The sequence below is a fragment of the Pseudomonas sp. WMBT8 genome (assembly GCF_050916005.1).
GTDB lineage: Bacteria > Pseudomonadota > Gammaproteobacteria > Pseudomonadales > Pseudomonadaceae > Aquipseudomonas.
In genome coordinates this window covers 5,007,625-5,065,295 of record NZ_CP188096.1, presented here as the reverse complement: position 1 = coordinate 5,065,295, position 57,671 = coordinate 5,007,625, and the positions used below count along the sequence as shown (strand labels likewise).

47 protein-coding genes and 2 pseudogenes (2 of these 49 only partly in view) are annotated in these 57,671 nt (G+C 62.3%); 26 read left to right on the top strand and 23 right to left on the bottom strand.

Features of this window, described 5'->3' with window-relative positions; translation table 11 throughout:
• From mraZ to lpxC, 16 genes are all read left to right on the top strand, one after another.
• Nucleotides 1–76, top strand: partial view of a division/cell wall cluster transcriptional repressor MraZ gene (mraZ, locus tag ACO77H_RS22980; protein ID WP_003171868.1) — the end only. Its footprint begins 380 nt before the window's first position; only the last 76 of its 456 coding nucleotides appear in the window; its start codon lies off the left edge, out of view; the stop codon is at nt 74–76.
• The gene (gene rsmH / locus ACO77H_RS22975; RefSeq protein WP_407073438.1) at nt 73–1,020 is read left to right on the top strand and encodes a 16S rRNA (cytosine(1402)-N(4))-methyltransferase RsmH; all 948 of its coding nucleotides are present in this window, start codon (nt 73–75) and stop codon (nt 1,018–1,020) included. The genes mraZ and rsmH overlap by 4 nt, the downstream gene beginning before the upstream one ends.
• On the top strand, nt 1,017–1,310 hold the full coding sequence (gene ftsL / locus ACO77H_RS22970) for a cell division protein FtsL (RefSeq protein WP_169956357.1): 294 nt from the start codon (nt 1,017–1,019) through the stop codon (nt 1,308–1,310). The genes rsmH and ftsL overlap by 4 nt, the downstream gene beginning before the upstream one ends.
• Nucleotides 1,310–3,052 carry a peptidoglycan D,D-transpeptidase FtsI family protein gene (locus ACO77H_RS22965; RefSeq protein WP_169956405.1) on the top strand — a complete coding sequence of 581 codons (1,743 nt, stop codon included), beginning with the start codon at nt 1,310–1,312 and terminating at the stop codon, nt 3,050–3,052. Before ftsL ends, ACO77H_RS22965 begins: the two co-directional genes overlap by 1 nt.
• Nucleotides 3,052–4,515: a UDP-N-acetylmuramoyl-L-alanyl-D-glutamate--2,6-diaminopimelate ligase gene (locus tag ACO77H_RS22960; RefSeq protein ID WP_432754616.1), complete on the top strand. Its 1,464-nt coding sequence runs from the start codon at nt 3,052–3,054 to the stop codon at nt 4,513–4,515. Before ACO77H_RS22965 ends, ACO77H_RS22960 begins: the two co-directional genes overlap by 1 nt.
• Nucleotides 4,508–5,878, top strand: coding sequence for a UDP-N-acetylmuramoyl-tripeptide--D-alanyl-D-alanine ligase (locus tag ACO77H_RS22955; RefSeq protein WP_432754615.1), 1,371 nt, complete (start codon nt 4,508–4,510; stop codon nt 5,876–5,878). Before ACO77H_RS22960 ends, ACO77H_RS22955 begins: the two co-directional genes overlap by 8 nt.
• The gene (gene mraY / locus ACO77H_RS22950; RefSeq protein ID WP_029297824.1) at nt 5,878–6,960 is read left to right on the top strand and encodes a phospho-N-acetylmuramoyl-pentapeptide-transferase; all 1,083 of its coding nucleotides are present in this window, start codon (nt 5,878–5,880) and stop codon (nt 6,958–6,960) included. Before ACO77H_RS22955 ends, mraY begins: the two co-directional genes overlap by 1 nt.
• A 6-nt stretch (nt 6,961–6,966) precedes the next feature.
• The gene (gene murD / locus ACO77H_RS22945; protein ID WP_170056753.1) at nt 6,967–8,313 is read left to right on the top strand and encodes a UDP-N-acetylmuramoyl-L-alanine--D-glutamate ligase; all 1,347 of its coding nucleotides are present in this window, start codon (nt 6,967–6,969) and stop codon (nt 8,311–8,313) included.
• Complete coding sequence (ftsW, locus tag ACO77H_RS22940) at nt 8,310–9,533, top strand: putative lipid II flippase FtsW (protein ID WP_154842205.1); 1,224 nt, start codon at nt 8,310–8,312, stop codon at nt 9,531–9,533. Before murD ends, ftsW begins: the two co-directional genes overlap by 4 nt.
• Nucleotides 9,523–10,593, top strand: a complete 1,071-nt coding sequence (gene murG, locus ACO77H_RS22935) for an undecaprenyldiphospho-muramoylpentapeptide beta-N-acetylglucosaminyltransferase (RefSeq protein ID WP_432754614.1) — start codon at nt 9,523–9,525, stop codon at nt 10,591–10,593. Before ftsW ends, murG begins: the two co-directional genes overlap by 11 nt.
• Nucleotides 10,586–12,037 (top strand): UDP-N-acetylmuramate--L-alanine ligase, encoded by a 1,452-nt coding sequence (murC, locus tag ACO77H_RS22930; RefSeq protein WP_432754613.1) that lies wholly within the window; start codon nt 10,586–10,588, stop codon nt 12,035–12,037. The genes murG and murC overlap by 8 nt, the downstream gene beginning before the upstream one ends.
• Nucleotides 12,034–13,005: a D-alanine--D-alanine ligase gene (locus ACO77H_RS22925; RefSeq protein ID WP_432754612.1), complete on the top strand. Its 972-nt coding sequence runs from the start codon at nt 12,034–12,036 to the stop codon at nt 13,003–13,005. The genes murC and ACO77H_RS22925 overlap by 4 nt, the downstream gene beginning before the upstream one ends.
• 4 nt (nt 13,006–13,009) lie before the next feature.
• The gene (locus ACO77H_RS22920) at nt 13,010–13,876 is read left to right on the top strand and encodes a cell division protein FtsQ/DivIB (RefSeq protein WP_169956346.1); all 867 of its coding nucleotides are present in this window, start codon (nt 13,010–13,012) and stop codon (nt 13,874–13,876) included.
• A gap of 15 nt (nt 13,877–13,891) precedes the next feature.
• Nucleotides 13,892–15,151, top strand: a complete 1,260-nt coding sequence (ftsA, locus tag ACO77H_RS22915; protein ID WP_029297837.1) for a cell division protein FtsA — start codon at nt 13,892–13,894, stop codon at nt 15,149–15,151.
• Nucleotides 15,152–15,215: 64 nt separating this feature from the next.
• Entirely contained in the window at nt 15,216–16,406 is a 1,191-nt protein-coding gene (gene ftsZ, locus ACO77H_RS22910) for a cell division protein FtsZ (RefSeq protein WP_057444456.1), read from the top strand.
• A gap of 112 nt (nt 16,407–16,518) precedes the next feature.
• The gene (gene lpxC / locus ACO77H_RS22905) at nt 16,519–17,430 is read left to right on the top strand and encodes a UDP-3-O-acyl-N-acetylglucosamine deacetylase (protein WP_029297841.1); all 912 of its coding nucleotides are present in this window, start codon (nt 16,519–16,521) and stop codon (nt 17,428–17,430) included.
• A gap of 17 nt (nt 17,431–17,447) precedes the next feature.
• Here lpxC and ACO77H_RS22900 read toward each other — a convergent pair whose 3' ends face one another.
• The 6 genes from ACO77H_RS22900 to ACO77H_RS22875 form a co-directional block, all read right to left on the bottom strand.
• On the bottom strand, nt 17,448–19,001 hold the full coding sequence (locus tag ACO77H_RS22900) for a sensor domain-containing diguanylate cyclase (RefSeq protein ID WP_432754611.1): 1,554 nt from the start codon (nt 18,999–19,001) through the stop codon (nt 17,448–17,450).
• 84 nt (nt 19,002–19,085) lie between these two features.
• Nucleotides 19,086–20,408: an OprD family porin gene (locus ACO77H_RS22895; protein ID WP_432754610.1), complete on the bottom strand. Its 1,323-nt coding sequence runs from the start codon at nt 20,406–20,408 to the stop codon at nt 19,086–19,088.
• A 380-nt stretch (nt 20,409–20,788) separates the two neighbouring features.
• Complete coding sequence (locus ACO77H_RS22890; RefSeq protein ID WP_432754609.1) at nt 20,789–22,153, bottom strand: heavy metal sensor histidine kinase; 1,365 nt, start codon at nt 22,151–22,153, stop codon at nt 20,789–20,791.
• The gene (locus ACO77H_RS22885; RefSeq protein ID WP_169956339.1) at nt 22,143–22,820 is read right to left on the bottom strand and encodes a heavy metal response regulator transcription factor; all 678 of its coding nucleotides are present in this window, start codon (nt 22,818–22,820) and stop codon (nt 22,143–22,145) included. The genes ACO77H_RS22890 and ACO77H_RS22885 overlap by 11 nt, the downstream gene beginning before the upstream one ends.
• A 9-nt stretch (nt 22,821–22,829) precedes the next feature.
• Nucleotides 22,830–25,925: a multidrug efflux RND transporter permease subunit gene (locus ACO77H_RS22880; RefSeq protein WP_432754608.1), complete on the bottom strand. Its 3,096-nt coding sequence runs from the start codon at nt 25,923–25,925 to the stop codon at nt 22,830–22,832.
• Nucleotides 25,922–27,088 carry an efflux RND transporter periplasmic adaptor subunit gene (locus tag ACO77H_RS22875; protein ID WP_432754607.1) on the bottom strand — a complete coding sequence of 389 codons (1,167 nt, stop codon included), beginning with the start codon at nt 27,086–27,088 and terminating at the stop codon, nt 25,922–25,924. Before ACO77H_RS22875 ends, ACO77H_RS22880 begins: the two co-directional genes overlap by 4 nt.
• A gap of 215 nt (nt 27,089–27,303) precedes the next feature.
• Here ACO77H_RS22875 and ACO77H_RS22870 point away from each other — a divergent pair, with 215 nt between their 5' ends.
• From ACO77H_RS22870 to ACO77H_RS22855, 4 genes and pseudogenes are all read left to right on the top strand, one after another.
• A complete protein-coding gene (locus ACO77H_RS22870) occupies nt 27,304–27,537 on the top strand; it encodes a hypothetical protein (protein ID WP_432754606.1) in 234 nt (77 codons plus the stop codon).
• 138 nt (nt 27,538–27,675) lie between these two features.
• Nucleotides 27,676–28,884, top strand: a complete 1,209-nt coding sequence (locus tag ACO77H_RS22865; protein WP_432754605.1) for a transporter substrate-binding domain-containing protein — start codon at nt 27,676–27,678, stop codon at nt 28,882–28,884.
• Nucleotides 28,885–28,981: 97 nt separating this feature from the next.
• Nucleotides 28,982–29,263, top strand: a pseudogene (locus ACO77H_RS22860) (PAS domain-containing protein); the annotation flags it as partial.
• A 300-nt stretch (nt 29,264–29,563) separates the two neighbouring features.
• A pseudogene (locus ACO77H_RS22855) lies at nt 29,564–30,556 on the top strand (methyl-accepting chemotaxis protein); the annotation flags it as partial.
• A 71-nt stretch (nt 30,557–30,627) separates the two neighbouring features.
• Here ACO77H_RS22855 and ACO77H_RS22850 read toward each other — a convergent pair.
• The 5 genes from ACO77H_RS22850 to ACO77H_RS22830 form a co-directional block, all read right to left on the bottom strand.
• Nucleotides 30,628–31,371, bottom strand: coding sequence for a YkgJ family cysteine cluster protein (locus ACO77H_RS22850; RefSeq protein WP_169956329.1), 744 nt, complete (start codon nt 31,369–31,371; stop codon nt 30,628–30,630).
• Nucleotides 31,372–31,479: 108 nt separating this feature from the next.
• Nucleotides 31,480–31,962 (bottom strand): GNAT family N-acetyltransferase, encoded by a 483-nt coding sequence (locus tag ACO77H_RS22845; protein ID WP_432754604.1) that lies wholly within the window; start codon nt 31,960–31,962, stop codon nt 31,480–31,482.
• 3 nt (nt 31,963–31,965) lie between these two features.
• Nucleotides 31,966–32,868: a chemotaxis protein CheV gene (locus tag ACO77H_RS22840; protein WP_057438202.1), complete on the bottom strand. Its 903-nt coding sequence runs from the start codon at nt 32,866–32,868 to the stop codon at nt 31,966–31,968.
• Between the two features lie 98 nt (nt 32,869–32,966).
• Complete coding sequence (locus tag ACO77H_RS22835) at nt 32,967–33,941, bottom strand: 2-hydroxyacid dehydrogenase (RefSeq protein ID WP_170041766.1); 975 nt, start codon at nt 33,939–33,941, stop codon at nt 32,967–32,969.
• A 236-nt stretch (nt 33,942–34,177) separates the two neighbouring features.
• Complete coding sequence (locus tag ACO77H_RS22830) at nt 34,178–35,146, bottom strand: LysR family transcriptional regulator (RefSeq protein WP_169954563.1); 969 nt, start codon at nt 35,144–35,146, stop codon at nt 34,178–34,180.
• 181 nt (nt 35,147–35,327) lie between these two features.
• Between ACO77H_RS22830 and ACO77H_RS22825 the strand changes: the two genes are divergently transcribed.
• From ACO77H_RS22825 to ACO77H_RS22810, 4 genes are read left to right on the top strand one after another with little or no spacing between them, the layout of a single operon-like run.
• Nucleotides 35,328–36,839: an efflux transporter outer membrane subunit gene (locus ACO77H_RS22825; protein ID WP_432754603.1), complete on the top strand. Its 1,512-nt coding sequence runs from the start codon at nt 35,328–35,330 to the stop codon at nt 36,837–36,839.
• Between the two features lie 11 nt (nt 36,840–36,850).
• Nucleotides 36,851–39,034: an FUSC family protein gene (locus ACO77H_RS22820; protein ID WP_432754602.1), complete on the top strand. Its 2,184-nt coding sequence runs from the start codon at nt 36,851–36,853 to the stop codon at nt 39,032–39,034.
• Nucleotides 39,024–39,224 carry a DUF1656 domain-containing protein gene (locus ACO77H_RS22815; protein ID WP_029297878.1) on the top strand — a complete coding sequence of 67 codons (201 nt, stop codon included), beginning with the start codon at nt 39,024–39,026 and terminating at the stop codon, nt 39,222–39,224. The genes ACO77H_RS22820 and ACO77H_RS22815 overlap by 11 nt, the downstream gene beginning before the upstream one ends.
• 10 nt (nt 39,225–39,234) lie before the next feature.
• Complete coding sequence (locus tag ACO77H_RS22810; protein ID WP_170041768.1) at nt 39,235–40,095, top strand: efflux RND transporter periplasmic adaptor subunit; 861 nt, start codon at nt 39,235–39,237, stop codon at nt 40,093–40,095.
• A gap of 100 nt (nt 40,096–40,195) precedes the next feature.
• Here ACO77H_RS22810 and ACO77H_RS22805 read toward each other — a convergent pair whose 3' ends face one another.
• Both ACO77H_RS22805 and ACO77H_RS22800 read right to left on the bottom strand, forming a co-directional pair.
• Complete coding sequence (locus tag ACO77H_RS22805; protein ID WP_432755778.1) at nt 40,196–40,600, bottom strand: DUF4440 domain-containing protein; 405 nt, start codon at nt 40,598–40,600, stop codon at nt 40,196–40,198.
• Nucleotides 40,600–41,787: an MFS transporter gene (locus ACO77H_RS22800; protein ID WP_170056764.1), complete on the bottom strand. Its 1,188-nt coding sequence runs from the start codon at nt 41,785–41,787 to the stop codon at nt 40,600–40,602. The genes ACO77H_RS22805 and ACO77H_RS22800 overlap by 1 nt, the downstream gene beginning before the upstream one ends.
• Before the next feature lie 110 nt (nt 41,788–41,897).
• Between ACO77H_RS22800 and ACO77H_RS22795 the strand changes: the two genes are divergently transcribed.
• The gene (locus ACO77H_RS22795; RefSeq protein WP_170056765.1) at nt 41,898–42,752 is read left to right on the top strand and encodes a LysR family transcriptional regulator; all 855 of its coding nucleotides are present in this window, start codon (nt 41,898–41,900) and stop codon (nt 42,750–42,752) included.
• A gap of 41 nt (nt 42,753–42,793) precedes the next feature.
• Here ACO77H_RS22795 and ACO77H_RS22790 read toward each other — a convergent pair whose 3' ends face one another.
• Both ACO77H_RS22790 and ACO77H_RS22785 read right to left on the bottom strand, forming a co-directional pair.
• Nucleotides 42,794–43,606 (bottom strand): SDR family oxidoreductase, encoded by an 813-nt coding sequence (locus ACO77H_RS22790; protein WP_432754601.1) that lies wholly within the window; start codon nt 43,604–43,606, stop codon nt 42,794–42,796.
• Nucleotides 43,607–43,626: 20 nt separating this feature from the next.
• Nucleotides 43,627–44,091 (bottom strand): multidrug transporter, encoded by a 465-nt coding sequence (locus ACO77H_RS22785; protein WP_169954556.1) that lies wholly within the window; start codon nt 44,089–44,091, stop codon nt 43,627–43,629.
• Between the two features lie 203 nt (nt 44,092–44,294).
• Between ACO77H_RS22785 and ACO77H_RS22780 the strand changes: the two genes are divergently transcribed.
• Nucleotides 44,295–47,033: a dermonecrotic toxin domain-containing protein gene (locus tag ACO77H_RS22780; protein ID WP_432754600.1), complete on the top strand. Its 2,739-nt coding sequence runs from the start codon at nt 44,295–44,297 to the stop codon at nt 47,031–47,033.
• A 111-nt stretch (nt 47,034–47,144) separates the two neighbouring features.
• Here ACO77H_RS22780 and ACO77H_RS22775 read toward each other — a convergent pair whose 3' ends face one another.
• From ACO77H_RS22775 to ACO77H_RS22740, 8 genes are all read right to left on the bottom strand, one after another.
• Nucleotides 47,145–48,596 (bottom strand): mannose-1-phosphate guanylyltransferase/mannose-6-phosphate isomerase, encoded by a 1,452-nt coding sequence (locus tag ACO77H_RS22775; protein WP_432754599.1) that lies wholly within the window; start codon nt 48,594–48,596, stop codon nt 47,145–47,147.
• 185 nt (nt 48,597–48,781) lie between these two features.
• A complete protein-coding gene (locus ACO77H_RS22770; RefSeq protein WP_172312081.1) occupies nt 48,782–49,435 on the bottom strand; it encodes an alginate O-acetyltransferase AlgF in 654 nt (217 codons plus the stop codon).
• Nucleotides 49,436–49,451: 16 nt separating this feature from the next.
• Complete coding sequence (locus ACO77H_RS22765; protein WP_172312079.1) at nt 49,452–50,642, bottom strand: alginate O-acetyltransferase; 1,191 nt, start codon at nt 50,640–50,642, stop codon at nt 49,452–49,454.
• An 11-nt stretch (nt 50,643–50,653) separates the two neighbouring features.
• On the bottom strand, nt 50,654–52,186 hold the full coding sequence (locus ACO77H_RS22760; RefSeq protein ID WP_169954551.1) for an MBOAT family O-acyltransferase: 1,533 nt from the start codon (nt 52,184–52,186) through the stop codon (nt 50,654–50,656).
• A gap of 215 nt (nt 52,187–52,401) precedes the next feature.
• Complete coding sequence (locus ACO77H_RS22755) at nt 52,402–53,511, bottom strand: mannuronate-specific alginate lyase (RefSeq protein ID WP_432754598.1); 1,110 nt, start codon at nt 53,509–53,511, stop codon at nt 52,402–52,404.
• 8 nt (nt 53,512–53,519) lie between these two features.
• Nucleotides 53,520–54,968, bottom strand: a complete 1,449-nt coding sequence (locus ACO77H_RS22750; protein WP_169954549.1) for an alginate O-acetyltransferase — start codon at nt 54,966–54,968, stop codon at nt 53,520–53,522.
• Nucleotides 54,969–54,979: 11 nt separating this feature from the next.
• Entirely contained in the window at nt 54,980–56,569 is a 1,590-nt protein-coding gene (gene algG / locus ACO77H_RS22745; RefSeq protein ID WP_172312077.1) for a mannuronan 5-epimerase AlgG, read from the bottom strand.
• Nucleotides 56,569–57,671: the 3' portion of an alginate export family protein gene (locus ACO77H_RS22740; protein WP_432754597.1), read on the bottom strand. The gene runs 385 nt beyond the window's last position; the window shows 1,103 of its 1,488 coding nt (coding positions 386–1,488); the start codon falls outside the window, past its right edge; the stop codon is at nt 56,569–56,571. Before ACO77H_RS22740 ends, algG begins: the two co-directional genes overlap by 1 nt.

The following is a 57,671-nucleotide window of genomic DNA, read 5'->3' as shown; positions in this document are numbered from 1 at the left end:
TGTGTCTGCAGCTGACCTGGCTGCTATTCAACAACCGGGCGCCATGCCTGATGAACTGCGTGATTTGATCCTGTGACTATTGATAGCGGCTTTAACCACATCACCGTGCTGCTTGACGAAGCCGTCGAGGCTCTCGCCGTGCGCCCTGATGGCTGCTATCTGGATGGCACGTTCGGGCGCGGCGGGCACAGTCGGTTGATCCTCAGCCAGCTCGGCCCGCAGGGCAAGCTCCTCGGGTTCGACAAGGATCCCCAGGCGATTGCCACCGGGCAAGCGCTAGCGGCCGAAGACGGCCGCTTTGTCGTTGTGCAGCGCAGCTTTGCCGAACTGGGCGCTGAAGTCGCCGAGCGGGGCATGGCGGGCAAGGTGGCCGGGGTCTTGCTGGACCTGGGCGTGTCGTCGCCGCAGTTGGACGACCCTGAGCGCGGCTTCAGTTTCATGAATGATGGCCCGCTGGACATGCGCATGGACCCGAGCCGTGGCATCAGCGCCGCGCAGTTCATCGCCACCGCACCTCACGAAGAAATCACCCGTGTGTTCAAGGAATACGGCGAAGAGCGATTCGCCGGCCGCATGGCGCGTGCCGTGGTCGAGCGCCGGGAAATCCAGCCGTTCGAACGCACTGCCGACCTGGCCGAAGTGCTGAAAGTCGCCAACCCGGCGTGGGAAAAGGGCAAGAACCCGGCAACCCGTGCGTTCCAGGGCCTGCGCATTCACGTCAACAACGAATTGGGTGACCTGGAGGCCGGCCTCGAGGCTGCCCTGGAGTCCCTGGAAGTGGGCGGTCGCCTGGTGGTGATCAGCTTCCACTCCCTGGAAGACCGCATCGTCAAATTGTTCATGCGTCGCCTGGTCAAGGGCGAGAGCGATAACCTGCCGCGCAACCTGCCGGTACGTTTCGAAGCCTTTGTGCCGAAAATCAAAATCCATGGCAAAGCGCAGTTCGCCTCCGAAGCCGAACTCAAGGCCAACCCACGTGCTCGCAGCGCCGTCATGCGCGTTGCGGAGAAGCTGCGGTGAGCAAGCTTTTCGCCAAGCCCCTGCCGGGCGGCAGCTTCTTTATGTTGCTGCTGTTTGTCGGCGTGCTGGTGTCCGCGATTGCGGTGTCCTACAGCGCCCACTGGAATCGCCAGTTGCTCAATAGCCTGTACGGCGAGTTGAGCGTGCGCGACAAGGCGCAGGCGGAGTGGGGCCGGTTGATCCTGGAACAAAGCACCTGGACGGCCCACAGCCGCATCGAAGTGCTGGCCGCCGAACAGCTGAAGATGCACATTCCTGGCGCGGCTGAAGTCCGCATGGTGGCGCCATGATGAAACTCGAAGGCGCACTCTACCCATGGCGCTTCCGTGTCGTGCTGGGCTTGCTCGCACTGATGGTGGGCGCGATTGCCTGGCGCATCGTCGACCTGCAGGTGGTGGACCGCGACTTCCTGATCGGCCAGGGCGATGCCCGTAGCCTGCGTCATATCCCCATTCCTGCGCACCGCGGCCTGATCACCGACCGTAATGGCGAGCCCCTGGCTGTCAGTACCCCGGTGACCACCCTGTGGGCCAACGCCAAGGAGCTGCAAGTGGCCAAGGACAAGTGGACCGAACTGGCCCACGCCCTTGGCCAGGATCCCAAGGCCCTTAAAGAGCGCCTTGAAGCCCAGGCCAATAAAGAATTCATCTATCTGGTTCGCGGCCTCACCCCTGAACAGGGGCAAGGCGTGCTCGACCTGAAAATCCCCGGTGTCTACGGCATCGAGGAATTCCGGCGTTTCTACCCGGCCGGCGAGACCACTGCCCATATGGTCGGCTTCACCGACATTGATGACCATGGCCGCGAAGGGGTGGAACTTGCCTACGACGAATGGCTGGCCGGGGTTCCCGGCAAACGGCAGGTCATCAAGGATCGACGCGGCAGACTGATCAAGGATGTCCAGGTCACCAAAAACGCCAAGGCCGGTAAGCCCTTGGCGTTGTCGATTGACCTGCGCCTGCAATACCTGGCCAACCGTGAGCTGCGTAACGCCATCATTGAGAACGGCGCCAAGGCCGGCAGCCTGGTGATCATGGACGTGAAGACCGGTGAGATCCTCGCCATGGTCAACCAGCCGACCTACAACCCGAATAACCGTCGCAACCTGCAACCGGCGATGATGCGCAACCGCGCGATGATCGACGTGTTCGAGCCGGGTTCGACCATGAAAGCCATCTCCATGAGTGCGGCCCTGGAGTCCGGGCGCTGGAAGCCGACCGACAAGGTCGAGGTCTATCCCGGCACCCTGCAACTGGGCAAATACACCATCCGCGACGTATCCCGTAGCGAAGGCCCGGTGCTGGACCTGACCGGCATCCTGATCAACTCCAGTAACGTGGGCATGAGTAAAGTCGCCTTTGATATCGGCGGCGAGACCATCTACCACCTGGCGCAGAAGATCGGCCTCGGCCAGCCCACGGGCCTGGACTTCCCGGGCGAGCGCGTCGGCAACCTGCCCAACTACCGTGAGTGGCGCAAGGCCGAGACCGCGACCCTGTCCTACGGCTATGGCCTGTCGGTGACCGCGATCCAGCTGGCCCATGCCTTTTCCGTGCTGGCCAACAATGGCCGCATGACGCCATTGAGCCTGATCCACGTTGACGAAGCGCCGAAATCCGAACAGGTCATCCCGGAAAACGTCGCCAAGACCATGCAGACCATGCTGCAACAAGTGATCGAGGCGCCGCGCGGCGTGTTCCGTGCCCAGGTGCCGGCCTATCACGTGGCCGGCAAGTCCGGTACGGCGCGTAAGACTTCGGTGGGCACCAAGGGCTATGCCGAAAACTCCTACCGTTCGCTGTTCGCCGGCTTCGGCCCGATGAGCGATCCGCGCTACGCCATCGTGGTGGTCATCGACGAACCGAGCAAGGCCGGTTACTTCGGTGGCCTGGTCTCGGCTCCCGTATTCAGCAAAGTCATGTCCGGCACCCTGCGCTTGATGAACATCACGCCGGACAACCTGCCGCCGACCCAACAAGCCAACGCCGGACCACCGGCCGCTGCTGTAAAAGCCAATGGAGGGCGCGGCTGATGTCTCTTAGCCTGAACAAGATTTTCGCCCACGCTGGTCGCGACCTATTGATTCGTGAACTGAGCCTGGACAGCCGTAACGTACGCGCCGGCGATCTGTTCCTGGCTGTGCCGGGCGGCAAGTTCGATGGCCGTGCGCATATCGCCGACGCCTTGCAGCGCGGCGCGGCGGCCGTGGCCTATGAAGTAGAAGGCGCCACCGTATTGCCGATTACCGATGTGCCGTTGATTCCGGTCAAGGGCCTGGCGGCGCAGTTGTCGGATATCGCCGGGCGTTTTTATGGCGACCCGAGCCGTCAACTCAACCTGATCGGCGTCACCGGCACCAACGGCAAGACCAGCGTCACCCAACTGGTGGCCCAGGCGCTGGACTTGCTAGGCCAGCACTGCGGCATCGTCGGCACCCTGGGCACCGGTTTCTACGGCGCGCTGCAAAGCGGCCTGCATACCACGCCGAACCCGATCGCCGTGCAGGCGACCCTGGCCGACCTGAAAAAGGCCGGGGCCAAGGCCGTCGCCATGGAAGTGTCGTCCCACGGCCTGGACCAGGGCCGGGTGACTGCGCTGGCGTTCGACGTGGCGGTGATGACCAACCTGTCCCGCGACCACCTGGACTACCACGGCAGCATGGAGGCGTACGCCGCCGCCAAGGCCAAGCTGTTCGGCTGGACTGACCTGAAGTGCCGCGTCGTGAACCTCGATGATGCATTCGGTCGCCAACTGGCCGCCGAAAAAAGCGAAGCGCGCCTGATCAGCTACAGCCTGGAAGATTCCAGCGCCTACCTGTATTGCCGCGAAGCCCAGTTCAACGATGAAGGCGTACTCGCAACGCTGGTTACGCCCCAGGGCGAACACCATCTGCGCAGCACCTTGCTCGGTCGCTTCAACCTGAGCAACGTGCTCGCAGCCATCGGCGCCTTGCTGGGCCTGGATTATGCCCTGGATGAAATCCTGCGCGTATTGCCCAAGCTCGAAGGCCCGGCCGGGCGCATGCAGCGCCTGGGTGGCGGGACGCAACCGCTGGTGGTGGTCGATTACGCCCACACCCCGGATGCCCTGGAAAAAGTCCTCGAAGCCCTGCGTCCTCATGCCAAGGGCAAGTTGCTGTGCCTGTTCGGCTGCGGCGGCGACCGCGATCGCGGCAAACGCCCGCTGATGGCCGAGATCGTCGAGCGCTTGGCCGACGGCGTGCTGGTCACCGATGACAACCCGCGCAGCGAAGCGCCGAGCCAGATTTTCGACGATATCCGCGAAGGCTTCAAAGACGCCTCCCAAGTGACTTTTGTTGCCGGCCGCGCCGCCGCCATTGCGCAGTTGATTGCCAGCGCCAGCGCTGACGACGTGGTGGTCCTGGCCGGTAAAGGCCATGAGGACTACCAGGAAATCAACGGCGAGCGCCATGCCTTCTCCGACCTGGTCGAGGCCGATCGCGCCTTGACCGCATGGGAGGTGGCCCATGCTTAAGGCCATGCAGTTCAGCGAACTGACCCAGGCTTTGTCGGCCCGTGTGTTGTCGAGTGATTGCAGCTTCGACGGCGTCAGTATCGACAGTCGCAACATCAAGCCGGGGCAACTGTTCGTCGCCCTGGCCGGCCCGCGCTTCGACGGGCATGACTATTTGAATGAGGTGGCCGCCAAAGGCGCGGTCGGCGCCCTGGTGCAGCGTGAAGTCACTGACTCGACACTGCCGCAGTTGCTGGTGGCCGACACCCGCCTGGCCCTTGGCCAGCTGGGTGCACTGAACCGCGCAGCGTTCACCAACCCGGTGGCGGCGATCACCGGTTCCAGCGGCAAGACCACGGTCAAGGAACTGCTCGCCGGTATCCTGCGCACGCGCGGGCCGGTGCTGGCGACCCGTGGCAACCTCAACAATGATTTTGGCGCACCGCTGACCCTGCTGGAACTGGCCCCGGAACATACCGCCGCCGTGATCGAGCTGGGCGCGTCGCGCATTGGCGAAATTGCCTACACCGTGGCCATGACCCGGCCACACGTTGCGATTATCAACAACGCCGGTACCGCCCACGTTGGCGAGTTTGGCGGCCCCGAGAAGATCGTCCAGGCCAAGGGTGAAATCCTTGAGGGGCTGGACGCTTCCGGCATCGCCGTATTGAACCTCGATGACAAGGCCTTCGAAACCTGGCGTGTACGTGCCGCCGGGCGCAAGGTCCTGAGCTTCGCCGTGCACAACGCCGCGGCCGATTTCCATGCATCGAACATCACGCTCGACGCCCGTGGCTGCCCGGCCTTCACCCTGCACAGTCCGCAAGGTGATGAGCACGTGCAACTGAACCTGCTGGGCAACCATAACGTTGCCAATGCCCTGGCCGCCGCCGCCGCTGCTTACGCCCTGGGCGTGTCGCTGTTCGGCATTGCCACCGGCCTTGGCGCAGTGCAACCGGTCAAGGGCCGTACCGTGGCGCAATTGGCGAGCAACGGCATGCGCGTGATTGACGACACTTACAACGCCAACCAGTCCTCGATCTGTGCTGCCATTGACCTGCTCAAAGGCTTCGACGGGCGCAAGGTGCTGGTGCTGGGGGATATCGCCGAGCTGGGCGAATGGGCCGAACAGTCCCACCGTGAAGTCGGTGCCTACGCCAGTGGCAAAGTCGACGCCCTCTACGCCGTCGGCCCGAACATGGCCCATGCCGTCGCCGCTTTCGGTTTGGGCGCGCGGCACTTCGCGACCCAGGCCGAGTTGATCCAGGCGCTGGGCGTGGTCGAACAAGACAAACACACAACTATTTTGATCAAGGGATCGCGCAGCGCGGTGATGGAAAACGTCGTCGCGGCTTTGTGTGGCTCAAGTACGGAGAAACATTAATGCTGCTGCTGCTGGCTGAGTATCTGCAACAGTTCCACAAAGGCTTCGCGGTCTTTCAGTACCTGACCCTGCGCGGGATCCTGGGTGTGCTGACCGCGCTGTGTTTGTCGCTGTTTCTCGGGCCATGGATGATCCGTACCCTGCAAAACCTGCAGATCGGCCAGTCCGTGCGCAATGACGGCCCGCAGTCGCACCTGTCCAAGTCCGGCACACCGACCATGGGCGGTGCGTTGATCCTGTCGTCCATCGGCATCAGCACCTTGCTCTGGGCCGACCTGGCCAACCGCTACGTCTGGGTGGTGTTGCTGGTGACCCTGCTGTTCGGCGCCATCGGCTGGGTCGATGATTACCGCAAGGTGATCGAGAAGAACTCCAAGGGCCTGCCAAGCCGCTGGAAGTACTTCTGGCAGTCGGTGTTCGGCCTGGGCGCGGCGATCTTCCTTTATATGACTGCGCCAAGCGCGGTGGAAACCACCCTGATTTTCCCGATGCTCAAGGACGCCAGTATCCCGCTGGGCATTGGCTTCGTGGTGCTGACCTACTTTGTGATCGTCGGCTCCAGCAACGCGGTCAACCTGACCGATGGCCTTGATGGCCTGGCGATCATGCCGACCGTCATGGTGGGCGGCGCCCTGGGCATCTTCTGCTACCTGTCGGGTAACGTGAAATTCGCTGAATACCTGCTGATCCCGTATGTACCGGGCGCGGGTGAATTGATTGTGTTCTGCGGCGCGCTGATCGGTGCCGGGCTGGGCTTCCTGTGGTTCAACACCTATCCGGCCCAGGTGTTCATGGGCGACGTCGGCGCCCTGGCGCTGGGTGCGGCCCTGGGCACCATTGCCGTGATCGTGCGCCAGGAAATCGTCCTGTTCATCATGGGCGGCGTGTTCGTGATGGAGACCCTGTCGGTGGTGATCCAGGTTGCGTCCTTCAAGTTGACCGGCCGCCGCGTGTTTCGCATGGCGCCGATTCATCACCACTTTGAACTCAAGGGCTGGCCGGAGCCACGGGTGATCGTCCGTTTCTGGATCATCACCGTGATTCTTGTGCTGGTTGGCCTTGCCACCCTGAAACTGAGGTAGAAACGAGTGTCCCTGATCGCTTCAGACCACTTCCGCATCGTTGTCGGCCTCGGCAAGAGCGGCATGTCCCTGGTTCGCTTCCTGGCGAACCGGGGCACGTCGTTTGCCGTGGCCGATACGCGGGAAAATCCACCGGAGCTGGTCACGCTGCGCCGTGACTACCCGCACGTGGAAGTGCGTTGTGGCGAGTTGGATATCGAGTTTCTGTGCCGTGCCGACGAGCTCTACGTGAGCCCCGGCCTGGCCCTGGCGACCCCGGCCCTGCAAGCGGCAGCGGCGCGCGGCGTGAAGTTGTCCGGCGATATCGAGCTGTTTGCGCGTAACGCCAAGGCGCCCATCGTGGCGATCAGCGGTTCCAACGCCAAGAGCACCGTCACCACCCTGGTTGGCGAAATGGCGGCTGCGGCCGGCAAGCGCGTGGCCGTGGGCGGTAACCTCGGTACGCCGGCGCTGGATTTGCTCAGCGACGATATCGAGCTGTACGTCATGGAGTTGTCGAGCTTCCAACTGGAGACCACCGATCAACTCGGCGCCGAAGTGGCCACCGTGTTGAACGTCAGCGAAGACCATATGGACCGCTACAGTGGCCTGCCGGCTTATCACCTGGCCAAGCACCGGATCTTCCGTGGTGCGCGCCAGGTAGTGGTCAACCGCCAGGATGCCCTGAGCCGTCCGTTGATGGGCGAGGGCCTGCCATGCTGGACCTTCGGCCTGAGCAAACCCGATTTCAAGGCCTTTGGTATCCGTGAAGAGAATGGCGAGAAATACCTGGCCTTCGAATTCCAGAACCTGATGCCGGTGCGTGAACTGAAAATCCGTGGCGCCCACAACCAGTCCAATGCCCTCGCGGCGTTGGCGTTGGGGCATGCGGTCGGCTTGCCGTTCGACGCGATGCTGTCGAGCCTGCGCACCTTCGCCGGCCTCGAACACCGCTGCCAGTGGGTGCGCGACCTGGATGGCGTGAGCTACTACAACGATTCCAAGGCCACCAATGTCGGCGCCGCGCTGGCCGCCATCGAAGGCCTGGGTGCCGATATCGACGGCAAACTGCTGCTAATCGCCGGTGGCGATGGCAAGGGTGCCGACTTCAAGGACCTCAAGGGCCCGGTGGCTGCTCATTGCCGTGCCGTGGTGCTGATGGGTCGTGACAGCGACTTGATCGCCGCCGCCCTGGGCGACACGGTGCCGCAAGTGCGCGCAACCTCCCTGGACGATGCCATCGCTCAGTGCCGCGCCTTGGCCCAGCCCGGCGATGCCGTGCTGCTGTCGCCGGCCTGCGCCAGTTTCGACATGTTCAAGAACTACGAAGAGCGCGGCCAGTTGTTCGCCCGCGCCGTGGAGGGCTTGGCATGAGTCTGGACCTGAAGAACATTATCAAGCCGTACCCATCGCCGATCATCACTGGGCGCGGGATCGACCTCGACTTCCCAATGCTCGCCGGTTGCCTGGCGCTGCTGGGCCTGGGCCTGGTGATGATCACCTCGGCGTCCTCGGAAGTGGCCGCCGTACAGTCGGGCAACACCCTGTACCACATGATCCGCCACCTGATTTACCTGGTGATCGGCCTCGGTGCGTGCATCGTCACCATGATGATTCCCATCGCCACCTGGCAGCGCCTGGGTTGGCTGATGCTGATTGGCGCCTTCGGCCTGCTGGTGATGGTGATCGTCCCCGGCATCGGTCGCGAGGTGAATGGGTCGATGCGCTGGATCGGCTTCGGCGCGTTCAACGTGCAGCCGTCGGAAATCGCCAAGGTCTTCGTGGTGATTTACCTGGCGGGCTACCTGGTGCGCCGCCAGAAAGAAGTGCGGGAAAGCTGGATGGGCTTCTTCAAGCCCTTCATCGTGCTGCTGCCCATGGCTGGCCTGTTGCTGATGGAACCGGACTTCGGCGCCACCGTGGTGATGATGGGCGCCGCCGCCGCGATGCTGTTCCTCGGTGGGGTGGGCTTGTTCCGCTTTGCCCTGATGGTTGGGCTCGCCGTGGCGGCCGTAACGATCCTGGTGCAGGCGCAACCCTATCGGATGGCGCGTCTGATCACCTTTACCGACCCCTGGTCCGACCAGTTCGGTTCCGGCTACCAGTTGACCCAGGCGCTGATTGCCTTCGGTCGCGGCGAGTGGCTGGGCGTGGGCCTGGGCAACAGTGTGCAGAAGCAGTTCTACCTGCCGGAAGCCCATACCGACTTCGTGTTCTCGGTACTGGCCGAAGAGCTGGGCGTGGTTGGCTCCCTGGTCACCGTCGGGCTGTTCGTGTTCGTCTGTGTGCGGGCCATGTACATCGGCCTGTGGGCCGAGAAAGCCAAACAATTCTTTGCCGCCTATGTGGCGTACGGCCTGGCCTTCCTGTGGATCGGCCAGTTCTTGATCAACATTGGCGTGAACGTTGGCTTGCTGCCGACCAAGGGCCTGACCTTGCCGTTCCTCAGCTACGGTGGCAGCTCGTTGGTGATCTGCTGTGCCTGTCTCGGCTTGTTACTGCGTATCGAGTGGGAGAGTCGAACCCATTTGGGCAGCGAAGAGATGGAATTCAGCGAGAGCGATTTTGCCGAGGAGCCGACCCATGGGCGCTAACGTGCTGATCATGGCCGGCGGCACCGGCGGCCACGTGTTCCCGGCGCTGGCCTGTGCCCGTGAGTTCCAGGCCCGTGGCTACACCGTGCATTGGCTGGGGACGCCCCGTGGCATTGAAAATGAACTGGTCCCGGCGGCCGGTTTGCGCCTGCATCTGATCAACGTCAGCGGCCTGCGCGGCAAGAGCAAATTGTCCCTGCTCAAGGCGCCGTTCGTGTTGCTCAAGGCTGTGTGGCAGGCGCGCAAGGTCATTCGCGAATTGAAGCCGGTCTGCGTGCTGGGCTTTGGTGGCTATGTCACCGGTCCCGGCGGTGTGGCCGCGCGCTTGGCCGGTGTGCCGGTGATCGTTCACGAGCAAAACGCTGTGGCCGGTACCGCCAACAGGCTGTTGGCGCCGTTGGCGGCACGGGTCTGCGAGGCGTTCCCGAATACGTTTGCGGCCATGGACAAGCGCCGCACCACCGGCAACCCGGTGCGTACCGAACTGTTCATGGACATTGCCCGCCAGGCCCTGGCCGGGCGCAAGGCGCATCTGCTGATCCTCGGTGGAAGCCTGGGCGCCGAGCCGCTGAACAAACTGCTGCCGCAGGCATTGGCGCAGCTGCCTGTGGACCTGCGTCCCGAGATCTTCCATCAGGCAGGCAAGAATCACGATGAAGTGACTGCCGCCCGCTATCGCGAGGCCGGTGTCGAGGCGACCGTAGAGCCCTTCATCAAAGACATGGCCCATGCCTATGGCTGGGCCGACCTGGTGGTCTGTCGCGCAGGTGCGTTGACCGTCAGTGAACTGGCCGCCGCCGGTCTGCCGTCCTTGCTGGTGCCCTTGCCCCATGCGATCGACGATCACCAGACCCGCAACGCCGAATATTTGGCCGGGGAGGGCGCTGCCTTCCTGCTGCCGCAAAGAACGACTGGCGCCGCCGATCTGGCCGCACGCCTGACTGAGGTTTTGATGCAACCCGAACGACTGAACAGCATGGCGAGCACCGCAAGCCGCCTGGCCAAACCCGACGCCACCCGCAGCGTGGTCGATATCTGCCTGGAGGTGGCCCATGGTTGAGAATCAAAAAGCCATGCCGCAACCGGAAATGCGCCGCATCCGTCGCATCCACTTCGTCGGTATCGGCGGCGTGGGCATGTGCGGGATTGCCGAGGTGTTGCTGAACCTGGGTTACCAGGTCTCCGGCTCCGACCTCAAGACTTCGCCGGTCACCGAGCGCCTGGAATCCTTCGGCGCGCAGATCTTTATCGGCCACCGTGCCGAGAACGCCGCGCAGGCTGATGTATTGGTGGTCTCCAGCGCTGTGAACACCTCCAACCCGGAAGTGGCCACTGCCCTTGAGCGGCGCATTCCCGTGGTGCCCCGCGCCGAGATGCTGGCCGAGCTGATGCGCTATCGCCACGGCATCGCCGTCGCCGGTACCCACGGCAAGACCACCACCACCAGCCTGATCGCCTCGGTGTTCGCCTCCGGCGGCCTGGACCCGACCTTCGTGATCGGTGGCCGGCTGAATGCAGCAGGTACCAATGCACAACTGGGCACCAGCCGTTATCTGATTGCCGAAGCCGATGAAAGCGATGCCAGCTTCCTGCACCTGCAGCCGCTGGTGGCCGTGGTCACCAACATCGACGCCGACCATATGGCGACCTACGACGGCGACTTCAACAAGTTGAAGAAAACCTTCGTCGAGTTCCTGCATAACCTGCCGTTCTACGGTCTGGCCGTGGTGTGCCTGGACGATCCGGTAGTGCGCGAAATCCTGCCGCTGGTCAAGCGTCCGACCGTGACCTACGGCTTCAGCGAAGACGCTGACGTGCGCGCGATCAATGTTCGCCAGCAAGGCATGCAGACGTTCTTTACCGTGCTGCGTCCGGATCGCGAGCCCTTGGATGTGTCGGTGAACATGCCGGGCAACCACAATGTGCTCAATTCCCTGGCGACCATCTGCATCGCCACCGACGAAGGCGTCAGCGATGAAGCCATTGTCGAAGGCCTGTCGGGCTTTGCCGGCGTGGGCCGACGCTTCCAGGTCTACGGCCAGTTGCCGGTAGACGGCGGCGACGTGATGCTGGTGGACGACTACGGTCACCACCCGACCGAAGTCGCGGCCGTGATCAAGGCTGTGCGTGGTGGCTGGCCAGAGCGTCGCCTGGTGATGGTCTACCAGCCGCACCGCTACAGCCGTACCCGCGACCTGTACGACGACTTCGTAAATGTATTGGCCGATGCCAACGTATTGCTGCTGATGGAAGTCTACCCGGCCGGTGAAGAACCGATCCCCGGTGCCGATAGTCGCAAGCTGTGCAACAGCATCCGCCAGCGCGGGCAACTGGACCCGATCTATATCGAGCGAGGCGTGGACCTGGCGCCGATCGTCAAGCCGCTGCTGCGCGCCGGCGACATCCTGCTGTGCCAGGGTGCCGGTGATATCGGCGGCCTTGCCCCTAAATTGCTGGCGAGCCCGCTGTTTGCTGCCGTCGCTGTACAGGGGAAGTCGAAATGACTGCGAATTACGCCTCCCTGTTCTCCACCATCGCACCTGCCGACTTCGGTCGCGTGGCCGTGTTGTTCGGCGGCAAGAGTGCTGAGCGTGAAGTCTCGCTCAAGTCCGGCAATGCCGTGCTCCAGGCGCTGCAAAGTGCCGGTGTGAATGCCTTTGGTATCGACGTGGGCGATGACTTCCTCGCCCGCCTGCAGGCCGAGAAGATCGACCGCGCCTTCATCATCCTGCACGGCCGTGGCGGTGAAGACGGCAGCATGCAGGGCCTGCTGGAGTGCGCCGGCATTCCCTACACAGGCAGTGGCATCCTCGCTTCGGCCCTGGCCATGGACAAGTTGCGCACCAAGCAGGTGTGGCACAGCCTGGGCATTCCGACGCCGCGTCACAGCGTTCTGTGCAATGAAGACGATTGTATTTCTGCAGCCAAGGAACTGGGCCTGCCTTTGATCGTCAAACCAGCCCATGAAGGCTCCAGTATCGGCATGGCTAAAGTGAACTCGGCCGCCGAATTGATCGACGCATGGAAAGCGGCAAGTACCTACGATTCGCAAGTGTTGGTGGAACAGTGGATCCAGGGTCCCGAGTACACCATCGCCACCCTGCGTGGCCAGGTATTGCCGCCCATCGCATTGGGCACGCCCCACACCTTTTACGACTACGACGCCAAGTACCTGGCCTCCGATACCCAGTACCGGATCCCGTGCGGGCTCGATGCAACCAAAGAGCAGGAATTGATGGACCTCACGGCGAAAGCCTGTGAGGCGTTGGGTATCGCCGGTTGGGCGCGGGCAGACGTGATGCAGGATGACCAGGGGAACTTCTGGTTCCTGGAAGTCAATACCGCGCCGGGTATGACCGACCACAGCCTGGTGCCCATGGCTGCACGTGCGGCCGGCTTGGACTTCCAGCAATTGGTGCTGGCGATCCTGGCGGCCAGTTATGTGGCCGGTAATGAAGAGGCACGAGGTTAAGACCATGCAAGGCGCATCGCTTCGTCATCAGCAACCCGCTCCCGGCCGCAAGCCGGTGCCGCGTGGTGCCAGTCGAATGGTGGCTAAAGAGCCGATGTCGGCGCGCCTGCCGAAAGCCAACTTTGGTTTTCTCAAGGCCCTGTTCTGGCCGGTGCTGTTGGTGGCGTTGGGCTTTGGCACCTATGAAGGTGCACAGCGCCTGTTGCCGTATGCCGACCGCCCGATCACCAAGATCAGCGTGCAGGGCGACTTGAGCTACATCAGCCAGCAAGCGGTGCAGCAGCGGATCGCGCCTTTTGTTGCGGCGAGCTTCTTCACCATCGACCTGGCCGGCATGCGTGCCGAACTGGAACAGATGCCGTGGATTGCCCACGCCGAAGTACGGCGCGTGTGGCCGGATCAAGTGACGATCCGCCTGGAAGAACAACTGCCCGTGGCCCGTTGGGGCGACGAAGCGCTGTTGAACAACCAGGGCCAGGCGTTCAACCCGCGTGAGCTGGCCAACTACGAGCATTTGCCGCAGTTGTTCGGACCACAACGGGCACAGCAGCAAGTGATGCAGCAGTACCAGGCGTTGAGCCAGATGCTGCGGCCACTGGGCTTCTCCATTGCGCGCCTGGAATTGCGCGAACGGGGCAGCTGGTTTTTGACCACCGGGGCAGGCAGTTCCGGCCCGGGCATCGAGTTGTTGCTGGGACGCGACCACTTGGTGGAGAAGATGCGCCGCTTTATCGCCATCTACGACAAAACCTTGAAAGAACAGATTACGAACATTGCGAGCATCGACCTGCGTTACGCCAACGGCCTTGCCGTTAGCTGGCGCGAACCGGCTGCGCCCACGACAGCGCAGCCCGCTGTCGCGAAGAATTAAGAAGAGGCAGGACCCATGGCAAACGTGCAAAGCGGCAAAATGATCGTCGGTCTCGATATCGGCACCTCCAAGGTGGTGGCGCTGGTAGGCGAGGTCGCGGACGACGGCACGCTGGAAATCGTCGGAATCGGCACGCATCCGTCCCGGGGCCTGAAGAAGGGCGTGGTGGTCAACATTGAATCCACCGTGCAATCGATCCAGCGCGCCATCGAAGAAGCGCAACTGATGGCCGGCTGCCGGATTCACTCGGCGTTCGTCGGTGTGGCGGGCAATCACATCCGCAGCCTGAACTCCCACGGCATCGTGGCGATTCGCGACCGTGAAGTCAGCTCGGCCGACCTTGAGCGCGTCCTCGACGCCGCCCAGGCTGTGGCGATCCCGGCTGACCAGCGTGTGCTGCACACCCTGCCGCAGGACTACGTGATCGATAACCAGGAAGGCGTGCGTGAGCCCCTGGGCATGTCGGGCGTACGCCTGGAAGCCAAGGTCCACGTCGTGACTTGCGCGGTGAATGCGGCACAGAACATTGAAAAATGCGTGCGCCGCTGCGGCCTGGAAATCGACGACATCATTCTCGAGCAACTGGCTTCGGCCTACTCGGTCCTGACCGACGACGAAAAAGAGCTGGGCGTGTGCCTGGTGGACATCGGCGGCGGCACCACCGATATCGCGATCTTCACCGAAGGTGCGATCCGTCACACCGCGGTGATCCCGATTGCCGGCGACCAGGTGACCAACGACATCGCCATGGCGCTGCGCACACCGACCCAGTACGCCGAAGAAATCAAGATCCGCTACGCCTGCGCCCTGGCCAAGCTGGCCGGTGCCGGTGAAACCATCAAGGTGCCGAGCGTGGGCGACCGCCCACCGCGCGAACTGTCGCGCCAGGCCCTGGCCGAAGTGGTCGAGCCGCGCTACGACGAACTGTTCACCCTGATCCAGGCTGAACTGCGCCGCAGTGGCTACGAAGATTTGATCCCGGCCGGCATCGTGCTGACCGGTGGCACCTCGAAGATGGAAGGCGCGGTCGAACTGGCCGAGGAAATCTTCCACATGCCGGTCCGCCTGGGCGTGCCCCATGGCGTCAAGGGCCTGGGCGACGTGGTGCGCAACCCGATTTATTCCACCGGTGTGGGCTTGCTGTTGTATGGCCTGCAAAAGCAGACCGACGGCATTTCCCTGTCGGGCATTGGCAGCCGCGAAAGCTATAGCAGTGACGAGCCCAAAGCGCCGTTGCTGGAGCGCCTGCAGGCTTGGGTGAAGGGCAATTTCTAAAGATTTACCGCAACACCGTTTCAAGTAGTAGGCGAAAAAACTAGAGAAATGAAGGAGAGGGAAAATGTTCGAACTCGTAGACAACATCCCCGCAAGCCCGGTTATTAAAGTAATCGGTGTCGGCGGTGGCGGCGGCAACGCTGTCAACCATATGGTCAAGAGCAACATTGAAGGCGTTGAATTCATCTGCGCCAACACTGATGCCCAGGCGCTCAAAAGCATCGGCGCGCGGACCATCCTGCAATTGGGCACAGCCGTGACCAAGGGCCTGGGCGCTGGCGCCAATCCGGAAGTCGGCCGTCAAGCCGCCCTGGAAGACCGCGAGCGTATTGCCGAAGTGCTGCAAGGCACCAACATGGTGTTCATCACCACCGGCATGGGCGGCGGTACCGGTACCGGTGCGGCGCCAATCATTGCCGAAGTGGCCAAGGAAATGGGGATCCTGACCGTCGCAGTCGTGACCCGTCCGTTCCCGTTCGAAGGCCGCAAGCGCATGCAGATCGCCGACGAAGGTATCCGTCTGCTGTCTGAAAGCGTTGACTCGTTGATCACCATCCCCAACGAGAAACTGCTGACCATCCTCGGTAAAGACGCAAGCCTGCTGTCGGCTTTCGCCAAGGCTGACGACGTACTGGCCGGTGCCGTTCGCGGTATCTCCGACATCATCAAGCGTCCGGGCATGATCAACGTCGACTTTGCCGACGTACGTACGGTCATGAGCGAAATGGGCATGGCGATGATGGGCACTGGCTGCGCCAGCGGTCCTAACCGTGCACGTGAAGCGACCGAAGCGGCCATCCGCAACCCGCTGCTGGAAGACGTGAACCTGCAAGGCGCACGCGGCATCCTGGTGAACATCACCGCCGGTCCCGACCTGTCCCTGGGCGAGTACTCCGACGTGGGTAGCATCATCGAAGCCTTCGCTTCCGAGCACGCGATGGTCAAGGTCGGTACCGTTATCGATCCGGACATGCGCGACGAACTGCATGTGACCGTGGTTGCCACAGGTCTGGGCGCAAAAATCGAGAAACCTGTGAAGGTTATCGACAATACCGTGCACACCAGCCAGGCCTCGGCCGCCGCTCCAGCACCTGCTCGCCAGGAACTGCCGTCGGTGAACTACCGTGATCTGGATCGTCCGACCGTGATGCGCAACCAGGCCCAGGCCGGTGCTGCGGCGTCCCGTAGCCCGAATCCGCAAGATGATCTGGACTACCTGGACATCCCGGCTTTCCTGCGTCGTCAGGCCGATTAATGGAATGTATCAGGGCTATGAAGGTGATTGGTGTTCAGCAAAGGTCTGGTCTGCTATTATCGCCAGCCTTTGTTGATACCAGTTCGCAATTTGCGCTGAAGCGGTCCAAGCCATGATTAAACAACGCACCCTGAAGAATATTATCCGTGCCACAGGTGTAGGTCTGCACTCCGGGGAGAAGGTATACCTGACTCTCAAGCCCGCACCTGTCGACACCGGCATCGTGTTTGTTCGTGCCGACCTGGACCCTGTGGTGCAGATTCCTGCTCGCGCGGAAAACGTTGGCGAAACCACCATGTCGACCACATTGGTCAACGGTGACGTCAAAGTGGACACGGTGGAGCACTTGCTCTCGGCCATGGCTGGCCTGGGCATCGATAACGCCTACGTCGAGCTCTCCGCGTCTGAAGTCCCGATCATGGATGGTAGCGCTGGACCTTTCGTATTCCTGATTCAATCTGCCGGCCTGGAAGAACAGGACGCAGCCAAGAAGTTCATTCGCATTCTGCGGGAAGTGACAGTAGAAGACGGCGACAAGCGCGCCACCTTCGTCCCGTTCGAAGGCTTTAAAGTGAGCTTTGAGATCGATTTCGATCACCCGGTATTCCGTGACCGCACCCAAAGTGCAAGCGTGGATTTTTCCAGCACTTCGTTTGTAAAAGAAGTCAGCCGCGCCCGTACCTTTGGTTTCATGAGTGACATCGAGTACCTGCGCAAGCACAACCTCGCACTCGGCGGCAGCGTGGAAAACGCCATCGTGGTCGACGCGGATGGTGTACTGAACGAAGACGGCCTTCGCTATGAAGACGAATTCGTGAAGCACAAGATCCTCGATGCAATTGGTGACCTCTACCTGCTGGGCAATAGCCTGATAGGCGAGTTCAAAGGCTTCAAGTCGGGCCATGCACTGAACAACCAGCTCCTGCGCAAGTTGATTGAGCAGAAAGACGCTTGGGAAGTCGTGACCTTCGAAGATGCCAGCACCGCACCGATCTCTTACATGCGTCCCGTTGCGGCGGTGTAAGTAACAACTCTCTTTCTTTAGTTTTTAAAGGCTGCCTTCGGGTGGCCTTTTTTTATTGGCAAACATCCCGCTGTAGGAGCCAGCAGTGTGGCCGCATCGACCACGCGGTTGCGCCCACTATTTTTCGCCTCATACAACGCCCGGTCAGCACTGAGCAGCAACTGCTCCAATGACGCGCTGCTGCGTTTGTCCCAGGTGCTCAAGCCGATACTCACCGTAACTGGCTCACTATCACCCGCAACCGGCGGCAAGTGCTGGATCCCCTGGCGGATACGCTCAGCAATCGCCCAGGCACCGCTGGCGTCGGTATGCGGCAGGATCACCGCAAACTCTTCACCGCCATAGCGCGCCGCGAGGTCGGCCGGGCGGCGGATGTGGCTGCCAATCACCTGTGCCACGCTGCGCAACGCTTCGTCGCCGCCCTGGTGGCCGTGGCGGTCGTTGAAGGCCTTGAAGTGGTCGACGTCGATCATCAACAGGGCCAAGGGCTCGGTCGAGCGGCGCGCGCGCTCCCATTCCAGTGTCAGGCGCTGGTCGAGGATGCGGCGGTTGGCCAGGCCGGTCAGGCCGTCGGTGGCTGCCAGTTCTGACAGTACTTTCTCGGCCCGGTAGCGACGCCGCAGTTCCAGGCGCAACATCCAGCTCAGCCACAGCAGGCCCACACACAACACCCCGGTGGCCCCCGCCGTCAGCCACGCGGCGCGTTGCCAGGCGGCGAATACATCGTCGCTGGCCAAGGCCACTACCACGATCAATGGCAACCGGCCCACATTGGTAAAGGTGTAGAGCCGTGGGGTGCCACTGATCGCAGAGATGGCCCGGAAGCTGCCGCTGCCTTCTTGCAGCATGCGCTTGAAGTTGGGGCGTGAGCTCAGATCCTTGTCGATCATGTCCCTCTCGAGCAGGGGTTGCTGGGCCAGCAGGATGCCCTGGTTGTTCAGCAGATTGATGGTGTTACCGCTGCCGATGGTCAGGCTGCTGAACAATTGGTCGAAATATGCCAGGCGCATGGTCGCCACGGCCACCCCGGCAAACTCACCGTCGGGCCCGGTCACGCGGCGGCTGAAGGCGATGCGCCAGATCTGCTCGCAATCACAGCGGATCTTGAACGGGCGGCTGATAAACAGCCCGGCGTCGGGGTTCTGTTGATGGACCTGGAAATAGTCGCGGTTGGCGAAGTTGCGCCGCGTGGGTGCCAGTGTGGATGAGTCGGCAAGCACCGCGCCCTGGGCGTCCAGCAGCAAGACTTCGCCTTTGTACGGCGCCGCAGTGGACTGGTCGAATTGCAGTTGGTGCCGCACATCGCCCGGCAGCCCTGACATGTCCTTGCCGGCTGCCGCAATCAGGCCTTGCAACGCCAGGTCATAGAGCTCGACGTTGCGCAGCACATCGGCATTGATCAACTGGGTGATATTGCTGGTGGAGCGCTGGGCGGTCTGCAGTGTGCTGGCATGTTCGCGGATCAGCAGCACGGCAACGATGATCAGGATCAGGGTAACTGTGAGACCACTGCCCAGAATCAGCAAAAGCTCCGGGCGTGCAGGCAGGTTAAGGGCGCGGCGTTGACTCATCGGACTGACTTCGGCGGTGACGATGATGGCAGTTTAGTTCCGCGCGCCTTAAATTAAGTCATTGGCGAAAAAGATAATTGGCCGTCAGAACACATTGATCGGGTAGTCGATGATCACCCGATACTCATCCACATCGCGGTCCACCGCCGAGTAGCCATTGCTGCCTCGGTTGGTAGCCCATTGCAGGCGCACCGCCAGGTCCTTGGCCTTGCCGCCCTGCACCACGTACTTGAGGTCGATATCGCGCTCCCAGTGCTTGGCGTTCTTGCCATCGGCGCTGTACCAGGCCGAGTAGCCGCGGCTGTTGGGGTCGACTTTGGTGAGGTCGGTCTTGCCGCTGATGTAGGACACCGCCGAGGTCAGGCCGGGTACGCCAAGACCAGCGAAGTCATAGGCGTACTTGAGTTTCCACGAGCGCTCGTTGGGGCCGTTGAAGTCCGAGTATTGCTGCGAGTTGTCCAGGTACACGCTGTCGCCCTGGGCGATGTAGTCGAACGGCGTGTTGCCATTGACCCGCTGGTACGCGGCCGTGACGCTGTGATTGCCCACGCCCACGGTGAAATGCAGGCTGTAGGTGTTGTTGTCGATATCCCCCAGCAGGGCATTGCCGGTGTCTTGGGTGTGGTAGAAGTGCAGGCCCGGGTTGAGGCTGACCAGGTCATTGAGCGCGTAGGTGTAGTCCAGGTCGTAGTAGTACTGGTTCCACACGTCCTTGAGTTCGGAGGCGTACAGGTTGCTGGTCAGCCCTGGCAGACCGCTCCACGCCACGCCGGCCCAGTTCATGTGCTGGCTGTCCTGGCCCTTGGGCAGTGCGCCATAGCTGGTGCCGATGCGCCCATGGCCACTCTGGTTGTAGAGCTTGGCAAAACTGGCCTGGCCGCCTTCGAACATCCAGCCGTCAAGGCTGTGGTTGGTCAGGCTGACGCCACGAAAGGTCTCGGGCAGCATGCGCGTCATGCCGCCAGCAATCACCGGGTTGTTGAGGAACAGGTCGCCGGCCTTCAGCTCGGTATCCAAGGCGCGGATTTTCAGGGTGCCGCCACCGGTAGAAAACGAGCCCGGCGCTTTGCCGCTGCCGCTGCCGTACGGCAGGATGCTGGAGCCGTCGGTACCGCCACCGCCGTCCAGCTTCAGGCCGAGCATGCCATGCAAATCCAGGCCCAAACCCACGGTGCCCTGGGTGTAGCCGGATTCGAAGATGCCGAGGAAGCCTTGGCCCCACTCTTTGCTGTCGTTGATGTGAATGTCGCGGCGGTCGCGATTCATGTAGTAGTTGCGGGTGTTGATGGTGAGGCTTGAGCCTTCGACGAATCCGTCGGCGGGAGGGGCATCTGCTGCAAGGGCGAGCGGGGAGATAGTTGCTGCAATCGCGAGGAATAACGGGGTGAATGTCAGCGCGGGTTTCACCGGGGGAGCTCCTTTGGGTAAGTCTGAACGGCCAATGTCGTGGGGTGTTCCTGGCCTTTTTTACGGCAAAAAAAAGCCGCTGAAGTCAGCGGCTTTAAGACAGATTCCCAGTGTAGAGCCCTGGAAATAAGTCGAGGGAAATGGCAGGGCGGGTCGGCTGTCTTTGCCGTCTCGCTCGTCGATGCGACATATTGGCGCAGGCGAGCGGTACGGTACAGAGTGTAACAAGATAATGACTGTTGCCCAAACCGCAACAGTCAAGACAGCGAAGATCAACTGTAGGAGCCGGCTTGCCGGCGATAGCAGTGGATTAGTGATGAATAAGTCGACTGACTGGCCGCCATCGCCGGCAAGCCGGCTCCTACAGTAGGCCGAGGTGTTTATACGGGCAGGCTGATGCCAAACGTATTGCCCCCGTGCTCACTGCGCACAAACACATCCCCGCCATGCATCAACGCAATTGCCTTGACGATCGCCAGCCCCAACCCATGATTGGCCCCGCTGTTGCTGCGCGAGGCGTCGACGCGGTAGAAGCGCTCGAACAAGCGGGGCAGGTGCTCGTTGGCAATCAGCTCACCTGGATTGGTCACGCCAATCAGCACCTGTTGCTCCTGCGCTTCAATCCGCACCTCGATCACCTGCCCCGGCGAGGTGTGCTGCACGGCATTGTTCAGCAGGTTGATCAGGGCCCGGCGCAAATGGGCTTTTTCGATCCGGACCAAGGCATCGCCGTCCACCGTGACCTGCACCTGGGCGTCTTCGAGGATGAAATCCAGGTAGTCGAGGGTGGTCGCCACCTCATCGGCCAGGGAGCTTTCGATCAGCTTGGTGGCCTTGCTGCCCTGGTCGGCGCTGGCCAGGAACAGCATGTCATTGATGATCGAGCGCAGGCGCTCCAACTCTTCCAGGTTCGATTGCAGCACTTCGAAGTAATGTTCGGCCGAGCGGCCACGGGTCAGCGCAACCTGGGTCTGGCCGATCAGGTTGGTCAGCGGCGAGCGCAGTTCGTGGGCTACGTCGGCATTAAAGGATTCCAGGCGCGAGTACGCGGTTTCCACGCGCTCCAGGGTCGAGTTGAAGGAGTTGACGAACTGCTTGAGCTCCGGCGGCAACGGTGACAACTGCAAGCGCCCGGACAGTTTTGGCGGTGCCAGTTTTTGCGCTTCGTCCGAGAGTTTGATCAAAGGCTTGAGACCGATGCGCGCGACCCAAAAGCCCAGCAGCGAAGCCAGCACCACGCCGACAAACGCCAGGCTGATCAACGCCATCAGCAGATGGTGCTGGGTGGCGCGGAAGTTGGCGGTGTCGATGGCGATCATAAAGCGCAGCGGCGGGCGCTGGTCTTTGGCCGGGAACTGGCTGACCAGCACCTTGAACGGATACGCATGCCCCGGCAGGTACAAATCACGCTTGCCCGTGGGGCCGGCGGCGAATTCGCGGATGCGTGCGTCCGGGTTGCCGTATTCGTAGGTCGGGTCACTGCTCACCACCCAGAAACGAATCCGTGTGTCCTCTTCCCCCAGCAGCTTGAGTTTGCTGGTCATCTTCACCCAGTGATCCGGCGTGCCGAAACGCGTGATCGACGACTCCAGCACACTGTAGCGCGCATCCAGCTCGGCCCCCGGCAACAAGCCCAGGCCACGGTCCACCTGCTGGTACAGCGCGCCGCCGATCAGCAGGAAAATCACCAGCGCGACCAGGGTGAACATGCCGCTCAGGCGCAGGGCAATCGAGTTACTCGACACTGCGGTTCTCCAGCACATAGCCCATGCCACGAATAGTGTGCAGCAGCTTGTGTTCGAAGGGCCCATCGAGCTTGGCCCGCAGGCGCTTGATCGCCACTTCGACCACATTGGCATCGCTGTCGAAATTGATGTCCCAGACCATTTCTGCAATCGCCGTCTTGGACAGGATCTCGCCCTGGCGCCGGGCCAGGACGCTGAGCAGCGAGAACTCCTTGGCGGTCAGGTCCAGGCGCAGGCCGGCGCGGCTGGCCTTGCGGCTGATCAGGTCGATCCACAGGTCGGCGATGGTCACCTGCACCGGTTCATGCCCGCCGCTGCGGCGGGTCAGGGCTTGCAGGCGTGCCACCAGTTCGAGGAAGGAAAACGGCTTGCCCAGGTAATCGTCGGCCCCTTCGCGCAGGCCACGAATGCGGTCTTCCACACGCTCGCGGGCGGTGAGCATGATCACCGGGGTCTGCTTGCGTGCCCGCAGTGCGCGCAGCACGCCAAAACCGTCGAGGCCGGGCAGCATCACATCGAGCACGATCACCGCGTAGTCGCTCTCCAGGGCCAGGTGCAGGCCCTCGATGCCGTCGCGGGCCACGTCCACGGTGTAGCCTTGTTCCGTCAGCCCGCGATGCAGGTAGTCGGCGGTTTTTTCTTCGTCTTCAATAATCAGGACGCGCATGACCCCGCCTCAATGTGTGGTCGCCAGCCCAGGGGCCGGTGTGGGTCTATGGAAAAGTTTCTCAAGGTACAAGTATATGACCGGCGTGGTGAACAGGGTCAGCGCCTGGCTCACCAGCAACCCGCCGACCACCGCGATCCCCAACGGCTGGCGCAATTCCGCGCCGGGACCTGCGCCGAGCATCAGCGGCACCGCGCCCAGCAGGGCGGCGAGGGTGGTCATGATGATCGGCCGAAAGCGCGTGATACAGGCCTCGTAAATCGCATCGCCAGGCGCCAGCCCGCGAACGCGCTGCGCCTCCAGGGCAAAGTCGATCATCAGGATGCCGTTTTTCTTGACGATGCCGATCAACAGCACCAACCCGATCAACGCCATGATCGAAAAGTCCTGGCCCAGCAGCCACAGCATGATCAACGCACCCAGGCCGGCAGAGGGCAGGGTCGAGATGATGGTCAGCGGGTGCACGAAACTCTCATACAGCACGCCGAGGATGATATAGACCGCCACCAGCGCCGCGAGGATCAGCCACGGCTGGCTGGCCAATGAACTCTGGAACGCCTGGGCCGCGCCCTGGAAATTGCCGATGATGGTGCTCGGCATGCCGATCTCGTTCTTCGCCTGGTCAAGCATGATCACCGCGTCACCCAGGGCCACGCCCGGCGCCAGGTTGAACGACAGGTTGGCCGCCGGGAACATGCCGTCATGGCTGATGGACAACGGCCCGACCGTCGGCGGATCGACCTTGGCCAGCGCCGACAGCGGCACCATCTCGCCGCTCAGGGGCGAGCGCAGGTAGAAGTAGTTCAGGCTCTCGGCCTTGCCCCGTTGCTGGCTGTCCAGTTCCAGCACCACCTGGTACTGGTTGGTCTCGGTCTGGAACTCATTGACCTGGCGTTGGCCGAACGCATCGTACAGCGCCTGGTCGACATCGGTGGCGGTCAGGCCGAAACGCGCGGCGGCTTGGCGGTCGATGCTGATGTGGGTGATGCTGCCGCCCAGTTGCAGGTCGTTGGACAGGTCGCGAAAGGCCGGGTTGGCGCGCAGTTTTTCGGTGATGCGCTGGGTCCAGGTGTTCAGGGTCGCACCATCGTTGCTCTTGAGCACGTACTGGTACTGGCTGCGGCTGGGTCCGGAGCTGAGGTTGATGTCCTGGCCGGCGCGCAGGTACAGCACGATCCCCGGGACCTGGGCCAGTTTGGCGCGGATCCGGTCGATAAACTGGCTGGCGGACACGTCGCGATCACCGCGATCTTTCAAGGCAATCCAGAAGCGGCCGTTGGCAATGGTCTGGTTGCTGCCAGTCACGCCCACCGAGTGAGAAAAGTTTTCCACCGCCGGGTCAGCCTTGATGATCTCGGCCAGGGCCTGGTGCTTGGCCACCATATCCGGGTAGGACACATCGGCTGCCGCCTCGCTGGTGCCAAGAATGAAACCGGTGTCTTGTACCGGGAAAAACCCCTTGGGGATAAACACGTAGCCGGCCACGGCCAGGCCCAGGGTCACGACGAAGATACCGAGCATCGTGCGTGGATGGGCCAGCGCCCGGCGCAGGTTCCTCGCGTACCCGGCCAGCAGGCGTTCGCCAAACCCTGGCTTGTCATGGGGGTGGTGGGTCGGGGCGCGCATAAACTGCCCGGCCAGCATCGGCGCCAGGGTCAGGGACACCACCACCGAAATCAGGATGGTCGAGGTCGCGGTCAAGGCAAATTCCTTGAACAGGCGCCCGACCACGCCGCCCATGAACAGCAACGGGATAAACGCCGCCACCAGCGAGAAGCTGATGGACACCACGGTAAAACCGATCTCGCCGGCGCCCTTGATCGCTGCTTCACGCTTGTCCAGGCCGGCCTCAAGGTGACGGTGGATGTTCTCCACCACCACAATCGCGTCGTCCACCACAAACCCCACGGCAATCACGATGGCCACCAGGGTCAGGTTGTTCAAGCTGAAACCCATCACGTACATCAAGGCAAAACTGGCGACCAGCGAAACCCCGAGCACACTGGAGACAATCAGGGTCGCCGACCACTGGCGCAGGAACAGCGCCATCACCGCCACCACCAGCAACACCGCGATCAACAAGGTGATTTCCACTTCATGCAGCGAGGCACGAATGGTCTTGGTGCGATCCGACAACGAGCTGACGTCCACCGACGCCGGCAGCATCGCCTGCAAGCGCGGCAGCTCGGCCTGGATGCGGTCCACGGTGTCGACGATATTGGCCCCCGGCTGACGGAAAATCACCAGGTTGACCCCCGGCGTATCACCGGACCAGGCTTGCACGTAGGCGTTTTCCGAACCGTTGATCACCCGTGCCACGTCGCGCAACTGCACCGGCGCGCCGTCCTTGTAGGAAACAATCAGGTCGCCGTATTCCTCGGGGTGGAACAGTTGGTCGTTGGTCGACAGCGTCGACACGCTATCGCGCCCATACAGCGCGCCCTTGGCCAGGTTCAGGCTCGATTGCTGGAGGACCAGGCGGATGTCGGCCAGGGTCAGACCGATGGCGGCGAGTTTGTCCGGCGAGGCCTGCACGCGAATCGCCGGGCGTTGCTGGCCGGTGATGCTGATCTGGCCGACCCCGTCGATCTGGCTGATCTGCCGGGCCAGCAGGGTTTCCACGTAGTCGCTCAGTTCGGTGCCGGGCATATTGTTGGAGCTGATACTGAGGATCAGCACCGGGCTGTCCGCCGGGTTGACCTTGCGCCACGTCGGCAGGTTGGGCATATCGCTGGGCAACTTGCCGGCTGCGGTGTTGATCGCCGCCTGTACTTCCTGGGCGGCGGTATCGATGCTCTTGTCGAGAGTAAATTGCAGGGTCAGGAGGCTGGAGCCCAGGGCGCTGCTTGAGGTCATCTGGGTCATGCCGGGGATGGCGCTGAATTGCACTTCCAGGGGCGTTGCCACCGAGGACGCCATGGTATCGGGACTGGCGCCGGGCAGTTGGGCGGTGACCTGGATTGTCGGGAACTCCGCCTCCGGCAAGGGCGCGACGGGCAGGCGCGGAAAGGCGATCAAGCCCAGCAGCACCAGGGCAAAGGTCAGCAGCAGGGTCGCGACCGGATGGTCGACGCACCACGCCGATACCGAGCCACGGCCCTTCATGGCTGGGCCTGCGCTTGGGCGGTCTGGATCACTTGCGGCGGCTCCTTGAGCACCTCCACCTGGGCGCCGGCCTTGAGGCGTGACTGGCCGTCGCTGACCAGCACATCACCGGCCTGCACGCCGGTGACAATCGTCAATGCGCTGTTCTGATAGGCCACGTGCACCGGTACCACGTCCACCTTGTCGCCATTGAGGCGGTACACGAAATGCGAGTCCATGCCGCGCTGGACCACGGTCGGCGGCACCACCAGGGCGGCCTTGTCGAGGGCGGTCTGAATCTTCACCGTGACCAGTTGCCCCGGCCACAGCGTTTGCGTGGCATTGCTGAACTCGGCCTTGGCGCGGATGGTACCGGTGGTGGCGCTGATCTGGTTATCGATCAGGCTCAGGCGGCCTTCACCGAGCAGCACCGCCGCCGGGCTATCGGTGTCGGCGCCGAGGAAGGCATCGACACTGGCCGGGTGCTGCGCGGCGATCAGGCCTTGCAGGGTCGGCAGCATCTGTTGCGGCAGGGAAAACTCCACGGCGATCGGGTCGATCTGCGTCACCGAGAACAGGCCTTGGGCATCGCTGGTACGCAGGAAGTTGCCTTCATCCACATTGCGAATCCCCACCCGACCGCTGACGGGGGAGCGAATCTGCGTGTAGGAAAGCTGGACCTGAGCTGCATCAATCGCCGCCTGGTTGCCCTGGGCGGTGGCCTTGAGCTGGTTGACCAGGGCTTGCTGCTGGTCGTAAGTCTGCTTCGACACGCCGTCGTCGATGCTCAACTCCTTGTAGCGCTTGAGATTGACCTGCGCCACCTGCAGCTGCGCCTGGCTTTCGCTCAGTTGGGCCTTGGCCTGGTCGAGGCTGGCGCGGATCGCCCGGTCATCGATGCTTGCCAGCAGGTCACCGGTTTTTACCAATTGCCCTTCCTTTACCAGCAGTTTGGTGAGGATGCCGTCGACCTGCGGGCGAATTACCACACTGTGCAGCGACAGCACCGAGCCGATGCCGCTGACAAATCGCGGGATGTCCTGCTGCGTGACGCTGACCACCCGCACCGGGATCGCAGTCGAGGCAGACAGCTTAGTCTTGGCCGGCCGGGTCGAGACCCAGGCCACGACCGCCAGGGCCACGACGGCGAGCACAATCAAGGTGGTTTTGCGTTGAATGTGCATGGGCTCGCGGCGTCCGGACAGAGAATGGGAAGAGTGGAGGTTCTTTATAGCCTGCAAACCCGGTCAGCAAAGTGACCGTTAACTGACAGCGCTGTCAGCAAAGGTCGACCATTCGTACAGGCGGTGGTTAAAGATCCAGGGCGCGCAGGTATACTGCGCGCCAGTGTGGCCCGCAAGTCGGGCCCGCGTCATTTTTTGCACGCCCCGGAGCTTCCATGAATTCCCCGACACAACCGCCTGTTGAAAGCGCCGAACTCGCTGATCCAGACTGCCTCGACAGTGAAGCCAAACCGGTGATCCCGGCCTTCAAGTTCCCTTTCAAACCGGGTGAACTGGCCGGGGCGAAAGACAGCAATCAGCCGTGGTACAAAAACGGCGCGAAGAACGGCCACACCAAGACCCCCGGCATGGCGCCGCCGGGCACTCGTCGTTCGATGGGCAAACGCTGACTGCCTACAGCTCTTGCTGACTTTTCGCCTTGTCGGCCCATGACCTTTTCTTGAAAGCTTTCTCGATTCCCCTTCGCCGCGTCTGGCTGGCAGAAGTACCGGTTGAGGGAGCGGGTCTTTCAAGAAAGGGACTTCTTCATGGCTTTGGCAAAGATCTTCGTTTTATCCGTTGGGTCGCTGCTGTCGGGTGGTTTGTTTATAGGCGCAGCGACAGCTGCTGCAGCGCGCAGCGAAATCCGCTTCGCAATCTCCCCACTGTTTCCCCCCTATGAAAGCCGCGATGCCCAAGGCCAGTTGGTAGGCCTGAACATCGAGTTGGGCAATGCCCTGTGCGCCCAGCTCGACGCCCGTTGCACCTGGGTCGACCAGATTTTCACCCTTAGCATCGACGCCCTGGAAAGCCGGCGTTTCGATGCAATCATGGGCATGGCTTCAACCCCTCAGCGCCGGCAGTTGATCGACTTTACCGACGACCTGTACCCCCTCACCACACACCTGGTAGCCCGCAAGTATTCCGGCCTGCTGCCCACGGTGCGTGCCCTCAAGGGCAAGCGCGTGGGAGTACTTACCGGCAGCAATCGCGAAGCGTTTGCCCTGGCGCAATGGGCGCCGGCGGGCGTGATCATCAAGAGTTTCTGGCTCAACGATCAGTTGATCCGCAGCCTGGTGGCCGGTGATATCGACGCGACGCTGCAAGGCACCGCCGAAATCCGCCAGGAGCTGCTCGACACCGAGCAGGGGCAGCCATTTGATTTTGTCGGCCGGCCGGTCACCGGCCAACAGATGGGCACCGCCGTGGCCATCGGTGTGCGCAAGTCCGACCCGCAATTGCGCGGTGACCTCAACCGGGCGCTGGAGCAGCTCAAGCAGAGCGGCGAGCACCAGCGCATTCTCCAGCGCTATCTGCAGGAGGAGCCCGAGACGGCAGCGGCGCCGGAGGGCGACGGACCACACTTTTACCCCACTGAAATTGCGCTGCCTTTTTCCGAGGCAGTACGGGTTGGCAACACGCTGTACATTTCCAATATTGCGGGGCTGGATGTTCGCGGCAACCCGGTGAAGGGTGGCACTGGCGCGCAGATGAAGCAGGTGATGAAGACCCTGCACGACCTGTTGGAGCGTCATCATTCCTCGTTGGACCGGGTGGTCAAGTGCACCTTGATGCTGGCCGACCTGGATGACCTGGCCCTGGTCAACGAGGTGTACCTGGGCTACTTCGACCGTAGCCGGTTGCCCGCCCGCAGCGTACTGGCGGTGCGCCGCTTACCGCGCAGCGCGCGGGTGGCGCTGGAGTGCGTGGCCCTGATCGAGGAGTACCGCGAGCCGGAGGCAGCGGTGCCCAACTAAATGCGTGGAACATGAGCTGGATCAGTATTTGCTCAACCGGTGCGCTTAGAGTCGGTGCCCCTGCCGACTCCCTCAATAACCCCCGAGCGCGCTTTCCATGAAGATCAATCTCCCGGTCACGGGTCGAAGTGTGGACATTGCCCCAGACGCCAACATCCTTTCGACCACTGACTTAGGCAGTTCGATTACCTACGCCAACCAGGACTTTATCGACGTCAGCGGCTACAACCGCGAGGAATTGCTGGGCGCGCCACATAACCTGCTGCGTCACCCGGACATGCCGTCGGCGGCCTTTGCCCATATGTGGCAGACCCTCAAAAGCGGCCGGTCGTGGATGGGCATGGTGAAAAATCGCTGCAAGAACGGCGATCACTATTGGGTCAGCGCCTATGCCTCGCCGGTCACGCGCGACGGTGTCGCGGTGGAATACCAGTCGGTACGCACCAAGCCCGATGCGCGGCGGATGATGGCGGCGGAGCGCGCTTACGCCCGCCTGCGCGCGGGTAGTCGGCGCTTGCGGCCAGTGCTGGAGATGCCCATGAAGTTGTCGCTGGTCACCGGTGCAACCTGCGCCCTGACCTGGGGAGTGGGGGCCGGGTTGGCGAGCTACTCGTGGGCCTTGCAGGTGCTGGGCCTGGCTGCGGTGGGCGCAGCGGGGGTATTGGGTATCAACCTGTTGTTGCGCCCCTTGAGGCAATTGAGCGAGCGGGCCCGGCAGATTGCCGATAACCCCGTCAGCCAGGCGATCTACACCGGGCGTGCCGATGAGCTGGGGCAAATCGAATTTGCCATGCAGATGCTCGAAGCCCAGGTGGGCGCGGTGGTCGGCCGGATTGGCGATGCGTCGCAGCGTTTATCCGGGCACGCCGCCGCCCTGGTCCAGCAACTGGACAGCAGTCACGCCAGCACCCTGGGCCAGCAGACCCAGACCGACCAGGTGGCCACCGCGATCCAGGAGATGGCGGCCAGCGTGGCGCAAGTCGCCAACCATGCCCAGCAAGCCTCGAAAGCGGCCGACCAGGCCGGCAGCGAGACCCGCGAAGGCCATCAGCGGGTGGACGAAAGCCGTGATGCGGTGCTGCGCCTGTCCCAGGAGCTGGCCAGGGCCACCAGTGTGATCCATCAATTGGAAAGCCACAGCGGGGATATCTCCAGCGTACTGGAGGTGATCCGGGCGATTGCCGAGCAGACCAACCTGCTGGCCCTCAACGCGGCCATCGAGGCGGCGCGGGCGGGCGAGCAGGGCCGTGGCTTTGCGGTGGTGGCAGATGAAGTCCGCGGCCTGGCCCAGCGCACCCAGCAATCGACCAATGAAATCCAGCGCATGATCAGTACCCTGCAGGGCGGCGCCCGCGATGCGGTGATGGCGATGGAGCAAAGCAGCCAGCACGTCGAAGTCAGCGTCGAGCATGCCCAGCGCGCGGCGTCGGCCCTGGATGGCATCAGCCAGCGGGTCAACCAGATCACCGCTATGAGCGTGCAGATTGCCACGGCGGTGGAGGAACAGAGCGCGGTGAGCGAGGACATCAATCGCAATATTGTCGGCATTCGCGATGCTGGCGAGGCCACCGTCAGCGCCGGCCAACAGAGCCAGCTCAGCTCGGGCGACGTAGCGGCCCTGGCGGAGGACCTGCGGCGGCTGGCTGAAGAGTTCTGGGGCAAACGCCGCTAATCTTCGCAACCGACTTGCCGGCAATGGCGATTTCGCGCACGCCATCGCCGGCAAGCCGGCTCCCAAAAGGTTCAGGCAGCGCGCAGCGAGATAAACGCATAGTTGGCCGGCACTTCGGTGGCGATCTGCGCCCCGGCATCCAGCAACTGTTCGGCAATGTCCATCCCGGACACATGAAACACCCACTCATTGGCCATGGTCGGTTGCTCCACCGCCAGCGCTATGGCCTGGGCAAAGGCGCCCATGTCCGGCAGGTACGCGGTAAAACCATCGCCCTTGAGCGCCGTGGTGCGAATCCCCAGCAGGGCGCACACCGCCTCCTTGGTCTGTACATCGTCACGGTCGGCCTGGCGTGAGCGGTGGATCAGCTCGGCCAGTTCCCGGTCCATCAGCTCGCCGCCGACGATCAGCGCCGGGCCCTGTTCCCAGGATTGCGGCGGGCAATCCTTGGCGGCCGGGTTCAGCGGGATATGCGGATTGATCTCCATCGGGTAGATACGACAGACCAGCGGCCGCCGTTCATAGATGCCGCAGCGGTTGTCTTCGTCAAGATTCCGGCAGCGCCCGGCGTTGTAGGCGGCAAAGGTGATCGCCACGAACGCCTGGGTATTGCCGCTGGGCACCACCACCGAACGCCGTTCGGCATGCTCGCGTTGTTGCACAGGCAGGCCCAGGCCATTGCCCAGGAAACCTTCCACCAGCACGATGACATTGCCGCCGTCCGCCGCCCACTGGCGGGCTTCGTCGAGGGTCAGGGGTACATGATGGTCGGTGCAGCATTTACCGCAACCAACGCAGGAAAAATGGGTATTCATGGAGGATCTGCTACCAGGCCAGGTCAGAGGGCTCTCTTGAACGGTGACGGGTTTTTACCTCTATCCGCCGTTCAGAGACTCTGGAAGCAAGTTATGCGCCAGTGCCGCTCAGCCCTCGCTGACCACGTCGCGCAGCACAAACACCATGCCGGCACTTTCATACAACTGGCGTGCGCGCAGATTGCTCTCCAGCACCTTGAGGTCCACATAGGGTTCGCCGCGCTGCTTGAACACCTGGAAGCTGTGCAGCAACAAGGCGCGACCCAGCCCCTGGCCCTGGGCGCAGGGGTGGACGCTGAGGTGATGGATAAAGGCACTGGTCCAGCATTGGGCCACGCCAAGAATGCCCTCGGCGTTACTTGCTACCAGGCACAGCGTGGGGTCGAACTCTGCGTCGCTGAGAAATTGCTGCTGCCAGGCCTCCAGGTTGGCCACGCGGCCACCGCCCTGTTCCTGGGTCATGCGCAATACCGCATGGATCGCCGGGGCCAGTGCAGGGCGGTAATGATCCAGGTGGGTGCCGGCTGGCCACTGCGGTGCAGGCAGGCTGCCGGTGAGGTCGCGGCGTAGCAGTTGGTAATACGCTGTCACTATTTACAGGCCTTTTTGCGCCACGGTCTGGGCGGCGACCACCAGGCATTTGGTCAGCTCGGGTGACGAGAACTTCGTCAGTACCGAGTCGGCACCCGCCAGGCGGGCTTTTTCGCTGTTCATCGCGCTGTCCAGGGAAGTGTGCAACAGCACGTAGAGATCCTGGAAGTCCGGGGTTTCGCGCAGGGTGCGGGTGAGGGCGTAGCCGTCCATTTCCGACATTTCGATGTCAGACACCACCACATTGATCTGCCCGGCGCTGCCTTGCAGTTCCAGCAGCACGTCGATGGCCTCTTTGGCGCTACGTGCGGTGTGGCAGGTCAGGCCGAGGTTGCGCAGGGTGTGCACCGATTGCTGCAGGGCCACCTGGCTGTCGTCCACCACCAGGATGCGTGCATGGCCGAGCACTTCGGCTTCTTCCATGGTCAGGTCAGTCGGCGCCACTTCAATCTGCGCGGGGGCGATGGCGTGGATGACTTTTTCGATGTCCAGCACCTGCACCAGCACCCCATCCACCTGGGTCACGCCGGTGATAAACGAGCGCGTGCCGCCAGAGCCAAAGGGCGGCGGACGGATATCGGTGGTCAGGCAATGCACGATCCGGCTCACCGCCTGCACATGCAGGCCCTGCTTGGAACGGCTGACATCGGTGACAATCAGGCAACCGCCGTCGGGGTCTTGCAGGGGCATCTCGCCCAGCGCGCGGCTGAGGTCGATCACCGACAAGGCCGCGCCACGCAGGGTGGCGATGCCTTTGACGTGCGGGTGGGACTCCGGCAGCTTGGTCAGCGGCGGGCAGGGAATGATTTCGCTGACTTTCAGCAGGTTGATGGCCATCAGCTTGCCGCTGCGCAAGGTAAAGAGCAGAAGCGAGAGTGAATCTGCGCGGGCTTTGGTGGTGGACATAAAAACCTTCTGTGGATCAGCGATAACAATCTATAGCGGGTTATCGACGTTCGCGCCAAAAACTGTAGGGGCTGGCTGGCCGGCTCCTACAATGCCGATCAGCCTTTCCACACCTGCGGGTTCACCAGGTCCTGCGGGCGCTGGCCCAGCAGTGCGCTGCGCAGGTTGTCCAGGGCACGGTTGGCCATGGCTTCACGGGTTTCATGGGTGGCCGAACCGATATGCGGCAAGGTCACCGCATTGCTCAGTTGGAACAGCGGCGACTCGGCCAGGGGCTCGCGCTCATACACATCCAGCCCGGCGCCGCGAATGCGCTGGGTTTGCAGGGCTTCGATCAGCGCGGGTTCGTCTACCACCGGGCCACGGGAGATGTTCACCAGGATTGCACTGGATTTCATCAGGGCCAATTCGCGATGGCTGATCAGGTGCTTGGTCTTTTCACTCAACGGCACCACCAGGCACACGAAATCTGCCTCGGCCAGCAACTGGTCCAGGCTGCGCAACTGCGCGCCCAGCTCTTGTTCCAGCGCGGTCTTGCGGCTGTTGCCGCTGTAGATAATCGGCATGTTGAAGCCCAGGCGCCCACGGCGGGCGATGGCTGCGCCGATATTGCCCATGCCGACGATGCCCAGGGTCTTGCCATGTACATCACAGCCAAACAACGGCGCGCCGACGCTGGCTTTCCACTGCCCGGCCTTGGTCCAGGCGTCCAGCTCGGCCACACGGCGGGCGCTGCTCATCAGCAGGGCAAAGGCCAGGTCGGCGGTGCTTTCGGTCAACACATCGGGGGTGTTGGTGAGCATGATCCCGCGTTCGTTGAAGTAGTCCACGTCGTAGTTGTCGTAACCCACAGAGACGCTGGACACCACTTGCAGCTTGTTCGCCCCTTCGAGCTGCGCCCGGCCCAGCTTGCGGCCGACGCCGATCAGGCCGTGGGCGTGGGGCAGGGCTTCATTGAACTGCGCGTTGATATCGCCCTGCTTGGGGTTGGGGACGATGACCTCGAAGTCCTGTTGCAGGCGTTCGATCATCTGGGGGGTGACACGGCTGAAGGCGAGGACAGTCTTTTTCATCGCAAGTGAGGCTCATCGACGGGGAAGAATGCCAAGCACGCTAACATTCCTGCCCACACTTGTCAGGACACCGCATCACCAATGTGGGAGCGGGCTTGTCGGGTCGCCGCATCGCCGCGATAGCGGTGTGTCAGGCACTACATCTGGCACTGATATACCGCTATCGCGGCGATGCGGCGACCCGACAAGCCCGCTCCCACAGGGGATCTCCAATAGTTGGGAGTCCGTTTTCTAAATCAGCTACCCAGCCGCACCCCACCCAAACTGCCGCTCAACTCATACGCCGCGAGTTCCGCCTGGTGCGCCGCCAGGATCTCCGGCAGCGAGCCGCGCAGGTACTCCACCCAGGTCTTGATCTTCGCATCCAGGTACTGGCGCGACGGGTAGATGGCGTACAGGTTCAGCTCCTGGGAGCGATACGTCGGCATCATCCGCACCAGGGTGCCGTTGCGCAGGCCCTCGATGGCCGCGTACACCGGCAGCAGGCCGACGCCCATGCCGCTGATGATCGCGGTCTTCATCGCATCGGCGGAGTTCACCAGGAACGGCGAGCTGTTGATGCTCACGCTTTCCTGGCCGTCCGGGCCGTTGAAGGCCCATTTGTCCAACTGGATCACCGGGCTGACCAGGCGCAGGCAGGCATGGTTGAGCAGGTCACTGGGCCGCTGCGCGCAACCATTGGCTTTAACGTAGGCCGGCGAGGCACAGACGATGCTGTAGGTGATCCCCAGGCGCTGGGAGACAAACCCCGAGTCCGGCAGCTCGCTGGCGAGCACGATGGACACGTCATAACCCTCGTCCAGCAGGTCTGGCACGCGGTTGGCCAGGGTCAGGTCGAAGGTCACGTCGGGGTGGGTGCGGCGATAGCGGGCAATCGCATCAATCACGAAATGCTGGCCGATGCCGGTCATGGTATGCACTTTGAGCTGCCCGGCGGGGCGCGCGTGGGCGTCGCTGGCCTCGGCCTCGGCTTCCTCGACATAGGCGAGGATTTGCTCGCAGCGTAATAAATAGCGCTTGCCGGCCTCGGTCAAGGCGATGCGGCGGGTGGTGCGGTTGAGCAAGCGGGTTTGCAGATGGGCCTCCAGATTGGAGACCGCGCGCGAGACGTTGGCCGTGGTGGTGTCCAGTTGTACGGCGGCGGCGGTGAAGCTGCCGGCCTCGGCGACACAACTGAAGGCGCGCATGTTTTGCAAAGTGTCCATGGGGTGCTCTCAAGGGAGATGACAAATTGTGACAGAAAGTTACGACTACCAGTGATCCCTACCAATGGATTATCGCCTGAACGGTAACAAAGATTCACAGGAATCCCACCTTATCGCCATTCCCCGCGCCCCCTAGAATTGCCGCACCGTCCCCGCACCACCACCTCAGGAATTCGCAGCAGTGCCGCGTCGCATCAGCAGAGAGCTGAAGACTCTCAGTGTTTGGGCTTTATCGTTAGCAATCAGCGGCTGCATCGGAACCGGAGGGATTGCCCCCCAAGGCAAGCACCTCGCCGCCAATACCCTGGCCACCGACGACGCGATCCAGAGCGCCGCCCGGGATGCCCACTGGCCGACCAGCCAGTGGTGGCAGGCCTATGGCGACCCGCAACTCGACCGTTGGATCGATCTTGCCGTACAAGGCAGCCCAAGCATCGCCGAAGCCGCCGCCCGGGTGCGTGAAGCGCGGGCCATGGCGGGGTTGGCCGAGTCGGCCGAGGCCGTGCAGATCAACGGCGACGCCACCCTCAAGCGCCACAACTGGCCCAGCGATCAGTTCTACGGCCCCGGTAAACTGGACAATTCCACCACTTGGGACAACAACGCTGCCCTGGGCCTGAGCTACGCCCTCGACCTGTGGGGCCGCGAGCGCAATGCCAGCGAGCGCGCCCTCGACCTGGCGCATCGGAGTGTCGCCCAGGCGCGCCAGGCCCAGTTGGAGCTGCAGAACAACGTGGTGCGCGCCTATATCCAGCTGTCGCTGCATTACGCCCAGCGCGATATCGTCGCCGCCACCCTGGCCCAGCAACAGCAGATCCTCGACCTGGCGCAAAAGCGCCTGGAGGGTGGGATCGGCACGCACTTTGAAGTCAGCCAGGCCCAGACGCCGTTGCCCGAAACCCATCGGCAACTGGACGCCCTCGACGAAGAAATCGCCCTGACCCGCAACCAGCTGGCCGCCCTGGCCGGCAAGGGCCCGGGGGAGGGTGCGAGATTGCAGCGGCCAACCCTGGCTCTCGGCGCACCATTGAAATTGCCCTCGGCACTGCCCGCGCAATTGCTCGGCCAGCGCCCGGACGTGGTTGCCAGCCGCTGGCAAGTCGCGGCCCAGGCCCGGGGCATCGACGTGGCCCACGCCGGCTTCTATCCCAATGTCGACCTGGTGGGCAGCCTCGGCTACGTCGCCACCGGCGGCGGCATGCTGGAGTTTCTCGCCGGCAAGAAGCTCAACTACAGCGTCGGCCCGGCGATCACCCTGCCGATCTTCGACGGTGGCCGCCTGCGTGCGCAATTGGGCGCGGCCAGCGCCGGCTACGACATTGCCGTGGCCCGCTACAACCAGACCCTGGTCAATGCGCTCAAGGGCATCAGCGACCAACTGATCCGCCGTGAATCCATGGCCAAGCAGCAAACCTTCGCCGCCGAGTCGGTGGCCTCGGCGCAGAAAACCTATGACATCGCCATGATCGCCTACCAGCGCGGGCTGACCGATTACCTCAATGTGCTCAATGCCCAGACCCTGCTGTTTCGCCAGCAACAGGTCGAGCAACAGGTCCAGGCCGCGCGCTTGAGCGCCCATGCCGAACTGGTGACCGCCCTGGGCGGCGGCCTTGGCGCGGGCAACGATGGGCCGGCACCCGATAAGACACTCCCGAGCAAGACCCCGGCGGCCTTGGCCGTGTTCGATCACTGATCAGGTTGCCCATGACTCCCTTGCCTGCACCGCTGCGTTGGCTGCATTCCCTGGAATGGCGCCGTGGCTTTTTCGACTGGGCGCGCAGTGACGGCGTGACCTGGGTGTATATCTTCAAAGTACTGATCGCCGCGTTCCTCACCCTGTGGCTGGCCATGCGCCTGGAACTGCCGCAACCGCGTACCGCGATGATCACCGTGTTTATCGTGATGCAACCGCAAAGCGGCCAGGTGTTTGCCAAGAGTTTCTACCGCTTCCTCGGCACCCTGGCGGGGTCGGCGGTGATGGTGTTGCTGATCGCCCTGTTTGCGCAAAACACCGAGCTGTTCCTTGGCGCGCTGGCGATCTGGGTTGGCGTGTGTACGGCCGGTGCCACCCGTAACCGTAACTTTCGCGCCTATGGTTTTGTGCTGGCCGGGTATACGGCGGCGATGGTCGGCCTGCCGGCGCTCGCCCACCCCGACGGCGCCTTTATGGCGGCGGTCTGGCGGGTGCTGGAAATCTCCCTGGGGATTTTGTGTGCGACCCTGGTCAGTGCCGCGATCCTGCCGCAAACCAGCAGCGCGGCGATGCGCAACGCCTTGTACCAGCGCTTCGGCACCTTTGCGTTGTTTGTCACCGATGGCCTGCGCGGGCGCAGCCAGCGTGAAGGTTTTGAAAGCAGCAACGTGCGCTTTATCGCCGAAGCCGTGGGCCTGGAAGGGCTGCGCAGCGTCACCGTATTCGAAGACCCGCATATGCGTCGGCGCAATGGCCGGCTCAGCCGCTTGAACAGCGAATTCATGGGCATCACCACCCGGTTCAACGCCCTGCACCAGTTGCTTGAGCGCCTGCGCAGCGATGCCGCCGACCATGTGGTGGCCGCGATCAAGCCCGGCCTGCAGGACCTGGCCGAGTTGCTCGATGGCTTCAGCGGGCGCGCCTTGACCAGCCCCGATGCTGCGCGCCTGGTGAGCCAACTGACGGCCTACAAGGAGAGCCTGCCGGCCAAGGTCCGCAGCCTGCGGGCGATGTTCCAGGAGAGCAGCCCCAGCGATGCCGAGCAGTTGGATTTCCACACCGCTTATGAGCTGCTGTACCGCTTTGTCGATGACCTGCACAACTACGCGCAGACCCACGCCTCCCTGGCCGAGCACAGCCACGAACGCGAGCATTGGGACGAGCCCTACACCCCGAAAACCAACTGGCTGGCCTGCGCTGCCTCGGGGATTCGCGCGTCATTCATTCTGCTGGTACTGGGCAGTTACTGGGTGGCCACGGCCTGGCCCAGCGGCGCGACCATGACCTTGATTGCCGCGGCCACCGTGGGCCTGTCGGCCGCCACGCCAAACCCCAAGCGCATGGCCTTCCAGATGGCCTGTGGGACCTTGATCGGCGCGCTGGTGGGGTTTGTCGAAATGTTCTTCGTGTTTCCCTGGATCGACGGCTTTCCCTTGCTCTGCGTGATGCTCGCCCCGGTAATTGTGCTCGGCGCGTTCCTCTCGTCGCGCCCGCAATACGCCGGGGTTGGCCTTGGCTTGTTGATTTTCTTCAGCACCGGTTCGGTGCCGGATAACCTGACGATCTACAACCCCTACACCTTTATCAACGACTACATCGCCATGATCATCGGCATGCTGGTGTGTGCAGCGGCCGGGGCGATCATCCTGCCGCCCAACAGCCCGTGGCTGTGGCGCCGCCTGGAGCGCGACCTGCGCGAGCAAGTGGTATATGCCATCAGCGGCAAGCTCAAGGGCCTGGCCTCGGGTTTTGAAAGCCGCACCCGCGACCTGCTGCACCAGGCGTACGGCCTGGCCGCCGGCCAGCCGCAGGTGCAACGCAACCTGTTGCGCTGGATGTTCGTGGTGCTGGAGGTCGGCCACGCGATCATTGAGTTGCGCAAGGAACAGGCAATCCTGCCGGTGCACCCGGCCTATGCCCAATCCCAGCCCTGGCGCCAGGCAATCCGGGTGATGGGGCGCTCGCTGGTGCGGCTGTTTTTGCAACCGAGCCAGAGCAACCTGGAGCGCGCGCTGGTGGCGGTCGATCACGCCATCAGCCGCGTGCAGGCCACCGACGAACCCTTCGCCCCCCACTTCGATACCTCGGCCCTGCGCCGGGTGAAAAGCTACCTGCACTTTATCCGCACCTCCCTGCTGGACCCGCAATCGCCCCTGGCTGCCTTCAAGCCTTCCGGAGTCGCCCATGCCTCGTGAAATCGCGTTCCACGGCATCTACATGCCGACCATGACCCTGATGTTCTTCATCGCCGCGGGACTGGCCTGGGCCCTGGATCGGTTCCTGGCGGGCTTTGACCTGTACCGTTTTTTCTGGCACCCGGCGCTGCTGCGCCTGAGCCTGTTCACCTGTCTTTTCGGCGCCATGGCGCTGACCGTCTACCGTTGAGAATGCCCCGATGAAAAAGTTTTTCAGCCTGCTCGCAACCCTGCTGGTGTTGGCCCTGGCGATCTGGATTGGCCGTACCCTATGGGTCCATTACATGCAGACCCCATGGACCCGCGATGGCCGGGTGCGCGCCGATATCATCAACGTGGCCGCGGATGTCACCGGCGAAGTGGTGGACGTGCCGGTGCGTGACAACCAGTTGGTGAAAAAGGGCGACCTACTGATGCAGATCGACCCCGAGCACTACCGCATCGCGGTCAAGCAGGCGCAATCTTTGGTTGCCTCACGCAAAGCCACCTGGGAGATGCGCAAGGTCAACGCCCACCGCCGCGCCGACCTCGACGCCCTGGTGATCTCCAAAGAGAACCGCGACGACGCCAGCAACATCGCCGACTCGGCCCTGGCCGACTACCAACATGCCCTGGCGCAACTGGAAGCGGCAGAGCTGAATTTGAAACGCACGCAAGTGCTGGCGGCCGTAGACGGCTATGTCACCAACCTCAACGTGCATCGCGGCGACTACGCGCGCATTGGCGAAGCCAAGATGGCCGTAGTCGATATGAACTCGTTCTGGGTCTACGGCTTCTTCGAAGAAACCAAGCTGCCCCATGTGAAGGTCGGTGATAAAGCCGACATGCAACTGATGAGCGGCGAGACCCTCAAGGGCCACGTAGAAAGCATCTCCCGTGGCATCTACGATCGCGACAACCCCGAGAGCCGCGAACTGATCGCCGACGTGAACCCGACCTTCAACTGGGTACGCCTGGCCCAGCGAGTGCCGGTGCGCATTCATATTGATGAAGTGCCGCAGGGTGTGTTGTTGGCGGCGGGGATCACCTGCACGGTGATCGTCAACCAGGCACAACACTAAACTTGTAGGCGTTGGCTTGCCGGCGATAGCGGCCTGTCAGCCATCCACCAGTTGACTGACACACCGTTATCGCCGGCAAGCCGGCTCCTACAGGGGAGGGTTATTGGCCCTGGATATAGGTCTCGTGCAGGTGCCGCCACAGCAGCGCGCCACTGGCCTGTTTCTCGAACACCACGGTGGCGCGGCGGTCCGTTTGCGTGCCGCTGGCATCGATCTGGTGTTCGCGGTAGGTCACCGTGGCCCCGCGTGCATGGCGGTCGATGCCCGCCAGTTCACTCAAGGTGATTTTCAAGCCGGGCCGCATACCACCCAGGCGCGTGAACAGGGCCTTGACCCCGGCGGTATTGACCCGTGCGCCGGTGGCGGGGGCGATCATGCTGAAGGCTGGGGAGAAGCGCGCCAGTAGCGTGTGCAAGGTAGCTTCGGGGGCTGTGCCGGCAAACCATTGCTCGATCTCGATGTGGGTCTGGATCACTTCTTCAAAAAAGTCGCTGTAATCAATCATCATTGAGGCTCGCAGGCAGGGTGAAGCAGTGCGCGAACCCTGGAGGTATCCAGGCTTGGCACTGCCAAGAGCGGCAGCAGTGTCAGGGCTGCCGCAATCAAGAAGGTCATGGTGAAGGAATCCGAGGCCGATAGCACGGCGCTGAGTGCCGCTGCACCGAGGCAAAAGCTCACTTGCCGATTGATATTCCACAGCGCGCTGGCGTGGCCCATGCGTTCGGCAGGAATATCCAGAAAGGCCAGGGTCTGCGCGGTGCTACTGCACAGGCTGCCACCCAGGCCCATCAGGGCATAGGCGCCCACCAGCAGGGCGGGTTGGGCCGCATTGAGCAGCAGGATGCCGGCGCATTGCAAGGCCATGCCGGCCAGCAGCAATGGCTTGGGCCCGCACCGGCTGAACCACTGCTTGCTCAGGTAGATGGCCAGGGCCGAAGCCAGGGCCCACGGCAGCATCAAGGCCCCGGTGCGTGTCGCGTCGTATCCAAGGTCTCGCAGGTAGAGGATGGCGACCAGGCTGGTGCCGATAAATACGCCGGGGATGAACAGATACACCAGCATCGCCACTCGCAGCATCGGGTGGCGGATCTGGTTGAACAGACTCCCCAAAGCCAGGGCCGGTCGCGTGGTGGCGGGCACATCGGGTTTTATCCACAGCAGTGCCAGCAGCAGGGTCAGGAGGGCCAATGGCAGGTTGGCGTAGAAAATCCAGCGCCACGACACCGTGTCCACCAGCAAGCCGCCCAGCGCCGGGGAGAGCGCCGGCACCAGCAGCGCCACCGACATCACTCGGGCCGTCAGTTGGTGACGCTGCCCAGGGGCAAAGTGTCGGTACGCCAAGGCCTGGCCCACCGGTATCAGCAATCCGCCCCCCAAGCCTTGCAACAGCCGCCAGCCGATCAAGGCCTGGATCGATTCGGCCTGGCCCACCAGCACCGATGCCATGCCAAACAGCCCCAGGCTCGCGGCGATCAACCGCCGCTCGCCCAGCACTGCGGCGAGCCAGACGCTCAGCGGGATAATCAGGGTCAGGCCGAGCAGGTACGCGTTGCTGATCCACGCCAATTGCGTGACCGAGGCCTGCAGTTCGTGGGCGATATCCGGGTAGGCGACGGTGGCGACAAACATGTTCACCAGGTCCAGGGCGAACCCCAGTAAAAAGATCCAGGCGACTTTCGAGCGGTAGGTCATAGGGGTGATCCAGCGTTTGAGGCTGGCAGGGTAGGCCGGTCGCAGAGCTTGGGATACACGGGTTTGCCTGTTAGTTTGTCAAAAATATTTTGACAAAGGGGGCGGTGGCCATGGTTAGCCTGGACCGATTCGACACTTTCAAGGCCGTGGTCGAGGCCGGCTCGCTGACGGCCGCCGCCGATCTGCTGGGCCAGACCCGCGCGGTGGTCAGCTTCAATCTCAAACGTTTGGAAGCCGAACTGGGCGTCACCCTGCTCACCCGCAGTACCCGCCAACTGGCGCTCACCGATGCCGGTGAGCGTTTCTACCTGCGTTGTACACGCATGCTCGAAGAAGCACGGCTGGCGGTGGAAGAGGCACGCTCTGAACACGCCCAGCTCAAGGGCACGTTGCGCATCACCACGACTGTTGAATATGCGCTGGCGGTGGTCGCGCCCGCAGTGGAAGGTTTTCGCCGCCTGCACCCGGACCTCAACATTCACTTATCCACATCCTCGACCCATGCCGACCTGATCTCCGAAAGGTTTGACGTGGCGATCCGGCTGGGGCGCCTGGTGGACTCCAATCATCGTGCGGTGCAGTTATCCACTTACCAGGTATTTGCCGTCGCGGCGCCTGGTTTGGGTACCGCCCAAACGCTGGATGAACTAGAACAACTGCCCAAGCTGGGGCATGGCCGCTTGACCGAGTTGAGCGTGACCGACCCGGCAGGTGGCGAGCATCAATATCGCTCGGGCCCCAGTGCGCTGGTGGTTGACAGTGCTGCCGTGCTGCAGGCATTTGCCGTGCGCGGCCATGGCGTGGCGGTCCTGCCGCAGTGGCTGGTGCAGGCGGATCTGGACGCGGGGCGGCTGGTGCGCCTGTTGCCGGATCATCGCTTCGCGCCCCAGGGGGTGTATGCGCTGTATCCGGACACGCGGCATTTACCGCTGAAGGTGCGGGCGTTTATTGATTTCATGAAATAGCGAAGCCCCTGTGCAGAGGGCAAGCCCGCTCGCCACAATGATCAAAGCGCTCCACTGAGCCCGAAGCGCTTCTTCAACACCTTCTCCAACAACCCTTTGGGCAGCAGCGCCGCCATCAAGGGCAATGCCCGGCTGCCATTGCCCGAGCGCAGCAGGCGGGGTGGTTGACCCTGTTGCACGGCCTTGAGCACATCCGCTGCAAGCACGCTGGCCGGGGTCGGTTTGTCCTGGGAGGCCTGGGAGCGGGCGCGGATGTTTTCGCGCAGTGGCCACCATGGCGATTGTTCATTGATCAGCAATTCGGCCTGGGTGCCGGCGTTCTTGGCAAAGTGGGTGTTGATCGCCCCTGGCTGCACTTCCATGACCCGCACGCCAAACGGTGCGAGCTCCATGCGCAACGCGTCGCTCAAGGCATGCACGGCGGCCTTGGAAGCGCAGTAGGCGCCGGCAAATGGCGTGACCAGCACCCCGGACACACTGCCGATATTCACCACCAGCCCTTTGCGTGCGCGCAGGGCGGGGAACAGCGCCTGGGTCACGCCGACGATGGCGAACACGTTGGTCTCGAACTGGCGCTGCATGGCCTCGGTGCCACCGTCGAGCAGCGGGCCCATGGCGCCGTAGCCGGCGTTGTTGATCAACACATCCAGCTCGCCTACCTGTCCAGCCAGTTGCGCCAGGGCCGCGCCATCGTTGACGTCCAGTTGCACGGCCTGCAAGCCGGCAGTTGCGAGTGCGGCGACGTCTTCGGGGCGGCGGGCGCTGGCCCATACGTTGTAGCCGGCGGTTTTGAAGGCATCGGCCAGGGCCCGGCCAATGCCGCTGGAGCAACCGGTGATAAGCACGTTGGGCATGGATCAATCCTGTGCGGTTGTTAGTCGGAGAAGCTGCCTTGCAGGTGTTCGGCGCGAAACTCCAGGGTTTGCGGGCGGTAGCCGGGGCGCAGTGGCGGCACCGGCAGGCAATCTTCCCAGGTGGCGCCGGCCTGCAGCTCGCCGGGGCCGCGATAGCGCGGGGCAGCATAGACGTTATCAGCCAGGTTCACCGTATCACCCGGCGCATAGGCGCCGACGCGCCAGCGCAGTTCGGTCAGGGGGACGTCGTTGCCGTTGTTCAGCTTGAGCTGCAAGGGGCGGTCGGCGGGGCACTGCTCGGGGGCGTAGCTGATGCGCAGCTCCAGGCGCGCCAGTTGCGCGGCTTCGCGATTGTCCAGCCAGACCACCCACATCGCCACGCAGCCCAGGCCCACAGCGGCGGCGAGGGATACCGGCAACGCCCTGGCCGGGTAGCGCAGCAGCAGGATCAGCCAGGTGATGATCAGTAGAACACCGAAGAACATGGGGGCAGCCTCGCGGATAGGTGAACCATCGTACCGTTGACAGCAGGCGGTTGCCTATCGGGTTGCGGTTGCCCGCACACGGACACGCCCCGATACCTTGGCGCTGGAATCATGGGCGGCGTTCGCCTCACTTAAATATATACAGCCACAGAGCGACAACCGTTGATCTGCGGTCTTCTATAGACGTGCGGAGCACACACCCCATGAGCTTTCCCATACGAAACTTTTCTCTTCCCACTTACCACCTCGTCGATGCTGCCCAAGAGAGCAGTCCGACAAAACCTGTATCCAATACCCAATCACCCTCTGGCAGCAGTGACCTGGACCACCGTAATTCGCTGATCCTGACACTGGCCGGCCTGGAGCAAGGCATTACCACGGGCCGTATATCCAATGAGCGGATTTTTCCAGCCTTGCAGACGGCCAAGATCCACCTGGCGCCGGATGCGCCACACTCAGGCCCGACCCTACACATCAGCCTTGCGCAATACATCACCGCCAATGGCTGGAGCGTTCCGCAAAACCGCGAAGAGCTCACCCAACTCAGGCAGACCGTATCGTCCCTAGAGCCCACAGCCATCTCCAATGCCTACGCAGTCATTACCGAGCAGGTGGCCAGGGCCAATCTGGAGAAAGCCAAGTTCAAGTCCATTGCGCTGGATACCGCGGTGGCATTTCCCGATGTGCGCCAAGAAGCCAAAAAGCTGGCGCAAGCTATTGTGTTCCAGTTGACCGGAACCCATGTGGACGCCGACAAGACCTATTTGAATCGGTTTGACGCATCACAATCTGCGGCCACCGTTACCGGTTGGGAACACTTGAAGGAAGAGCCCACTTCATCCATCACGTTGACCGACGCGGTATTGAAGAACTTTTCCGAGCACGACGGGATTCCCGGCACTCTGGACTCGGAAGCAGGTTTGTATAAAGACGGCCCCGGGCAAAGCCAAAAAGCCGGCTACGGTGCTCATAACCAAATCCCCCTGAAGCCTTCGGACTTCATGAAGGCCCTGTGGAAGTCCGATTTCCAGACAAGCATGTCCGAAAAAATCCACAGCTTCTGGAAAGACCACGCCGACGACTACCGCACCGTTCAGAAAGGCATATTCATCTATAAGGCCGGCGAGCAACTCAAGGCCCAGGAGGCCAGGCTACCGGCTGAGCGAGCGCTGCAGCCGGCCGAGCATGAGTTCACCCACAGCGACTATCAACGGCTGATGAAGGCTGTTACCGGTGAGGCATTGGCTGAAGACCAGCCCCTGACCGTCGACAAATTGCAGGCGAAGTCCCCGGTAAGTGGCGACGTCCAGGTCCATACCTTCGATATCAATGGTTTTCAATCCAGTGACATTGTGCGTTTTACCCTGCCCGGGGAGGGCTCCCCAAAATATGTCAACGGTCGGCTGGATGGCGTGCAGATTCTCTATATCCCTGATGCCCAGCCGGCTTTTCTCAAGTTCGCCTCGCTGGAAAAAATGGATCAATGGGTCAGCGAGCAGGCCAGGACGCCCCAGTCGCGCACCGCCCTGGAGTCGCACTTTTCCCTGGCTGATCGGCAGAACAGCGATACCGGGGGATTTGGCAGCACCTTGCTCAACGCAATAGTACCGCTGAGCTCCCTGGTGCCTGATATCCGTCCCAAAGATGGCCTGGATACCACGTTGGAGTACCTCGGTACGGCAAGTGTCAGCGATCAGGAGGGCAGCGTCATTGACCGCGGCAACTTCGCGATCAAGGGCGATGTGTTCAGCCACATGGCGGACCTGAGCCAGCAGCGCATGAACAACGATGCAGACACCGCGATCAAATCCAACAGCCAAGTCACGCGTGACACCTGGCTCAACGACATCTCGGTCGGAGCACAATTGCTGCTCAAACTGGCGCCGTTGGGCGCACCGGTCGCCGCTGCCGCCGTGGTCACAGGCCTCACGGAAATTGTACTGGGCAGCGAAAAGGAGGCGTCGGGCGACACCCAGGCCGAGCGCCGTGATGGGGCGTCGAAGACGTTCGACGGAATGCTCAACACCTTGTTCTCTTCCGTGGGTACCGGCTCGGCAGCCGAAGACCCCTTTGCACTGCCCACTGAAGAGCCGGCAGTCCTTGAACTCGCCAACGCGGGTGTCGATGTGCCGAATCTGTTGCGACCGTCACAAGCGGGCAATCTGAGCGCCTATGTCGTCGCGGATGGCGAGGCATTGCTCGCCAGGAGCACCCTCAATAGCAAAGGGATTTATCAATTCAAGGACGAGGCGGGAGCCGATCGGTGGTTTATCCGTTACACCGATCAGTCAGGTATTGCCAATACGTATGAGATCAAAAGTGATTTCAAACTCAGTGACGGTTACGTCCAGATTGTTGACCCTCTGACGGGTAAACCCGTACTGACCGTCGAAGCGGGGGCGAATGGCGAATGGCGTTCGAGCAGGATGCTTGGGGGGAACAAACAAGCCAAGGGTGTCAACGCTTCCCGAGAACGCCCGGCCGGGTCCGGCCCGCTGGCATCAAGCTCAGCGGCGAATCAAGCATTGGTCAATCATCAGGATTGGCAATCGATCGTCGACTCGGGCACCTACAACGGCAAGCCCGTTTACATTCACTACACCAGCAAGGCAGGTTCAGAAGCCATCGCCCGCGAGCACAGTATCAACGATCTGGCGCGTGGTGAACGGCGCGCGGGTTCCAAGGGCGGGGTGTACGTTAACCCTCCAGGCCAGCAATTCAACAGTGAAAACGTTGAGAACCTGCTGTTCCTAGGCAATGAACGCTACGTGGGCAGTGGCGACTACATGGTGATATTCAGCTCTGAGCAGGCGCCCACGGATCTAGGCCCGGTCACCGCGGGCAGTCCGTTTGTTGAGCTTAAAATGCCCAAGGAAATCAAGCTGACGCCGTCGAACTTCCTGTATCTGGGGACGAACACGTTCAAGGACTATTTCCAATGAAGGCTGCCACCCTGGGAGGGTGATCAATGCCGCACTCAGAAAAAGCCCCCACTCAACCCACTGCGGATAGGGGACGCAATGGGCCGGGCGAGGGCTTTTTGTTCTGCGGTATTACTGCGCGATGGTTTTTACCGAAACGCCACGCTCGATCGGGGTCGAGCGCCCGTAGATATCTTCAAACCGCTCGATATCGTCCTCGCCCAGGTAACTGCCCGATTGCACTTCGATGATCTCCAACGGGATCTTGCCCGGGTTGCGCAAGCGATGCACCGAGGCAATCGGGATGTAGGTGGACTGGTTCTCGCAGAGCAGGAACACGTTTTCGTCGCAGGTCACTTCGGCGGTGCCGCTGACCACGATCCAGTGTTCGGCGCGGTGGTGGTGCATCTGTAGCGACAGGCACGCGCCGGGCTTGACCGAGATGTGCTTGACCTGGAAACGCCCGCCCATGTCCACCGAGTCGTAGGAGCCCCACGGGCGGTACACCTCGCAGTGGTTCTGGGTCTCGCTGCGCCCCTGTTCGTTGAGGGTGTTGACCATCTGCTTGACGCCCTGGACCTTGTCCTTGTGGGCAATCATCATCGCGTCCTTGGTTTCCACCACCACGATGTTTTCCAGGCCAATCACCGACACCAGCTTGCCGTTGCCGTGGATCATGCAGTTCTTGCTGTCCTGGATCACCACGTCGCCCTTGGTCACGTTGCCGTTGGCGTCCTTGTCGTTGACCGCCCACAGCGAAGCCCAGCAACCCACGTCGCTCCAGCCGGCACTTAGCGGCACCACGCAGGCGCGTTGGGTTTTTTCCATCACCGCGTAGTCGATGGAGTTGTCCGGGCAGCAGGCGAAGGTGGCTTCGTCGAAGGTCACGGTGTCGGTGGTGTGTTCGCTGCGCTCCAGGGTCAGCACGCAGGTGTCGTAGATGTCCGGGTCGTGCTTTTTCAGCTCTTCGAGGAAGCGGCTGGCGCGAAACAGGAACATGCCGCTGTTCCAGAAGTAACCGCCGCTCTTGACGAACTCGACGGCGCGTTTTTCATCGGGTTTTTCGACGAACTGCTGCACGCGGCTGACACCTTCGGGCAGCAGTGAATCGTTGGTGGACTTGATGTAGCCGTAACCGGTTTCCGGGCGGGTGGCCGGCACGCCGAACAGCACCATCTCGCCACGCTCGGCGGCCACGGTGGCCAGGGCCAGGGCGCGTTGCAGGGCTTTTTGATCGTCCAGTACGTGGTCGGCAGGCAGGACCAGCATCAGCTCGTCGCGGCCTTCGTTGACCAGCATCATCGCGGTCAGGGCCACGGCCGGCGCGGTGTTGCGCCCGAACGGTTCCATCAGGATGCGCTGGCTGTCGAGCTTGCGAGTGCTCAGTTGCTCGTTGACGATAAAGCGGTGGTCTTTGTTGCAGACGATGATCGGTGCGTCCATGCCTTCGAACACCAGGCGCTCCAGGGTTTGCTGGAACAGCGTGTGCTCGCCGGTCAGGGCGAGGAACTGTTTAGGGAACTGTTTACGGGAAAGCGGCCAAAGACGTGAGCCGCTACCACCGGAAAGGATTACTGGGATCATGTGTTTCTCCTTGAATCGATTTGGGTCAGAGCTACGAAGGTTTGTCGTTTCACTCTTGTTTTTGTCTCGGTCCTGAGTCGACACGCGGACAGTGTGGGAGCTGGCTTGCCTGCGATAGCGCCTTCAAGACCGCCATCGCTGGCAAGCCAGCTCCCACAAGGGGGCGTCTCAACTCAGGGAAATCATCAACGGGTCGACACGGGGCGCTTGACCCACACTGGCGACAGGTTGCTGCCGGAGCCGGTGACATACAGCACCGCCGCCTCACCACGTTCCAGGGCCACCGGCTTCACGTCGCCAACCTTCTTGTCGCCGTCGTACAGCGCCAGGCTGACCTTCACCGGGTTGATCTCGCGCTCGCCACGGCTCTTGGCGGCCACGGCCTTGACCACGTCGGTCTTGCCGTCGGCGGTCTTGAGGGTCAGGGCCTTGTCGCTGAGGTTTTGCACGCGCACCAGGGATTTCTGCTTGTTCTTGAACGGCGGTTCTTCGATCAGTTGCGGCTGGCCAGTGCTGCTGTTGACCAGGGTGTAGTAGTGATCGGCGGCCAGCTTGACCGTGACGTTCTGGCTACCGACCTTGGCGCTGTAGTCGCCGCCCGGCAGGAAGCTGAAGTCGCTGCTGGCCAGCGGTGCCACATCGCTCAGCGCGGTGTTGCCGACGCTGGCGCTGACTTCCTGGTTGCTGGCGTTGAACAGGCGCACGAAGCTGGAGCCCTTTGGCGCAACGGGGCCGTAGAGGGCGGCGTCACCGGCGAAGACGGACATGGATACGAAGCTCATGCCGGCAGCCAGGGCCAGGGTCTTGGCGAGACGACGCGGATTAGTAGTGAAAGTCATGTGAGTTACCTCTCTTTCAGTTTTGCGCCCGGTCGGGCGTCTCGGATTTTTCGGTTTTAACAGGGGTGTTGCTTGCCATGTTCTGTTGGCGCGTACCGGCGTGTTTGAGCTGCGCGACCCACTTGGGGTCGGCCTCGCCGATTTCGTTGTTCACCGGTAGATAGCGTTCAGGAAACTCCCAGATCAGCACTTGCGGCGGGCTGTTCTTGAAGTCAGCGCTTTTCAGGTAGCTGAGCATCGGCAGGATCGGGCCGTGGCCGTCTTCGGAGTAGTTCACCACTTCGCTGCCCAGGGCTTGCTTCAGGGCGCCGACGAAGTTCCAGTTGGGGTTGGCGCTGTAGCTGGTGCCCACCAGGGCCACCGGCATTTCGCTGTCGGCAAACAGCGCGTCGTCGCCTGCGGCCTGGGCCTGCACCGCGTGGGTCACGCGTTTTTGCAGGGGCTCCTTGGGCGGCATCAGGTTTTCGAACAACGGGTCCAGGGGCAGGAACAGGCGCAGGTCACCGCTGTGGGGGGCGATGCCCTCGGCGTCGGTGACAAAACGCTGGGGTTCGCCGCTGAGCAGGGTCTTGGCGTTGATCACACGGGCCAATTGCTTGGCGGCAACTTCGGCGCCATCCGGGGTCCAGTGGGTGTCGGTGCGCAGGAAAACTTGCTGGCCATGGAGCTTGGCCTGTTGCAGCGGGCCCAGCAGGTCGGGAGCGAGGATCTTGTCGGCGGCCACCCTGGCATGGAAGTCCTGGTAGAGCCCGGCATGAATGCTCGCCGGCTGCACTTCACCCAGGTGCTCGGGGTACAGGCGCACCTTGGCCGGGACAATCGCCATCACCAACTGCACGCCCTTGGCCTTGAGGGTCTGGCGCACGCCTTCGACCAGGGCGTAGTTGTCTTGCAGGTTCTGCTCTTCGTTGACGGCGGGGTTGAACTCTTCGTCGCTGTACAGCCAGTGATCGCGACCCAGCACCACGCCGGGGCGGCCTTCGTTGAACAGCTTGTAGTCCAGCGCCGCCCAGAGGTTGGTGCCCAGGCGCTTGATCGGGAACTCATCGTCGTAATGGGTTTCGACCGCCTTGGCCCAGCGCCCGTTGAGCACGGTGGCGTCGGCGTTGGTATTGAAACCGAAGAAACTGCGCACCGACCACGCGCCCAGGGCCATGAGCAGGGCCATGAACAGCGCGGCGTAGAGGATGCGGAATGAACGGGTCATGGTCGGCTCCCTCAGAATTGGAAGTAAAGGAACGGCGAGAAGCTTTGCGCCGAGAGTTTGAGAATCGACGCCACGAACAGCAGCAGGATCAGGGCGCGCATGGCGTAGCGTGGCCAGTCGGCGGTCCAGTAGGCCGGTTGCACGGCGGCGTTGCTGCCGACGCTGAAACCGGGCTCCTGGATGCTGCCGGGGTTATCCCCAGGCACTGCCTTGATCAGGCTCGGATCAGCCGGCTTGGCCTTGTCGGCCGGGCGATTGCTGTAGAAGTCGCGCAGGCCGAAGAACGCCAGCGTGGCGTAGGCCACCACCATGGTCGCCACTTGCAGGCCCGTCAGGTTGGCGCGGTTGAGTTCCGACAGCGACCACTCGCCAAAGCTGAACATCGCGCCGTACATGCGCCCGGCGACGTGCAGGTTTTCGGCACGGAAGATCACCCAGCCCATCACCACCAGCAGGAAGGTGAAGGCCCAGCGCACCGGGTTGAAACTGCGTGGCGAGGTGTTGAGGCCGATGGCTTTTTCAATCGCCAGCCACATGCCGTGCCAGGCGCCCCAGACGATGTAGGTGATGTTCGCGCCGTGCCACAGGCCACCCAGCAGCATGGTCAGGAACAGGTTGCGATAGGTGGTCAGGGTGCCTTTGCGGTTGCCGCCCAGGGTGATGTACAGGTAATCACGCAGCCAGGTGGACAGGCTGATATGCCAGCGCCGCCAGAACTCGGTGATCGACTGGCTGATATACGGCTGCTTGAAGTTCTCCATAAAGCGGAAGCCCATCATCAAGCCCAGGCCGATGGCCATGTCGCTGTAGCCGGAGAAGTCGAAATACAGCTGTGCGGTGTACGCCAGCGCGCCGAGCCAGGCGTCACCGGTGGTGGGGTTTTGCAGGGCAAAGCAATGATCGGCCACCACCGCCAGGGTGTCGGCGATAAACACCTTCTTGATAAAACCCTGCATGAACCGCGTGCAGCCCTCGGAGAATTTATCCAGGGTGTGGGTACGGTTGTTGAACTGGTCGGCCAGGTCGCGAAAACGCAGCACGGGGCCGGCAATCAGGTGCGGGAAGATCGCCACGAACGCCGCAAAGTCGATGAGATTGCGGGTGGCCGGGGTATCGCCGCGGTACACGTCGATGATGTAGCTGATGGACTCGAAGATGTAGAACGAAATCCCGATCGGCAACAGCACATGGGTCAGGATAAACGGCTCCAGGCCCGCCGATTTCATCATCAGGTTGATGCTGTCGACACCAAAGTTGGCGTACTTGAAGTAGCCGAGGATGCACAGGTCGACCGCCACGCCGAGCAGCAGCCAGCGCTGGGCCGGTTTGGTGCGCACGCCCGCGGCACCGACCTTGAGGCCGATCCAGTAGTTCCACAGGGTCACGGCGGCGAACAGCGCCAGGAAGTCCACTCGCCACCAGGCGTAGAACACGTAGCTGGCAATCAGCAGCAGCAGATTGCGATAGCGTTGCCCGCTCAAATAGTACAAGCCGAGAAAGATCGGCAAGAACAGAAACAGGAACACATTGGACGAGAAAACCATCCCGATCTCTCCATGTTTAACCAACAGTCAAGGGCCAACGGCCCCCCCAAACCCCCCACGAAAAACCGGGGAGGGCTGTATTGCAATTTCCTTGAAGGAACCGGGTCAGTGTGGGAGCGGGCTTGCTCGCGATTGCGGTCTGACATTCAGCATTGATGTCGTCTGACACTGCGCTTTCGCGAGCAAGCCCGCTCCCACATTTGGACCGAGTACGGTCAGGAACCTTTGTTGCCTTTTTCATGCGCCGGGTCGTAGACCTTGGTCAGGTCGCCACCCAGGCGGAAGGTCTTGAACGGCTGCATCTTGTGCTTGCGCTCCAGTACCTCCGGGGCGCAGGTGTAGAGGGTGCAGAAGGGCTCGAGCCAGGCGAATTTCGAGTCCTGCTCCAGATCCTGCATGTCCTGTTCCTTGCCGTTCTTCTGCTCGAACAGCTGCGGATCCTTGACCCCGGCCAGCACCTTGTCGCCCAGGCGCTTGAGCGCGCCGTTGTTTTCCGGGCGTACGTCCACGCCGTTGACCAAGGCGAAACTGGCGATCATCGCCAGTGGCGGCAGCGCATAGTTGTGGTAGGCCAAGGCCCGTTGCTGGCGCTTGAGTTCATTGGGCAGGTAGCCCTGGGCGTCAACCTGGTTGGCGCCGACCTTGTATTCCTTCACTGCCCAATCGAACAGGTCGCGACGGTTGGTGGCGACGGACGTGGCCATCACCGACCAGGCGGCCCAGTACGAGTGGTTGTTGGTTTTTTCCAGGGGCAGGTTGTCCCAGTCGCTGACCACTTGCTCGGCCAGTTTGTTGAACCAGGCTTCGATCAGCTGCGATTGCTGCGGGTACTTGGCCAGCGGTTGCGACTCGGAAAACTTCAGGCGCACATAGGCCGACGCCATGCTGCCCAGCGCCCATTTGCGCATCGACTTGCCGGTGTGGTTGAAGTCCTTGGACATCAACGCATCGGCCTTGGCCCAGCTCACCAGCCAGTTCAACGTGCATTGCAATTGCTCCGGGCGACCGTCGCGCATGAACTGCATCACCCGCTTGCTGGTGTCTTTTTCCAGCTTGGTGATATCGGCGGTGCTGTCGCGAAAGGCTTTTTCCGACTGCACATTCAGGGTCGAACGGGCTTTGTCGGAGCCTTCGTATTTGCTGCGAAACTGCAGCGAGCCGGTGTAGGGCGTGGGCATGGCGTCGCAGTCGTTCTTGAAGTCGCCGGTCTTGAACGCTTCAATCGGCGCGAAGTAGCCCTGGGGCGGACGCAGCGGTGCGGCGGCGTTGACGTGGCCGGCAAACATCGCCAGGCCGAGCAACGTTGGAATCAATAACTTCTGCATAGGTAACCTCATTGCCCGGCAGAGGCAGTCTGTTGACCACCCGCTGGGAATACGTTGCGTGTGCAAATTTTCGCTTCGACTTTCTGCGCCGCAGCACCCGCTTCGGGGCCCTGCACTTCCACGGCCAGCAGGTTCTGCGAGGCCCAGTCTTCATCGGTGCGCAGTTCAAAGGCGAAACGCCCGTCTGTCTCGGATGTCTCGGGTTTGTCGATCTTGATGTCCTCGTGGCGCCCGTTCATGTACCAGAGGGTGGCTTGCAGGGTTTTCACCGAGGGATCGGCGAAGCGAATGTCGACCTGGTGACGGCTGTTGCGCAGGTCCATGTTCTTGCTGTTGACCATCAATTCGTTCTTGCCCGGCTTGAGGGTGGTGCTGGCGCTCATCTGCGCCGGCTTGCCTTCGCAGCCGTTGTCGAGCAGGGCCATCATCTGGCGGTAGATGGTTTCCTGGTCCAGGCGATACAGCGGCGAGAATTCCCAGATCAGAATCTTCGGTGGGCTTTTCTGGAACTCTTCGCTGCCCAGGTACTGGATCATCGAGCCTTCCAGGCCGCCGCCGGGGAAGGCGACGTTAAGGATGTCGGCACCGATTTCCTGTTCCAGGAAACCGGCGAAGTTGTAGTTCTTGCCACTGTGGCTGGTGCCCACCAGGGTGATCTGCGGGTTGCCGGAGTCGCCGAACAGGTCGCCGTCCGCCGCTTCGCCCTTGGGCTCGGTGCTGAACTGGTCCATGTACTGGATCGCGTAGCTGGTGCCGCACAGTTGCCCTGCCATGTTGTGCAGGGTGCCGGTCTTGCCCATGCGCCCGGATTTCTTGGTCTCGAATTCACGCTGGGGGATCCCGGCGAATTCAGGCATGGCGCGCACTTTGGCGCCGACGATTTTCGCAGTGCGCTGGGCGCCATAGGGGGTCCAGTGCTGGTCGCCACGGAAGTAGAAGTCGTGGGCCGGCAGTTCGTCCGGCAATTGCTCGTTGGTCAGCGGCGACAGGTCCGGCACCACATAGCCCATCTTGGCAAAACGCCCGAGCATGCTCTTGTAGTTGCCCAGGGCTTTGTCGAAGTCAAAGCGCGCTTTCTCTGCCGGGTTGAGCTTGTTGCGGTTCACCAGGCCACGGGTCGGCTGGTAGACCACCACCAGTTCCACGCCCTTGCTCTTGAACGCGTCGTGCAGTTGCTGCATGCGTTTGTAGCCGGCCGGGGTGGTGTCGAATTCGGTGCGCAGGTCTTCCTGGGTACGGAACAGCCAGTCGCCCTGGGCCTGTACCAGGGTGGTGAAATTCTGCTGGTAGCGGGTGGTGTAGTTCTTTGCGTCGTGAGCCTCGGGGCACAGGTTGCAGCACGGCTCGGCGGTAAAGCTCGGCGCCTTGGCTTCATCGGCGCGCACGCCGCTGCTGGCGGCCAGGATGCCGAGGGTCAAACCCGAGAGGCTGAGCAGCTTGATCATGTGTGGGTGCATAAAGGTCATCCTCAGTCCTGCAATGGGGTCTGGCGTTCGACAGGGTCGATCAGCACGGCTTTTTTCTGGCGTACCAGCAAGTCGAGAATCTCTTCCTGGCGCTCGCCCAGAACGCCGGAGAAGCTGATGCCACTGGATTTGGTCGGCGCGAGCATCGACACGCGGTACAGCTCGATGCTCAGCGGCGAGTCGATGGACAGCGGCCCGCTGCCATTGGCCGCCAGCTCGCCGCCGACCACGATCAGCGAGACCTTGGTGTCGAACGGGTCGAGCTCGATGTCGCGGTCGGTGTCGGTCAGGTCCTTGATATGGCCGTAGACGCCGGTCAGGCCGTTGGCCATGGCGAGGTTCTCGTACAGGCGGATGTTCACGCTGTTACGGATACGAATACCGTGGCGGCGGTTGCTGATCACCTTGTTGCCCCACAGCAGGTTGTCGCCGCTCTCATAGAGGGTGATGCCGTCGGTGTGGTTGCGGTAGATCTCGTTGTCGGCGATCAGGTTGTTCACGCTGTTACGGTCGATCACCAGGCCCGAAAGCTTGTTGTCGTAGCTGCGGTTGTTGAAGATGAAGCTGTCGTTGACCTCACGGGAAATGATGATGCCGTGCTTCTTCTTGGTGCCGTACACGGTGTTGTCGGCAATGATCAGGCCGTGGGAACGGTCGTGGGGGTCGATGCCGTAGACGATGTTGTCTTTGTAGGTGCTGCCCTTGATCACAAAGCCGGTGGTTTCGTAGCAGTAGAAGCCGTACCACATGTCCGAGAACTCGGAATCGACGATCCAGCCGGTGGGCTCCGGGCGCTTGAGGACCTTGGCCATGTTCGGCGTGTACTGGGAAATACTCACGCCATAGGACTTGCTGTTGGCATAGCCGAAGCTGGCCATCTTGCTGTTGACGATGTAGGTCTGGGTGCCGCCCCAGGCCAGCAGGAACGGGCGGAATTCCTTGGGCGAGCGGAAGGTCGCCGGGCCGTTGGTTTTCTCGCGCCAGCCGGTGATCTTGGTGTCGCGCACAAACAGCTGGCCGTCGTTGACCAGGAACGCGCCGGCCTCCTGGGACAGGCGCAGTTCCTGGGTCTGTTGATCGATTTCGAGGATGCCTTTTTCGCCGACCACAATCGGTAGCCTGGCCAGGAACACGCCGGGCGAGGTTTCGCTCAGGTATTGCTTGGGCACTTTCTGGAGCAGGTCCTTGAGGTTCATGTAGCCGTCGTCGATAAAGATCGCCTGGGGAATGCCGTGCTGGCGCACCACCCATTCGGCCATCTTGTTGTCGCCGCCGATAAAGTCCTTGAGGGCGTTTTCCTGCATCATCCGGCGCACGCTGACCTTGCCGGCCTTGCTGCGCACGATTTTCTTCGCCACGGCTTGTGCGGTGTAGCCCGAGAGGTCCGGCAGCGTCGGCTTGGCCAGCTCCAGCGGCGCGGTGGGCGGGCTGGTGATGGTGTAGGTCTTGGCCTGTTGCAGTTCCTTGGCGATGGTGGGCGCCTTGACCTGCGGCTCGACATTGGCAAAGGCCGGGGCGCACGCCAGCAGCATTGCCGCAGCGAGCAGGGCCGAGCCTTTGAGGGCGTGAGGATTCATTGCGCAGGCTCCCATCAGAAACGCCAGATCACATCGACAAAGGCGCGGTGCATGTACGAGTCGACTTGCTTGCCATAGGCGTCGCCCGGTTTGAACACGCCGCCACGAAAGCGCACCAGGGCCGACGGTTCGTCGATCGACTGGCTGAGGGCGGCGGGCAGCAGGCCCTTCTTGAAGTACTTGGTGACCACCAGGTCCATCTCCTGGCCGAGGTCTTTCTTGCCGTCTTCCAAAGGCAGGGAGGCGCTGGACAGCACGGCGCCGGTGACGTCGTCGTAGTTGTTCTGCACCGCGTCGATGCCATTGCTGCCCACCGGCTTGTTACCGTCGACACGCCAGAACTTGTGGTAGACCAGGCTGGCGTCGTAGTCGTCGCGCAACTGCCAGGAACCGAACAGGCTCATGGACTGCATGTTGTTCATCTCGCCGCGAAACGCCTCGCCAAAACGATGCACCCGCGATTGCGTGCCGGTGAAGTTCGAGCGGTTGCTTTGCAGGCCGTTCTGTTCGTAGTCGGCGCTGGCGCGGGCATAGGCCGCACCCACTTGCCACTGCGGGTCGAGGCGCAGGCGCACACCGAGGTCAGTGGCCCAGCCATCCACATCGGTATTGCGCTTGGCGTTGGCCGGGCGGCTGCCGTCGGCGTTCAACGCGTTGACGTTGCTGCGCTCGCCCTGCATGCCGGTGACGCTGGCCCAGTAGTTGACGCTGTTGGTGTTGCGCCAGTTATAGGCGTCGCTGTTGGCCTCCAGGCCGAGCCAGGTCAGGTCGCCGTTCTGGCGCTTGTCCAATGAGTCGGCGGCCACGCCCGGTTGCGGGTAGTCGAGCTTGCCGTCGTCATGGCTGTGATGGCCGCGCACGCCAACCCAGTGGCCCGGGGTCCACTGGTAGGCCGCGTCGGCGTAGAAGTGCTGGCGGTCCTTGTCTTCGGGGGACAGTTCCTTGAGGTCGGTGCGGTACTCGCTGAAGCGCTCGGCGGCGCCGACATTGGCCTTGAGCAGGGTGGTGTCGAAGGTCCAGTTCAGCGCTTCGATATTGGTGTCGCGCCATTGCCCGTCGTCATTGCGCAGGCGTTGGCGGCCCAGCTTGAGGATCTCGCCAGGGTAGGGGGTGAAGC

What these genes read in the sequence shown, in the direction of transcription:
- ACO77H_RS22965 (WP_169956405.1), top strand. Translation starts at nt 1,310, where the DNA reads ATGAAACTCGAAGGCGCACTCTACCCATGGCGCTTCCGTGTCGTGCTG.
- ACO77H_RS22960 (WP_432754616.1), top strand. Translation starts at nt 3,052, where the DNA reads ATGTCTCTTAGCCTGAACAAGATTTTCGCCCACGCTGGTCGCGACCTA.
- ACO77H_RS22955 (WP_432754615.1), top strand. Translation starts at nt 4,508, where the DNA reads ATGCTTAAGGCCATGCAGTTCAGCGAACTGACCCAGGCTTTGTCGGCC.
- mraY (WP_029297824.1), top strand. Translation starts at nt 5,878, where the DNA reads ATGCTGCTGCTGCTGGCTGAGTATCTGCAACAGTTCCACAAAGGCTTC.
- ftsW (WP_154842205.1), top strand. Translation starts at nt 8,310, where the DNA reads ATGAGTCTGGACCTGAAGAACATTATCAAGCCGTACCCATCGCCGATC.
- murG (WP_432754614.1), top strand. Translation starts at nt 9,523, where the DNA reads ATGGGCGCTAACGTGCTGATCATGGCCGGCGGCACCGGCGGCCACGTG.
- murC (WP_432754613.1), top strand. Translation starts at nt 10,586, where the DNA reads ATGGTTGAGAATCAAAAAGCCATGCCGCAACCGGAAATGCGCCGCATC.
- ACO77H_RS22925 (WP_432754612.1), top strand. Translation starts at nt 12,034, where the DNA reads ATGACTGCGAATTACGCCTCCCTGTTCTCCACCATCGCACCTGCCGAC.
- ACO77H_RS22920 (WP_169956346.1), top strand. Translation starts at nt 13,010, where the DNA reads ATGCAAGGCGCATCGCTTCGTCATCAGCAACCCGCTCCCGGCCGCAAG.
- ftsA (WP_029297837.1), top strand. Translation starts at nt 13,892, where the DNA reads ATGGCAAACGTGCAAAGCGGCAAAATGATCGTCGGTCTCGATATCGGC.
- ftsZ (WP_057444456.1), top strand. Translation starts at nt 15,216, where the DNA reads ATGTTCGAACTCGTAGACAACATCCCCGCAAGCCCGGTTATTAAAGTA.
- lpxC (WP_029297841.1), top strand. Translation starts at nt 16,519, where the DNA reads ATGATTAAACAACGCACCCTGAAGAATATTATCCGTGCCACAGGTGTA.
- ACO77H_RS22900 (WP_432754611.1), bottom strand. Translation starts at nt 19,001, where the DNA reads ATGAGTCAACGCCGCGCCCTTAACCTGCCTGCACGCCCGGAGCTTTTG.
- ACO77H_RS22885 (WP_169956339.1), bottom strand. Translation starts at nt 22,820, where the DNA reads ATGCGCGTCCTGATTATTGAAGACGAAGAAAAAACCGCCGACTACCTG.
- ACO77H_RS22880 (WP_432754608.1), bottom strand. Translation starts at nt 25,925, where the DNA reads ATGAAGGGCCGTGGCTCGGTATCGGCGTGGTGCGTCGACCATCCGGTC.
- ACO77H_RS22875 (WP_432754607.1), bottom strand. Translation starts at nt 27,088, where the DNA reads ATGCACATTCAACGCAAAACCACCTTGATTGTGCTCGCCGTCGTGGCC.
- ACO77H_RS22870 (WP_432754606.1), top strand. Translation starts at nt 27,304, where the DNA reads ATGAATTCCCCGACACAACCGCCTGTTGAAAGCGCCGAACTCGCTGAT.
- ACO77H_RS22865 (WP_432754605.1), top strand. Translation starts at nt 27,676, where the DNA reads ATGGCTTTGGCAAAGATCTTCGTTTTATCCGTTGGGTCGCTGCTGTCG.
- ACO77H_RS22850 (WP_169956329.1), bottom strand. Translation starts at nt 31,371, where the DNA reads ATGAATACCCATTTTTCCTGCGTTGGTTGCGGTAAATGCTGCACCGAC.
- ACO77H_RS22840 (WP_057438202.1), bottom strand. Translation starts at nt 32,868, where the DNA reads ATGTCCACCACCAAAGCCCGCGCAGATTCACTCTCGCTTCTGCTCTTT.
- ACO77H_RS22835 (WP_170041766.1), bottom strand. Translation starts at nt 33,941, where the DNA reads ATGAAAAAGACTGTCCTCGCCTTCAGCCGTGTCACCCCCCAGATGATC.
- ACO77H_RS22830 (WP_169954563.1), bottom strand. Translation starts at nt 35,146, where the DNA reads ATGGACACTTTGCAAAACATGCGCGCCTTCAGTTGTGTCGCCGAGGCC.
- ACO77H_RS22820 (WP_432754602.1), top strand. Translation starts at nt 36,851, where the DNA reads ATGACTCCCTTGCCTGCACCGCTGCGTTGGCTGCATTCCCTGGAATGG.
- ACO77H_RS22815 (WP_029297878.1), top strand. Translation starts at nt 39,024, where the DNA reads ATGCCTCGTGAAATCGCGTTCCACGGCATCTACATGCCGACCATGACC.
- ACO77H_RS22810 (WP_170041768.1), top strand. Translation starts at nt 39,235, where the DNA reads ATGAAAAAGTTTTTCAGCCTGCTCGCAACCCTGCTGGTGTTGGCCCTG.
- ACO77H_RS22805 (WP_432755778.1), bottom strand. Translation starts at nt 40,600, where the DNA reads ATGATTGATTACAGCGACTTTTTTGAAGAAGTGATCCAGACCCACATC.
- ACO77H_RS22800 (WP_170056764.1), bottom strand. Translation starts at nt 41,787, where the DNA reads ATGACCTACCGCTCGAAAGTCGCCTGGATCTTTTTACTGGGGTTCGCC.
- ACO77H_RS22795 (WP_170056765.1), top strand. Translation starts at nt 41,898, where the DNA reads ATGGTTAGCCTGGACCGATTCGACACTTTCAAGGCCGTGGTCGAGGCC.
- ACO77H_RS22790 (WP_432754601.1), bottom strand. Translation starts at nt 43,606, where the DNA reads ATGCCCAACGTGCTTATCACCGGTTGCTCCAGCGGCATTGGCCGGGCC.
- ACO77H_RS22785 (WP_169954556.1), bottom strand. Translation starts at nt 44,091, where the DNA reads ATGTTCTTCGGTGTTCTACTGATCATCACCTGGCTGATCCTGCTGCTG.
- ACO77H_RS22780 (WP_432754600.1), top strand. Translation starts at nt 44,295, where the DNA reads ATGAGCTTTCCCATACGAAACTTTTCTCTTCCCACTTACCACCTCGTC.
- ACO77H_RS22775 (WP_432754599.1), bottom strand. Translation starts at nt 48,596, where the DNA reads ATGATCCCAGTAATCCTTTCCGGTGGTAGCGGCTCACGTCTTTGGCCG.
- ACO77H_RS22770 (WP_172312081.1), bottom strand. Translation starts at nt 49,435, where the DNA reads ATGACTTTCACTACTAATCCGCGTCGTCTCGCCAAGACCCTGGCCCTG.
- ACO77H_RS22765 (WP_172312079.1), bottom strand. Translation starts at nt 50,642, where the DNA reads ATGACCCGTTCATTCCGCATCCTCTACGCCGCGCTGTTCATGGCCCTG.
- ACO77H_RS22760 (WP_169954551.1), bottom strand. Translation starts at nt 52,186, where the DNA reads ATGGTTTTCTCGTCCAATGTGTTCCTGTTTCTGTTCTTGCCGATCTTT.
- ACO77H_RS22755 (WP_432754598.1), bottom strand. Translation starts at nt 53,511, where the DNA reads ATGCAGAAGTTATTGATTCCAACGTTGCTCGGCCTGGCGATGTTTGCC.
- ACO77H_RS22750 (WP_169954549.1), bottom strand. Translation starts at nt 54,968, where the DNA reads ATGCACCCACACATGATCAAGCTGCTCAGCCTCTCGGGTTTGACCCTC.
- algG (WP_172312077.1), bottom strand. Translation starts at nt 56,569, where the DNA reads ATGGGAGCCTGCGCAATGAATCCTCACGCCCTCAAAGGCTCGGCCCTG.